Source organism: Traorella massiliensis (assembly GCF_900104665.1).
GTDB classification, from domain to species: domain Bacteria; phylum Bacillota_I; class Bacilli_A; order Erysipelotrichales; family Erysipelotrichaceae; genus Traorella; species Traorella massiliensis.
This window is the reverse complement of sequence record NZ_LT629967.1, coordinates 317,624-375,294: the sequence shown is the minus strand read 5'-3', so window position 1 is coordinate 375,294 and position 57,671 is coordinate 317,624. Positions and strand designations below refer to the sequence as shown.

The window sequence follows — 57,671 nt, the reverse complement described above, 5'->3', positions numbered from 1 at the left end:
AGTTTTCTGCCATATGCATAAAGTTTAAAAATTCACTGATTTCCATGCTCTCTCCTATTGATATACTACTTCAAATTCTTCACATACAAGTTTCATATCTTCATTAAATTCAAGATTAACACTTTTTAATTCTTCCGTAAAGAATTTCTCATGAATTTTACGCCATTCTTCTAAAGTTCTTTTTCCTTCTCCTTCTTTATAAGCATGCTGTTCACTAATATTATGATAAGATTCAATGTAAACCCGTGTTGTTTTGATGATACACACAGCTTCATCTTGTGAATCTAAGATAACACTATACTCTCCTTCTTCAGGAAGTTTTTCATCCTCCAATTCATAAAAGACATACGCACTGCAAGTTGCTGTTTTAATTCCCTCAGCTACAAGTTTTGCCAGATGGTCCGGATCTCCTCCAAAGCTCCATGTATCATATGAAATGCTAGGATCTTTACAATATTTATTCCACATTTCTTCTGCTTTCATACCTTCATCCTTCCTTTTTATATGTATTATATCACATAAAAAGAGTCCTTTTCAGACTCTATTAAATCTCTAATATCTTACCTTGTTTATCTGCTAATAAGACACTTAATTTCAACTGATCCTTCACTACCTTGCTGATTTCATTCCACTGTCTACGAGTAAGATTTGTATCATTAAAGGCAATTGAATAATAAGTTTCGCCATCATCAATACGGGTAATCAGCTCACTAATCTTATTTGGCAATGTCTGCTTTCTTCCCCGTTTTACGCCTTGAACTTGAATGATCCATTTTCTTTCACCATTAGATGCTACCAGTTCATTCTTTTCTTCGCTGAATGTATATCCATTTTCATCCAGCCATATCTTTAATAGATTATTTAAATCTTCCGTATTACGCTTCATTTTCGCTTTCTTAGACGCTAATTTTTCCTCATAAGTTTTAGATGGTCTTCCTCTTTTCTTATTAGGAAAACGTTGAGCCCGATCTAAATCATCAACATTGAATCGTATAATTAAATGTGAGCCATACCCTGTTGTTCCCTTAGGTGTTTTAATGATCTCATCACCTTCCAGTGTCAGCTTATACATTGCCTGACAGCATGTTGGCATTGTCGCATGATTGGGTGATATTTCCTGGTGCAATGCTTTGCTGGAAATTTCAATCTCATGCAGTCCTGCTTTTTTTGCTTCTTCTTTTTTAGTTTCAATTGCATTTAAGTAATCTTTAATTCCTGGACCTTTCATAGAAAATCCCTCCTTCAATAAAAACATTGTAAGACTTTTCGTTTGTCGAAAACACGCACATTATGGTGCTTCTTTAATTTTTTTTGATTTTTGTATATAATAATGTAAGAGGTACCTATGAAAAAATCACAATTTAAGAAATATTTACATATTTTCGATAAAATAGAAAGTGATCTGCTTACTCGTGATACTGTTTATGAGACCTTTATCTCTTATATCAATGAGAAAGATTTAATGCTTACTAAGAAAGAATTTAATCATTTATTGAGTTTTCTTGTTGATTCGGGAAATCTTAATATATTGGAAAATGGCTTTGATCTTTCACAGCCTCTTTATATTTTCGCCAAAAGTTCACATGATTCAAAACTAGAAGCTTTATCTATATTCGAAACATTGATTCAAAGAAATGAAACTCTCTCCTATTTTAAAACCAATTTAAATCAGCCTTTATCCTTACGCTTTATAGAAGAAGAATTCCGTCCTATCGTCTTAGATACTCTTTTGATGAAAAAAATCGATAATATTCGCTTCTTTGAACCTAAATGGCTTCATGAATATAACTGGATCATAGAAGATACTGAAAAAGGATTAAATTGTTCTGATTGTTTAAAAACTCACTATACTCATGATTTATATAGTCATCAAAAATTACAATATCGCAATGAAAAAGTACCCATTGTCAATTATCGACATCTAAAAGATATGTTAAATATCTTTCCCCAAAAAGGGGTTCCTATTGATCGGGATTGTTCTAAAGATTTGCAGGTTTTTTTCAAAGACTGTCTATTTAATGAGTTTCATCATGCCTGCTGCATCTGTCAGGCTGCTTTGCCACATATGCTGATTGCTTCCCATATCAAACCTTTCCGTGACTGCGGATATTTGATTGAAGCCATGGATTCAAACAATGGACTTCTGCTTTGTCGCAATCATGATTATCTTTTTGATCAAGGTTATATCAGCTTTGATGATCATGGAAAAATGATCATTTGTGATGAACTTCAAGATAAAAAAGAAATCTATCAATTGAAAGATAATTTCATATTAGACAAGATTCATATGAATGAATCACGAAAAATGTTTTTAGATTATCATCGTCATCATATATATAAACTGATCAGATAATAAAACAAGACACCTAAGGTGTCTTATTTTATCATTCTCTTTATAATTTTTATTCTCCGTCATCCAATGCGAAAATCTGTTCGCCATCCTGAGAAATCAGAAGTTTTCCTCTTGCATAATTCATTGCATAGTTGGGATCCTGAAGCATTTCTTTCTGTTCCTCCAGACTCGCTGTTTCTTCATCGATCTGGGCTGAAAGTGTTTCTGCTTCGCCGATTTCATCTTTAATTTTCTTTGTTGTCGCTAATTCATTAACAACATTGAAAATGAACCAGAAGGAACAAGCAATTAACAAGATACTTTTTAAATGATAATTAAACTTTCTCATTTTTACGTTTCTTTTTGAGTTGCTCATTCTTTAGTTTCAACCTCCTTCTTTTTTCCCTTTGCTGTTTTATTATAACATAAAATTTCCTTTTCGCAAAACCAAGTTTTTTCTTAAGTGGTCGCAATACCTTTTTTATATAATAAAATAGGGGTAAAAGAAGTTCATAAAAAAAATGATAATAAAGATAAATTCCCCACATAAACACTACCATTAAATAAAAATGTGTCATACCGCCATTAATACAATATAAACCATAATAAAATACTACAGTACTAATCATTGAAAAGAAAACATAAAGCAGGCTTTTAAAAAAAGAAGTAAAAGAAACACTACATAAAGATAAAAAACTAAATAAAAATCCTCCAAGAGTTCCTGCAATCAGATGATAACCAAGAGAAATCATCTGCTCATACAAATTCATTTAAAAATTCTAGCAAACACTGATTCTTTATTTTTATGTGCTGTTGTATATTCAATGGCATCAATATTTCCTTTGATGATGACATCACCATGCTCTGTATCCAGCTTATTTAAAGATAATTCACTTCCTTTTACACACATCCAGCCTAATGTTGTTTCTAGTACAAACTCATTTTCATCAAAGCGTTCAACATTTTTCACTCCTGATAATTCAAGAAGTTTTCTTTCTTTACAAATAAAATTGTGATAAGGATTTGTTTCAAACTTCAGTGCATTTTCCATGGCTCACTCCTTTTTGTTCATTATATGAAGATAAATTAAAATCAGAACATGAATTTATAAATATATATATGATATAATATTATTGTAATTAAGACTGAAGCACTTTCTATATTTACCATTATAATACAAGGAGGTTCATTATGAAAAAAAGAGTCATTGATTTAATACTAGTGATTTTAATAGGTTTAAGTGTTTTATTTTATTCAACAATACCTTGGAATTGTATTTGTGCTATAATCGTTTGTGCTTTAGCTATTATAAATTTTAGATTTAGTCAATCCCAATATAAAAACATCTATATGTTAATTGCTATTTTATCAGGAGCATGGGTTGTCTTAATCATAGGAACGCTTTTCACAATAACATAAAAGTGCTATATAAATTAGATAATAAAAATATCGATCTGTTTACAACCGCAAATCTTGTTAGTGCAATTTATATTAGTTTATCGATTGCTGGTCATTTTAGATAGAATGCTGAAAAATTAGAAAAAAAGTAAGATAAAAATAAAAGATGGCAAATATAAATTTGGTTTTATATTTGTCATCTTTTTCTAATATGTATTCTATAGCTATCTAATAAAAGTACTTTTAGGATTGACTTTCGCTTTGTTTCTTCTCACCAATACTTAATAGTAAATTCAGCAAGATACCAAAGATAGCTGCTCCAGCAATACATGGAATCTGGATACCAAAGAATGGAATATTACCACCAAAAGCATAGTTTCCACCAATACCGATGACCATAATTGCCGCAATGACAGCAATATTTTTTGAAGAAAACATATCAACTTTCTTCTCTATCATGATCGCAATTCCTTGAGCTGCAATAGCTCCAAACAAATAAATTTCAAGTCCGCCGATCACCGCTAATGGTATCCCATAAATCACTTGAATAAGTGGAGTAAAGAAACTAATGACCATCGCAAAAATTGCCGCAACAACTAATACTGAAGTAGAGAAAACTTTGGTAATTGCCATCGTCGAAATATTCTCACCATAATTTGTTCCTGCAGGTCCGCCGACTACCCCTGAAATCATGTCACAGATACCATCACCAATCAAATTGCGATCTAATAGATCGATAAGATGATATTTCTTATTAACTCCCTTGCGTTTTGCCACATTGTTTACATAAATATCTAATTGATACATATGGGCAGTTGATTCTGGTATCGTTGCGATTGCAATTGGCATGATGGCTGCTACTGCTGTCCATGAAACTTTTGGCAAAGAAAAAGCAGGAACAGCAAAGAGAGAACCATCTCCAAGTTTCCAAATAGAAGCTTCTAAAGCTGCGGCCGGCATTTCTCTAAAGAGATTTACATCTGCAACCAGATAACAGGCAGCGGCAAACAGACATCCGGTTAATGCGCCAAGCAATAATGGTAATTGTCCTAAAAAGCCTTTTAAATATTTGGAATAAAGAATCGTAGAAACCAAGGTTACCAAAGCTACAACAATCCAAAGATTACTTTCAATCGTAGCTGTTTCTACATTTGGAATAGCGTCACTCAATGCATTTCCTGCTAATGTTAAGCCGATGATCATAGCAACAGGTCCTGTAACTGAAGCCGGTAAAATTTTTTCTACTGCTTTACTGCCAAAGAAACGAACGAGTAAACCTGCCGCAATCGAAACAAGACCAGAAAGAATAATACCAAACTGAGCATACTGGATAGCTTCTGTAGGAAGAATGCCATCAACCTTCACAAAACCTTCAGCAGCACACATGCTAGATATAGCTGTCAGATAAGCAAAGCTTGAACCATAATAAAGTGGAATCTTTTTTCCTGTAATAACAATGAAAAATAGTGTCGCAAGCCCGCTGGCAAATATGGTAGTTGATACCTGAAAACCAGTTACCAAAGCTACAGTCACAGTAGCCGGGAACATGACAATCACTTGCTGGATTGCATAAAGTATCAATTTCCCAAGTGTAGGTGTCTCATCAGGCAGATAGCCTTCTGAAGCAAAAACTTTTTCTTTTCGCATCAAAGATGTCTCCTTTCTTTGAACCCATGCCCAATAAGTATTTTTGCTCTCTAAATTGGCTTAGATATAACTCTACGCCTCATTTTTACACAAAATCCCCCATAAACACAGAATTCATTTTTTCGATAATATCATATTTTTAAATAAAATTCTAGAATTATTTTATCTTTTTTCTTACATAAGAAAAGATGCTTTTAAGCATCCTCTTCTCTTTTCTTCTCTTCAATGACTTCAAACATTAGATTTGCCTGTTGCTTACTTACCTGTTTTGCCAGCATTAAGACACGAATCGTTAATTCTTTTTGTCCAAAGTATATCGTTAGAATATCATTTTCTTTAACTTCACTGCTTGGTTTCGCAATGCGGCCATTGATCAGTACACGCTGATTGTCTGCCAACTCTTTACCAATCGCACGCCTTTTTGATATTCTTGCAACTTTCAGATATTTATCTAAACGCATAATTCACCTCTAGATAAGTTTATCAGTTTATAAATAAAATTACAATTGATATTTGATAGATAAAAAGGCTGTAAAAGCTTCTACTTTAGGAAAATCTGTCTGGTTGCCGGAAACAATAACAAAGCTTCCCTGCCAATATCCTTCTATGACAATAGGATAAATGACACCATTTACTTCATTGACATCACTTACAAATATTTTTTCATTTTTAAATGAAGTAATACGATATACCTGGCATTTATTGATGAATTTTGAGTTCACGTCTTCTTCTATACCTAATGCCGAGTGATGAATAAAATATACTTTTGTTTTATAAATCTCCTGGAGTGTTTCACATATCTTTAAAATGTCATTTTCTTTAGAACTTAATGTATCATATTTTTCTAATATGATTTTTTCATTTTCAATATAAAATTCAATTGAATCCCCTTCTTTTAAATGATATTGCTTTCTTATCTCTTTTGGAATAACAAGTCTTCCCAAATCATCCAGTCTTCTTACGATACCTGTCGCTTTCATCTTCATGCCTCCATAACTGATGTCATGCTAGTAGTATCGGCAGATTGGGTAATTCTATACAAAATGTAAGATGAATTATGCTTTAAGTGCTTCTTTGCTTCTTTCGATAACTTCAATCACCGTTTCAAGCCATTGATTTCTCTTTGGTATTTTAAATTTCATCTTAGAATTACTATAACGAACAACTATTTCCCTGGAAATTGAGGTAATGATCTCAAAGAGTTTTACACCATCCATTTGATCAGAATATTGCTTTGTAAAGATCAATTCGACTTCTTTTGGATATTCTTTAAATGATTCTACGCCTTCTTCACTTACTAAGATATCCAATCTTCTCTTTTCAAATAAGTATTGAACTTCTTTTGGTAATTTACCAAAATTATCTTTGGTTTCTTCCATCATAGTCAATAATTCTTCTTTAGTCTGAATCTTATCAATATTCTGATAGAAAGTAATCTTTTCATAATCTTCATCACTAAAATGTTTTGGAATATAGGCATCTACCGATACATTGGTCTTAATGATCTGTTTAGGTTCTTCTTTCTTAATACCCTTTTCTTCATTGATTGCTTCATTAAGCATTTCGATATACATATCCATGCCCACTGTATCAATAAATCCTGCCTGTTTGTCACCTAACATATCTCCGGCACCACGAATCGTTAAGTCACGCATAGCAATTTTATATCCGCTTCCTAATGTCGCAAATTCTTTGATTGCTTTCAAACGTTTTTGCGCAACTTCACTCAGCTGTTTATTTGGTTTATAAAAGAGGTAAGCATAGGCAAGACGATCGCTTCTTCCAACACGTCCTTTGATCTGATAAAGCTGACTCAGACCAAAAGTATCGGCATTTTCAATAATGATCGTATTGGCATTGGGAATGTCAATTCCTGTTTCAATGATCGTAGTACATACTAATACTTTAAACTCATTGTTAACAAAGCGAACCATAACATCTTCAATTGATTCTTTATCCATTTGTCCATGTACGACACCTACTTCTACATCCAGATCCTTACGAATCTTACTTGCGACAGAATAGATATTGTTTACATTGTTGTAAAGATAGAAAACCTGTCCATCTCGAGCTAATTCACGTTGAATGATTTCATTGATCATTCGTGGATTCTTTTCAAGCACATATGTTTGAACGCTTTGACGGTTTTTTGGCGGTGTTTCTAACTGTGACAAACCACGCACCCCAATCAGTGACATTTGAAGCGTACGTGGAATAGGCGTTGCAGATAAAGAAAGAACATCGATACTACTTTTTAATTCTTTGATTCTTTCCTTATGCTGAACACCAAAACGCTGTTCCTCATCAATGATCAAAAAGCCCAGATCTTTAAAGACGACATCTTTACTTAAGATACGATGTGTTCCAATCAATATATCTACTTTACCTTCTTTTAGATCTCTAAGAATACGAGTCTGCTCCTTAGGAGTGACAAAACGATTCAGTACTTCAATATTGACAGCTTCATTTTGAAAACGATGCTTGAACACTTTGTAATGCTGTTGGCTTAAGATCGTGGTTGGACATAGAAAGGCTACCTGCTTTTGATCGCTTACTGCCTTATATGCACCACGAATAGCTACCTCTGTTTTCCCAAAACCAACATCTCCACATAATAATCGATCCATTGGTTTGCTCGATTCCATATCCTTTTTCATCTCTGCAACGGCTTGTTTCTGATCATCTGTTAGCTCGTATTCGAATTCATCTTCAAAACGCTGCTGATCTTCATTATCTTTTGAAAAAGCAAAACCAATATTTTCTTCACGCAATGAATATAAAGCTACTAAGCGTTGAGCTAGTTCTTTGATATCCTCACTGATCTTCTTTTTCGTATTCTGCCATTCCTTGCTTCCTAATTTATTCAGCTTCGGTGTAGCTCCTTCTTTTGAAATGAATTTACGTACTAATCGAAACTGTTCCAAAGGAACAAACAATACATCATCATTACGGAAGATGATTTGCAGATAATCTTTATGTAATCCATTAAATTCACGGGTTACGATACCATTATACATACCGATACCATGCTGCTGATGAACGACATAATCACCCTTCTGCAGCTGTTCATAACTTGTAAGGGCCTGTGCTTTATTAAATTTATTCGTATGTCGCCCAATGATCCTGCGTTCGTTAAATAATTCTTTTGAAGAATAGACGATCACATGTTCATGAGTACACGAAAAGCCTTCATATAATTCTTTTTTGACAATAAATAAGCCTTGTTTCAAAGAATCCTTTTCATCAAGGAAACCGGCTTTCTCATGCATGTTTTTTAAAGTTTCACTGACTAAGGCACTTTCTGTTTCATTCAAACATAAAAGCACCGTATTTTCTTTAGCTTCTTCAATGATCTTTTTAAGCTTTAATTCTAAAGAAAGATCGGCCATATCTAACTGCTGGATACCACTGATGATATGTCTGTGCATATCTACAAATGACTGAAATTCAACGACCTTCTTTGAACCCAATGCCTTTTGAAGTGAAGCAAATAAAGAATAGATCGGTAACGCTCTGCCCTCTTTAACTAATTCTTGTATATAGGCAATTGTTTCTTCCTGAATACGTTTGATCTTTTCTTCTACATCATCAATGCTACTTAAATAAATGGTCGCATCAAAATAATCTTTGATCGTTGTTTCATGAGAACACAAAGCATAATAACGATAATAATGATTCTCTTTGACATGATTCATCAAACCATCAAAATCAGCATTGATCGTTTCATCTAATGTTTGATTAATCAAATCACTATGATCTCTTTTTGCCTTTTCTAATTTTTCATTTCCGCTAGAAACGATCTGAGCAATATCATCATCACTAAATAATAAATCACTGGCAGGTATGATTTTAATTTCATCAACAAGTGAGATCGTACGCTGTGTCGTAATATCAAAATAACGAATACTTTCAATTTCATTATCAAAAAACTCAATACGTATAGGATCATTTTGATTCATAGAAAAGACATCGATGATCCCTCCTCGATGTGCATAGGTCAATGGCTGATCCACTCTGGCTACCAATTCATAACCTGCATAAAAGAGACGTTCTTTCAGCTCTTCCATAGATATTGTCTGATTGACTTTCAGATGAAGAGAACATTGTTGAAAAAAATCAACACTTGGTAAATAACGAATGAGCCCGGCTGCATGTGTGATCACGATATCTGCTTCCCCTTCTAACATCGCATTCATCGTTTCCAATTGAACGGCTTTACTTTCCGGAGAAGAAGCAATGGCTTCAACACGTAAGGAATCCTCCACGCTGAAAAGCAGCACTTTCGCTGAGGTAAGGGGGATCAGTCGATCCATCAGTTTTTGTGCTGTATATTGATTGCTTTTTACGATCAGCATTCTTTTTTTCTTCTGTTCATAAGTAGCAGCAATCAGTAAGGCTTCTTCAATGGGATTGAGGTTTCCAATCTCATTACCATCACGAAGCAAGACTTCAACTGCAGGATTATGAGCCAGCTTTTCTAATATCCGTTTCAATTGTATTCTCCCATAACTCGCTCAAACGGTTTCGATATAAAATCTACTGCCGCATGACTCGCTCTTTGTAAAGCATCTTCAAAAAGCGTCTGATCCTCTTTCGATATCTTTCCAAGTACATAATCCTTCGTATCAATCAGTTTATTGTTTCCTATGCCAATACGTATACGCTTAAATTCCTGTGTTCCTAAATGAGCAATGATATTTTTTAAACCATTCTGTCCACCACTGCTGCCCTTCATACGTAAACGAATCTTTCCGATAGGCAGATCCAGATCATCTACCAAAACACAAATATCCTCAATAGGAATATTATAAAAACGTACACAAGCTCCTACAGCTTCTCCCGAAAGATTCATATAAGTCTGTGGTTTCATCAAAATAACCTTTTCACCATTCACAAAACCCGTTGCTAATTCAGCCTTAAACTTTTTTGTATCAAAACGCAAATTACATGCTGCCGCAACCTTATCAATACACATAAAGCCTGCATTATGCCGTGTTTTCTCATATTCCTTTCCAGGATTTCCAAGCCCCACGATCAATTTCATCCTATCACCCCTTTCAAAAACAAGTCAATCAATACTCCGCTTATAAGTGCAACGATACCAATATATAAAACGATCAGCCAGTTCTCTTTCATATTTTTATTATTCTTAAACAGTACGGCCATACCTACCCCGGCACCACTGCACAATCCAGCAATCATACTTCCAAATGTCAAAGCATCAAGCATATACAACTGAACCAGTAAGATCGAAATAGCACAATTTGGAATAAAACCTACGATCGTCGCAATCACCGGCTGTAAATAAGGATGTACAGCCAACAAAGCACTTAATCGATCTTCACCAATAAAGTGAATAATGATTCCTAAAACCAAATTAATCAAAAAGATAAAGAAGATCGTCTTGGCTGTCTTATTCAAAGCATTCACAAAACTATTCGATGAACAGTCACACAAACCCTCTACTTCAATCTCAAAATCATCTTCTTCATTCACCTGCTTATGTATCACAAAATCAATCAGATAACCTGCAATCAAAGCAATCACGATCTTACAAATCAAAAATAAACCTAATTGACGATATTCACTTGGATTTGAAAGAAACATAGGCAGAGCTTCATCACTCGTTGATATAAAACAAGCTACCAGTGTACCAGCACTAATACCATTTTGTGCATATAAACTAGCAGCAATCACACTAAAGCCACACTGTGGAATACAACCCAATAACGCACCAAACAAAGGTCCCAAATGCTTCAAAAATAAAAAGTTCAACTTATACACAGAAGACTTCTTTTCAATAAAATCAAGCACAAGATAAGACAAATATAAAAACGGTACTATCTTTAATGTATCAATAAGTGCATCTAACAGAACATCTACCATAATTTCCTCCGACTGTCCTTATATTATAATCGTTTTTTCGACGAATTCAAATTATATTCTTAAAATAAGAAAAGAAAAGCTAAAATCTAGCTTTTCTTACATTAAAATATTAACGCTAATAAAATAAAAACTACAACCACCAAAAAAAACCATTTAATAATCTCATTACTTTTCTTTCTTCTTAATAAATCCTGTAATCTTGAATATTTCATAGCTCTCCCAGTATATCAGATACTCCCTACATTTCTACGATTTCAAAATTCTGATTATCCGTATTCAGCTTCAAAATCACATCACTCTGATTCGCAATCTTCTCTGAGTGTGTAACCATGATTACACACTTGTTCTGTTTATGGGCCAGTTCTTTAAAGATCTCGATGATCGTTTCGCTCGTCTTCGCATCCAGATTCCCGGTCGGCTCATCTGCCAGAACCACTTCCACATTCGTTGAGATCGCTCTTGCGATCGCTACCCGCTGCTGCTCTCCGCCGCTTAACCGGTTGATCCTTCTTGTCGCCTTGCTCCCATCGATTCCTACGCTCTCCAGGATCCTTAAAGCCTGTCCCTTCATATCCTTTTCCATCTCATTGTCTGTGATCGACATCGCTACCATCACATTCTCTACGGCATTCATATATGGAATCAAATTATAGCTTTGAAATACGATGCCTGCATTGTTTCTTCGATACTTCTCATAGCCTATTTCTGATAGACTTTTCCCCTCATACAGGATCTCTCCTCTTTCTGCCTTGTCGAGTGCCGCTATCAAAGAGAGAAAGGTCGTCTTTCCTGATCCGCTGGCCCCTAATATCGTATAGAACTTCCCCTTCTCAAAGGATACATTCACATCATTCAGGATCACCTTTCGTGCATCTCCATCAGGATATGTAAAATATAAGTCTTTTGTTTCCAGTATATTCATATTTACCTCACATCAATATTTTCTTAGGATCCTTTCTTAATGTATTCCATATTGGTAAAAAGCCTGAAATAATAAGTACTAATGTTCCTGTAACGTATATTCCAACGATATATTCTGCATTTATTTCAATTTTATATTCTTTTTCAATTGTGTTTAAATCAATTAAGTTTTCATTGACGATATCTAATTGAGCTAATTTTTCTTCAGTAATTTCTCTGTTTTTCTCTATTTGTGTCTTTAAGATTTCTTGAGACATCGCTTCACCAAGTTTACTGCCCGTAAATAAAGAGAGAGAAATTGCCAGGATTCCTACAAGATATACTTCTAATATCAATTGAAGCAAGATTTTCCACTTTTTCTCACCTAAAGCGGAATATAACCCTATCTCTTTACGTCTGTCTTTTAAGAATAGAGAAACAATGAGAGATAATATGATAAAGCTTACAACCAAAGATAAAAATAAAATCATCTTTGCAATCGTTGATAAACTCTCTAGCGGACCTGCAACTGCATTATATGTATCAGAAGACGCATTAACTATGATCCCTTTGATACCTTGCTGTTCATATGCTTTATTCATTTCCTCAGCCAAATATTCAACTTCTTCTGGCTCTGATAACTTCATTGATAAAGATTTTATCCCATAATACGATAAATCTTCAAAATATTCTTCTTCAGGATGTTCTTCTTTAAAATCCTTCACAAATGAAATATATTCTTTCACTTCATTTTCTACTGTTTTATAAGGTGTATATATATTATTTACCAAACTTTGATCTCTGACTTCAAAACCTATTTTGTCAAATTCATCAATATTTTTATAAATTCCTATTATTTCATATTCCACCTCTTCTTCAATCGTTTCAGTTAGATCATCTAATAGACTGATTTTTCTAGTAAAACGAACTGTATCCCCTACTTCCAGCGATTCTCCTTCATGCTGACATACATATTTATATACTTCTCCATAGTCATCTTTCACATCTGTAATACTTGCACAATGAGATGTAATATGATTAAACTCATCACTAATAATAATTACTTTTTCTCCTGAAGCCATTTCCTCTTCAGTAAAGGTCCTGCCAGAAACCAATATGATTTTATTTTCCCTCAACTCCTTGAAATCTGCCTCATTTTCCCCTATTAAACTATACATTTTTAAAGGTTCAAATTCTCTGCTATCATTTTCTTCAATCAATGATTCTCTTATATCTTTTGAATAAATTGCGGTATATATAACAGAATCCATATAACTTACATTTTCATTTTCCTCAAAACGATTAAACACTTCAATAATACTTTTATCATATTCAAAATGTTCTTCATCCTGAAAATTTCCCTCTAATAAAAAATCTAAATAAGTATCCACAACTTCTTCTCCAGCACTTAAAACAATAGTAGCACCTAATTCTGTACGAATATCACTTTTGATCGAATCAGTCGCTTGATTGATTGCGATAGATGCAGATATAAAATTCCCTAGCAAAAAAACAATTAAAAAGAATAATAAGGTCTTAAATTTGCACCTTTTTATACTACAAAACATTCTTTTTAAATAATTCATACTAACACCATCTTCCCATATTATGATTTATTCTTTACCTGTGATCTCAAAATTCTGATTATCCGTATTCAGCTTCAAGATCACATCACTCTGATTTGCAATCTTCTCTGAGTGTGTAACCATGATCACACACTTGTTCTGTTTATGTGCCAGCTCTTTAAAGATCTCGATGATCGTTTCGCTCGTCTTCGCATCCAGATTCCCGGTCGGCTCATCTGCCAGAACCACTTCCACATTCGTTGAGATCGCTCTTGCAATCGCTACCCGCTGCTGCTCTCCGCCGCTTAACCGGTTGATCCTTCTTGTCGCCTTGCTCCCATCGATTCCTACGCTCTCCAGGATCCTTAACGCCTGTCCCTTCATATCCTTTTCCATCTCATTGTCTGTGATCGACATCGCTACCATCACATTCTCTACGGCATTCATATATGGAATCAAATTATAGCTTTGAAATACGATGCCTGCATTGTTTCTTCGATACTTCTCATAGCCTATTTCCGACAGACTTTTCCCCTCATACAGAATCTCTCCTTTTTCAGGTTTATCTAATGCGGCTATAAAAGAAAGAAAAGTCGTTTTTCCTGATCCGCTGGCCCCTAATATCGTATAGAACTTCCCCTTCTCAAAGGATACATTCACATCATTCAGGATCACCTTTCGTGCATCTCCATCAGGATATGTAAAATATAAGTCTTTTGTTTCCAGTATATTCATATTTACCTCACATCAATATTTTCTTAGGATCCATTCTTAAAATATACATAATTGGTATAGCTGAAGATAATACAATAACGATCAGACTTGTTCCATATACACTTATGATATAATTCACATCCATTGTAAACGTTACTTTACTTGTTACATCTTCCATCTGAAGATTTTCACGATTCACAGAACCAATTTTCTCCAATTGACTATCAACAACTTCTTCCTCTTTAATCATTGCTGATTTTAAAACCTCATCAGATATAACCTTTCCCAATTTTATCCCACTTAATAACGATAAACTAACAGCAAGTATTGCCACAACAAACACCTCAAGAACGATCTGTGTGATCATCTTCCATTTTACTTCTCCTAATGATACATAAATACCAATCTCATGTTTTCTATCTTTAAGAAATAATACAATAACAAGCGTTAAAATGATGATAGACACAATTACAGAAACAATTAAAACGATATTTGAAATCGTTGATAAACTTTCAATTGGACCCGCAACTAAATTATAAGTATCCCTAGAAGTATAATATTCAAGATTATATAAGCCATTTCTTGAAAATAAAGACTCTACCGACTTCATAAATTCATCAAGCATTTCCGGATCATTTAATTCAATTGATAATGAACTTAATGATAAATTATTTGTTTTTAAAATTTCACTATTTTCTGAACGATACTGATCATCATATATTTGAAATTCATTGATATCTTCCATCATTGAACTGACAGGTATATAGGCATCACCATCCATTAAAGAAGTATAACTCATCGCTGGACTGCCATTAATATCTATATACGATGGACTAAAGCTATTATCCCTGTATTCTGTAAGTTCTTTATAAAATCCTATGATCTCATATTCCACTTGATCTTCATAATATACATCATAGTTCCCAAATCCCATCCATAAATCATCATTAGTTGATCGTAACTGCCTAACAAGTGTTACTTTATCACCAATTTCTAAATCCCTTTCATCTCTGTTACAAACATAATAACTTTCACCATATTCCTCTAAATACTCATATGAAACATATTCACAAGTATCATTTACTCCTTTAAACGCTTCATTCAATATAATAACCTTTTTCTGAGAAGCGATTTCTTCTTCACTAAAAGATCTTCCTTCTACTATAGATATTCTTCCATATTTAATATCTCCAAAATATGACTGACTTACACCCATGATCGATAAATTTGTAAGAGGATCGATATCTTCAACAACACTAATATTATCATATGCAGGATTAAATATTTCACGTGATTCATACTCATTATACCGATACATATAATCACTATACTGAACTTCATCACGATTACTTACTTCCTCAAAAACATCAACTACTTTTAATAGTTTACTATCTATTTTATTATCTCCAAATGTAATATAATCCACCAAATCCTCATTCATTTCACTATTAGCGTGAATCGTGATCAAAGCCCCTAATTGTTGTTTAATATCATTTTTCACCGAAACTGTCGCTTGCATGATCGCTTGTGATCCACATACTAAATTCCCAAGCAAAAACACAATCATAAACAACAGTAATGATTTAGAAGGTTTTCGAATTATACTAAGAACCCCTCTTTTAAAAAAATTCATATCCTTCCCTCCTCCCCTAATTATAGCTTTAACTCTTTATTGTTTACGCTTTCATTATATCATGTAAATATTTTCTTAACAAACATTATTTTAATGTCAATATATAAACTTAAAAGAAGAAATCTGTTTCATATAATAAACAATCTCTTCTTTTATGCTACTCGTTTCTATGATACAATTATATTTAAAGTATTTTTATGAATAATTATTTGATAATCTATACTGTTATAGATTTATCCTCCACTGTTCTCCATGTACTACTACCTGAGAATCTATACTGTAATGTATAAGTTATAGTTACATTTTTAGAACCTATAGTTCTATTTACATTAATAATTCTTCCATATATAACAGATGTTGAACTACCGTTAATTTTAACTGAAACACTACTAAACGCTAAATCTACATCCGATACACTATAGAAACCACCATTATTCGATAGTAAATAACTGCCTTCTAGTTTATAAGTAAATGTTACTGTATTGCCAGGATCTATGCCTGTATTATTTACTGTAATCGTTTTATCAACATTTCTGACTGTTACAAGCGCATATGGAGTAACATTTTCACTTTTGGCACTGACTGATGTTAAATTTACTGTGCAAAAAGTACCTAATGCTAAACATAATATACTAATTATTTTAACTGCTTTTTTTATCATGAAATATTCCTGGTATATTATAAATGACTCATTTAATAGTCATTTACAGTATACTTTTCCTTTCTATCAACCCTTTAAACCGTGGTTGATTACGGTTTTGTTAATCTGTAAAATTGAATAATGTGAATGTGGATTTGTATTATTCCTTGTGGCTTGACTACTTTAAGGAGGTTCTTACCACACCTTATTCCTAAATAATGATGAGTTAGATGAGTCTTTGAATTCGTATTTTGAACCAGGTTTTGTGGTTTAAGTGTTGTGGATACCATTTTCACGTATTTTAAAGAAAGGATTTTATATCATGAAATTAGTTGGAATCGACATTGGAAAGAATAAACACTTCTTTTGTATCATGGATAAAGATACCGGAGAACTTATCGTTCACCCTGCTTCTTTCTCTAATGATAAACATGGCTTTGATCTGCTTATTCAAAATCTTAAACCTTACTCTAAAAAATCTATCTTAATTGGTATGGAAGATACCGGACACTATCATTTTGCTTTGTTGAGATTTCTTCTGGATAGAAACTTCTCCGTTGCTCTTATCAATCCTACAACCACTGATTTTTCCCGTAAAATGCAAGGTGGTATTACCAAAAATGATAAGCTCGACACTTTGACTATTTGTGATGTCCTGGATACTCCAGAACGTAAAAAGCAGTATCGTATCACGAAAGTTAACAGCTTCGATCTTTATGAACAGAAACAGTTAACCAGACATCATCATAATCTGAAGGAAGAGCTCAATGTCTACTCAAACCGCCTGCAAAGGTGTATTGATATTGTATTCCCTGAATTCAACAGTCTGTTTGATTCCAAATATAGCCGTGTATATATGGCGGTGCTTAAAACTTTTGGCAGTGCTGAAGCTATCGCTAATGCTGATATAAGAAGGATTCGTCGATGCTTTGAATACAAAGGCAGAGGAAGACGTATTTCTTTAACCCCTGAAATGCTTAAGGATCGTGCAAAATCCTCTGTTGGAATTCCTTCATCAGCAGACGTTATTCAGATCAGACATCTGGTCGATCAAATAGAATTGATCCATGAGCAAATTACTGAAATAGATAAAAAAATAGAAGAGTTCTCGCTCAAGACAAACTCTCCTATCCTCTCCATACCAGGAATTTCTCATTTCTCTGGTACTTCTATTTTAGCGGAATTAGGAGATATAAGCAACTATTCTAATGCAAGAAAAATCATAAAGGCTGCAGGGGTGGCCCCTTACCATTACGAATCAAGTCAGTTTGCTGCACAGCATACAGCTATTGCCAAGAAAGGATCAAAGTATCTTCGAAAGACCTTGTATCAGATCATACTGACAGTTATTCGATGCAATCCTGTATTCAAGGAATACTATCAGCTTAAGATCTCTCAAGGCAAGGGACATCGCTGTGCTCAAGGACACTGTGTAAGAAAGCTGCTTAGAGTTATCTATCATTTAGTCACTACGAATCAGCCATTTAATCCTGATTTGTTAAGATAAATAATTAACTTCAAACAAATTTTAGAAATTCCCTTCATCAAGGTTGTTTTCATCATGCCCAAAAAGTACAAATCACTATTCACTTTTCAAAGAACAGCTCCAGCTAACATACAAAACTAGAAATTTTATATTTTCAAACTTTTTCATCTAATTCTCTTGATTTTTATATAGTTAGCTCCTTTAAATTAATTTAGCTGTTCTTATATATATCCTCGAACTCTATTCTAAAATCAGTCTTTCTAATTCTTCATAAGTTGATTTCATTATGATTTCCTCCTCCTTGTAATCTTAAAGATGATCGATCTATCTTTTATTTACGCTTACATTATAAAATGTAATTGTTTTCAAATACAAATTCATTTTCACGTGATATATATATCATAATTTTATTTAATTTCTTTTTAAAGTTACAAAAAAAGAAAGAAAGGTGTTATGTGTCCTTTATTCACAAACAATTTTCTTTCCTTGTTGGTATACAACATACACTTTTCACGTGAATTTACATATTTTCTAACAAAAATATTTTCTCTTTTTGATAGAAAAATCCTATTTTATATTCACTTCTTTTTTCTAAAAGTTCAATGACGATATCAATGCGTGTACACTCCAAATGCTTCTTTGTTCTACTTGACTTTTTGATTGCCATCTTTAAGTTCTCTTCTCTTAAAATTTCTTCCATTCGTAAATTTATTTGAAACCATCCTCATTACCCTTACAATCTATGGTTAGGCTTCATAGTTCTAGGCTATCCTCGTTTTTAGACTGTCAAACATTTCTTATGTCTGGAACACAGTCAAATAGGAATAAATTCTTATCGAAATTATTCCTATTTGCTTTAAGCGTTTCCTATACTTGCTACCTTCCATTCATCATCTACCATCTTTAATTCGAAAGTGGTGTGATTTGATCCTTCATTAAATGGTGAATACATGTCTTCCTTATGTTTAACATCGAACTCAACATTTACTTGTACTGTACCATCATCATTTTCCTGAAAATTCATATCAGTAATTTTTATTGATTCAAAGCAATTTATAGAAGCCAATCCTTCGGTTGATAATGGAATTGCTCTAAGTTCATTCAGTTTTTCAAGATTTCCTTTCTCTAAACAAGCAAAATAGTTTTCTATTACTGATTCAACCGTGGATTGTTTTTCACTTTTTCCCGAACAAGAAAAGAGTAAAAAACATAAAACAAACAATATAGCTTTCCTCATGAAATTTTCACTACTAGTCTTCTTCATACATGCCTCCTATTTCACTCTAAAACTCTTAATGTAAGCATAAAATCTTGAACTGCCTGATTTTTTGCTGCTTCGGGATAAACATATTCTTTTTTTATATTATTACTGAAATTAATAGTTACTTTATAAGGATCTTCTTCTATTTCATCAATTGCATATGTTTTCTGAACAAAACATGAAAGTACCAAAGTAAATATCAATAAATTACGAAATTTTTTTATTATCATATTTTCCTCCAAAATTTCAATTAATTATACTCGAAAAAATGAACATGATTTATACAATTATAGTTCTTATTTCTACGTCTTGCCAATTAGATTCTCCTGCTTTACGATACTGTAAAGTAATTGGTCAATATTACATTATTTGAATTATAAATCCGTCTAATCCAATATCAGTCTTTCTAATTCTTCATAAGTTGATTTCATTATGATTTCCTCCTCCTTGTAATCTTAAAGATGATCGATCTTCTTGTAATCTTAAAGATGATCGATCTTCTTTGTTTACGCTTACATTATAATATATAATAGTTTTCAAAACAAATTCGTTTTCACATGATACTTTACCTTGTTATTTTGTTTAATTCGTTTATAAAATTAAAAAAAAGAAAGAAATCTGTTATTTGTATTAAATAAACAAACAAATCTTCTTTCTTGTTGGTATACGTCATACACAATTCACGTGAATTTATATGTTTTCCAGTAAAAATATTTTTTCTTTTTGATAGAAAAATCCTTTTTCATAATCTTTTCTTTTTTCTAAAAGTTCTATCACAATATCAATATAAAATATTGATAACGATAAATCTTCTTGATTTTTATAGTATTCATATACTTTGATTGCTTTTTCTATCAATCGATCATTTGGTACTTTATCATATTGTGCTACGATCATTTCATATAGATTCCATAACATTTTTAATTCTCGATCCAAATCTAAACGATTCATTTTCACGAGCCATCTGTTCGCATTATTTATATCTCCTAGCTTATAATAACACCATATATATTGTAAATAATCTCTTTTATCTATTTTTCCATATTTGCATGCGATATCCATTTCTTTTAACGCTCTATTATAATCTTTTAATTGTATATATTTAAATGCAATTGTTGTGTGAATATCTAAAATTTTTTCTTTATTTTCATCCAATATCTCTAGTAGTTTTAAACGATTTTCATAACAACTAATTGCTTTTTGAAAATTGCGAAATGTCGAATAATAATTTCCTAATATCATTTCACAATCGGATACTCTTTTAAGTGAATAATATTTTTGAAAAACATTTTTCGCATCTATTAAATATTCCGCATCGGTTTTTCTAAGCCACTCATAGTTATACGCAAAGCTCATATGATAATGAATCATAGCGATTGTTTTTTCATCATATCGCTGAAGTTTTGCTTTTTCTAAATATTCTAAACCTTCCTTTGTTTTTTTCTTTTTTAATAAATAATAACCTTTATATTCATAGTAAATCTGTAGTATTTTTTGATCTTGAATTTCTTTTTTTTCAAAGCTACAAATTAATGAATTAACTTCCTCATTATTCCTATAATGAATATGATAAATCAATTCCATTACCATTATTTTATAATAATCATAATTTTGTTGATAACAATTTTTATTTTCTTGAATGACTATATGATATTTTTCATAATCTGCTTTTCTATAAAACAAATCATCTAATAAATTATCAAAGATCTTATTGATTTCCTTACTTGTTTCAATTACTTCTTCTAAACTGACATTCAGTGCACTTAAAATGAGCTGAAGTTTTTCTTCTGTAGGAACTTCAGCTCCGTTTTCATAGCGAGAAATGATCTGATGACTGATTCCAGTAAGTTCACCTAATTTCTTTTGACTTATATTTTTCTCTTTACGAGAGAAATGAATCAAATATGCTATCTCTTTATCATTCATATTCTTAATCATCCGGCCATTTGTCTTGGTAAGGCTCTACACACTCTTCACAAGTATGTGTACAGTTAACTCCATCTTCCCCGCATTCTTCTGTATGCACATGAGTACAATGTCCTGGAGTGCATATCATTGCTGTTAACAATAGAGTTAATAATGCTGATAAGTATTTTTTCATATTCGTGATCCTCCTTTGTAAACATGAGCGTGGTCGAAAACATTTTAACGGCTTGTTTACGCTCTTTTTTAATTGCCGTTTTTTTGAAATCCCCCCAACTTTTTTCACTTTTTGCTTGACAAATCGCCCTCGTTGCGGGCTCGCTTTGCTCGCCTTTCTGTAGTAAGTAGGTGGTGATCTTCAATGTTAATTTATTTCTCTTCGTCTCAAGATTACAAAGAATTTCTTAAGACAGAAAAGTCTTCTCTTTCAACTTCTGATCTTTTCAGACTTTCTTCTCCTAATTTTAAGTCTGCTATTCATAAGTTGTCTAAACTTGATGTCGACCTTGTCGCCGATATCATCTTTCCTTTATATTCTCCTTTGGGTCGTCCCGCTAACGATCCTGCTATCTATTTGCGTTCTGTCGTTTTGATGCTTCATCTTGGTTTTACTTCTCTTAAAAATTGGTGTTATGAAGTTCATCACGATAGGCTTCTTCAATATCTTATCGGTTCTTGGAATGTTCCTAACCATTCTTCTCATTACGATTTCATTAACCGTATCACTCATTCTTTTTCTCACCATAACGATCTTCTTCCTAAAGGCCTTTTTACGAATAAATCTAATTCTTCTAAACCTAAGAAAGGTGAAAAATTAATGAACTTCTCTAATGATGATACTTATTCTCTTTTCGATAATTACACTCATGATGGTTCTGTTTTTGACCGTGATCGTATGATTTATACTCTTCAATTACTTTTTAACGCTATTGCTGTCATTCCTTCTCATGACATGGGCTTTATTGATTCCTACAATCTTGTCTTTTCTGGTGATGGTTCTGCTTTTCATATTCATGCTTCTCCTTTTGGTCATCAAATCATTAAAGATGACAATATTTTAAACACTCATCGTTATAGCGCTAAAAACGCAGATTTTGGTTGGGACAGTGATCTTGGAATGTATTACTTCGGTTATACTCTCTATAACATTTCTTATCATAACCCTCTAATCCATACTGACCTTCCCGTCTTTATCGATTTAGAGAAAGCTTCTCGTCATGATGCTCTGTCTTCCATTTCCTCTACCGCTCGTTTCCTTGATATTAACCCTGAACTCTCTCCAAAATTCATGTGTTTCGATTCCGCAAGCGATTCTTCTGCCGTTTACCAATTTCTGCGTCACCATAATATTATCCCAATCATTGATTTCAATCAACGTAAATTGGGTAAAAATATTTATAAACACTTTGATTCTATTAGTGAAAACGGCAAACCAATTTGTGATTGTGGTGTTGAAATGTATCACTGTGGCTACGACTATCAAAGGCAAAGAAGAAAATTCCGTTGTCCTCTAAAAATGGGATTGATTGATTCTTGTCCACATGCAGATACATGTTCTCCTTCTCCATATGGTAGAACTGTTTACATTAACGATTCGCTTGATATGCGTCTTTTTGGCCCTGTTCCTTACAAAACAGATAAATGGAAAGAACTATACAAAAATAGAACTTGTACTGAGAGAATCAATAATAGAATTCTCAATGACTATCATCTTCATCAGATGAGAATTCGTGAAGACTCCAAAGCAGCTTTCTTTTCAATCTTTGCCGCCATCAATATTCATCTTGATGCTTGGATTAAAAATGAAACCTGATTTTCGCTAAATTTATTTTATTTCATTTGTGCACTTGTTTTTAGTGCGCTCATTTTTTTTATTTAACTTTTTTATTTAAAATCTCTTCTTTTTCTTTTCGATTAAGTACTACTTTTCGTCCTTACTCAACATTATAAATTCAAGTAAAATATACTACAAATTAAAATTCACGTGAATTTTATTCTATCGCAACTAATCTTACATTTACAACTCCATCCATGTCTGATAGACGCTGTAAAAGCTGTTCGATCGTTTCTAGCATTTCTCCCATATCGATGACTAATTCCAGACTTGCTCTTTTATTGATGATGATACTTTGACTTACAGATAGAATATTGACATTGACTAATAATAAATCATTTAATACTTCTGAAAGAATTCCTTTTTCATTTTTTAATAGTAATGAAATAATGGCTTTCTTTCCTGTAAGATCTTCTTGTGGTGTAAATACATAGTCTTTATATTTATAGTACGTACTTCTTGAGATCCCTACTGTTTTTACAGCTTTGCTGACGTCCATACCGGAATTGACCATATTTTTCGCATCCACTACTTTTTCAAAATAATCAGGTAATACTTCTTTATCAATAATCAAATATTTTTCAATCATATTTCTCCTCCTGAACACCCTTGGGTTCAATTCTTAAATCAAGACATTGCCATTTATTTTTTAAACGAGAAATTTCTTGAATTAATTTTTCTTTTGAATCTTGATAGATACAAATCAGCGTTGATCCTGAACCACTAATAAAGAAAGCTGTTTCTTCTTTACAGATTTCTTTTATTTTATCATATTCATCAATTAATTTTTTACGATAAGGTTCATGAAGTTTATCTTGTAAAGCTGCATGGATCATCTCTGTATCATTTGTTTCAAAGGCTTTGCATAGACTGGCAACTCTTGATAAGTTAAAGACTGCATCCTGATATTTTATTTGTTTTGGCAGGACCTCTCTTGCTTTTTTTGTGGATATTTCAAAATCAGGGATCAAAGCTAGCATCTTTATTTTTTTGGATGCTTGAAACTGTGTACAATAAACTTTATCACTTTGAAAGCTGGCACATAGATTACCATATAAAGCAGGTGCTACATTATCTGGATGTCCTTCTATTTCAGTGGCAATATCTAAACATTCTTCTTTTGATAATGGATAGTTTAAGAGGGTATTGGCACCCCATATCCCTCCTATGATACAACTGGCACTGCTGCCTAATCCTCTGGATAAAGGAATCTGTGAATCAATATGAATGCTGACTGGTATCACAGGCTGATTTAATTTCTCAAATACTTTTTTATAAGAATATAAGACAAGATTATTTTCATTTTGATATTCTTTTGGACAGCCGCTTATATTCATTTGCTGACTATTTTTAAAAGTAAATGTCGCATATAGCGTTAATGCACAGCCTAAGCTGTCAAAACCACAGCCAATATTGGCACTGGTTGCGGGTACTTTTATTTTAATCATAACTGACTCCTAATAGCTCACAAAGAACTTTTTTCATGTCTTTAACTTCTATGTTTTGATGATGTCTGATTTCTTTTTCTTTTAAATCTTTTAGATTACTAGGAATAGGAATTTTTATTTTTGTTTCACATCTTTTCATCATTTCAAATTCATCTGCTTTTTCATTTGTGATGCTTGTATAAACAGTTTCCATAAATTTATAAGGAGAAGCGGTTGCGCAAAGAATTGTTTTATATGAATTGATATTTTCTTTTTTAAAATCTTTGATAACTTTATAAGCAACAGCACTATGAGGATCCAGCAAATAATTCTCTTTTTCATAGACTTCATGAATGATTTGTTTTGTTTCCTCTTGAGTAGCATATCCACCATAGAAATCTTTCAATAATTTCTTTTTTACTAGATCATTTACTTCATAGCTTCCTTTAACTGCTAATTCTTCCATCATCTCTTTGATCATCTCATCATTTTCACAATAAAAATATAATAATCTTTCTAAATTACTGGAAATAAGAATATCCATGCTTGGTGAATTTGTTTTCTTAAAGGCTCGATGGATATTATAAACGCCATATCGAATAAAATCAGTTAAGACATTGTTCTCATTAGAAGCACATATGAATTTTTCTATTGGTAATCCCATTTGTTTAGAAATATAGGCCGCTAAGATATTTCCAAAATTTCCTGTAGGTACTGCGACATTGATTTTTTCACCCATCTTAATCTGCTGATTTTTGACCATTGTCAGATAAGCTTTAAAATAGTAAACGATTTGGGGAAGCAAACGTCCAACATTGATTGAGTTGGCACTTGAGAAGCGTTGATGATTTTCTTTCATTTTATGGATCAAGGTTTTATCACTTAAGCAAGCTTTGACCATTCTTTGGCAGTCATCAAAATTTCCATTAACACCGATTACATAACAATTATTTCCATTTGTTGTCAGCATCTGTAGTTTTTGAACTTCACTGACACCATCTTTGGGATAGAAAACGATTATTTTCATTTGTTCAACGTTTTTAAATCCCTCTAAGGCTGCTTTTCCTGTATCACCACTGGTTGCAGTTAGAATGATCATTTCATCTTTTGAATCTTGAATCTTTAATGATTCTTTCATTAGATGAGGTAAAAACTGTAAAGCAACATCTTTAAAAGCACTGGTAGGACCATGAAATAATTCTAAAACATCGACTTCTTTTAAATGTACCAAAGGTGTGATTTCATCTGTATCAAAGCTATGATCATAAGCATGATGAAGGATCTTTTGGATCTGTTTTTCATTAAAGTCGTTTAAAAAAGGAGCAAGTATACGTGCTGCCAATGTCTGGTAATCATCATTTAGACATTTTTCTAGTTCAAGATGAACGATCTTATCAGGGATGAATAAACCCTGATCTTCTGATAATCCTTGAAGTATGGCTTGTGAAGCAGAGAGTTGCCGATGAGCATTACGGGTACTGATATATTTCATAGAAGTCTCCTTGTTTTTGTGTTTTTATTATGATACAATGTTTTTCAATGAAAGACAAGTGTTTTTGGTGGAAAGACAGGTGTTGGTATGAAGATTGGATTGCTGGGTTGTGGTGTCGTAGGAAAAGAAGTGTTAAAGATGATCGATGCCATGCCTTCAGAAAAGGTGGAAGTTGTTCGTATCCTTACTAGAAATAAGCGTCATGAGCCTCGTTTTACAACTGATTTTAATGATTTAATGAATGATGATATTGATACGATCATTGAAGTGATGGGAGGACTTCATCCGGCTTATGAATATATCAAGGCTTCTTTGAATGCTAAAAAGAATGTGATTAGTGCGAATAAAGCTGTTATCGCAAAGTATTTTAAGGAATTTGCTGATTTGGCGATAGAAAATGAAGTATCTTTTAAAATAGAAGCCTCTGTGGGTGGAGGGATTCCTTGGATCAGAGAATTACAACGTATAAAAAGAATGGATACGATCCAGCAATTTTCTGGAATATTCAATGGTACGACCAATTATATTCTTGACAGGATGCATCAATATGAGCTTTCTTTTGAAACAGCCTTAATGGATGCGCAGAAAAAGGGATATGCGGAAAGTGATCCTAGCAGTGATATTGATGGATTTGATATTCAAAATAAGTGTGCTATTTCTGCTTCTGTTGCTTATGATACATTCATCGATGTCGATAAGATTCCTGTTTTTGGTATTGCTTCTATTTTAAAAGAAGATATCGATTATTTTAAATCAAAAAATTTGGTTTGTAAGCTGATGGGATTTTCTAGGCATTACGGTTCTTCAATCTCCCTTTATGTTTGTCCTGTTTGTCTGAATGGACTGATGGCTCATGTAGGTGATAATTTAAATATCGCTTCTTGTACCAGTCAGCAGTTAGGAAAATTAGAAATGATCGGACAGGGAGCTGGTGGATCACCTACGGCAACTGCTGTTATCAGTGATCTTCTAGACCTTTTCGAAAACAATACCACACCTTTTCTATTTCATCATTCTTTAGACATTGATAATTCTAAAGAACTTCATCATTTTTATCTTCGTCAAAGAATTGAAGATTTTCATGAAGAGCTGGCGTTATCCTATGAAAAAGATGAAACGTATATTTATATGAAAACAAAACGTATGACATTGAATGAATTATTATCTATTGTTTCTTCTAAAGATGTTTTTTTAGCTTTATTGGAGGATAAACATGAAAATCGTTAAATTTGGCGGATCTTCGCTGGCAGATGCAACTTGTTTTCAAAAAGTAAAAAATATCATAGAAAGTGATCCTTCAAGAAAAATTGTAGTTGTCAGTGCGATTGGTAAAAGAAAGAAGGATGACAATAAGATTACAGATCTTTTATATCTTTGCCATGCTCATCTTCAATATGGTGTTTCTACAGAGAATATCTTATCGATGATTGAAGAAAGATATAGATGTATTAAAGATGACTTGCATCTTTCTATTGATCTTCATCATGAATTTGAGATCATCCGGCAAAATATGATGAAAGAAAATATTGATTATCTTGTATCAAGAGGTGAATATCTTTGTGCCAAGATGATGAGTGAATATTTAGGATATCAATTTATTGATGCAAAGGATGTCATTCTTTTTGATTACAATGGTAAGATCAATATAGAAAAAACAAAAGAAGCTTTTCATAAATTTATGCCTTTACATACAGGGATCGTTGTTCCTGGATTTTATGGCAGCATCAATCATCAGCGAATCAAGATCATGGCTCGTGGCGGTAGTGATATTACAGGCAGTATACTGGCTGATTTATTTGATGCGACGGTTTATGAAAACTGGAGCGATGTTTCAGGTATCCTTGCTGCTGATCCGAAAATCGTACATGAACCAAAACGTATCGAAAGCATAACCTATAATGAACTTCGTGAATTAAGTTATATGGGTGCAAATGTCTTACACGATGAAGCTGTTTTTCCAGTAAGAGAAAAAAATATTCCGATCAATATCCGTAATACGTTTGAACCTGATAATCCTGGTACGATGATTCTTAATGATTGTAGTGAATTAGATAAAAAACATCCGCCTCATACGATTACCGGTATTGCCGGTAAAAAAGACTTTACTTCGATTACGATCTATAAAAAAGGAATTTCTAATGAATCAGGGATTGCTTTAAAAGCATTCCAGATCCTAGAAAAATATAAGATCAGTATTGAAAATATGCCTTGTGGTATCGATAGTTTTTCACTCATTGTTTCCAGCAGTAAAATCGCCGATTGTCTTTATGAAATGCTCTCTGATATCAAAGAAATTTTACAGCCGGATTCCATTCGTATCAGTGATTCTCTTTCTTTGATTGCTGTTGTGGGTCGTGGTATGGTGAAAAATACCGGTATCAGTGGAAAGATCTTTGGAGAGCTTGGCGCTCATCAAATCAATATTCAAACGATTTCTCAAGGTGCCGATGAGCTGAATATCATCGTAGGTGTACATAATGATGATTTTGAAAAAACGATTCAGGTAATTTATGAGAAATTCATAAGGAGGATTTCATGAAAACTTATACTGTCGCAATCTTAGGTGCCAGTGGTGCTGTAGGAGAAGCTATGATTTCAACTTTGGAAGAAAGAAATTTTCCAATAAAAAAATTAGTTCTATTGGCTAGTGAAAAAAGTGCTGGTCGAAAAATCTTATTTAAAGGAAAGAAGCTTACCATTCAAAAAACAGATGAACATAGCTTTGATGGCTGTGATATCGTTTTAGGTGCCGTAGAAAATGATCTATCAAAAAAATATGCTCCTTTTATTAAAAAAGCTCATGCCTTATTTATTGATAATTCAAGTGCTTTTCGACTTGATGAAAATGTTCCCTTAGTCGTTCCTGAAGTCAATGGCAAAGATGTCTTACAACATCAAGGGATCATTGCGAATCCGAATTGTTCTACCATTATTGGCTGTATGGCGGTTTATGCTCTTCATCAGCTTTCAGTGATCCAATCTATGATCGTTTCAACTTATCAGGCTGTAAGTGGCGCTGGAATCAAAGGAATGCGTGAATATGAAAAGCAATTATCTGATCTAGCACAAAATAAGGAAATAAACGTTGACGTTTTTCCTTATCAGATCGTATCAAATCTGATTCCTCAAATTGGTGATTTTAATGAAGAAGGATATACTAGCGAAGAGATGAAAATGCAGAATGAAAGCCGAAGGATCCTTCATGCACCTCAATTAAAAGTAAATTGTACCTGTGTACGTGTACCTGTCTTAAGAAGTCATTCTTTATCCATGACGTTACATTTTGAAAAAGAAATCTCTTTACAACAAGCCAAGGAGGCGATTGAATCAGCAAAAGGATGTCGTCTTATCGATGAACCTCTATATCCAATGCCTCTTGATACTTCAAACCAGGATCTTGTTTATGTTGGTCGTATTCGCAAAGATCTTACTTCTTCTAAAGGAATTACTTTATGGTGCTGTGGTGATCAGATACGTAAAGGAGCTGCTGTAAATGCGATTCAAATTTGTGAGAAATGTATTGAATTGGGGTCTTATAAATGAAAGAAATGGATGTTGTATGTGGTGCTATTCAAATTGATGATAAATTTTTGATAGCTCGACGAAGCAAGGGAGCTGATCCTGGTTTCTGGGAATTTCCAGGTGGCAAAGTTGAACAAAATGAAAGCAGAGAAGAAGCTCTTATACGTGAATTAAAAGAAAAATTAGATGTTGATGTAGAAGTGATTCAATATCTTTGTAGTATTGATGATCAAAGAGAAAATTTTATTCTTCATGTACATGCTTTTTTATGTCAAATAAAAAAAGGGACACCTTTATTACAGGTGCATGATGAGATGAAGCTTGTAAATGCTTGTGATCTTTATGATTATAAATTTCAAAAAGCTGATCTTGAGATTTTAAATCATATCAACAGGGAAGTGAATGAATAGATTATGATTTATTCATTCACTTCTTTTTTGTAAATTACTCATTATATTGCTTTTTTTATAAAAAGCTTCATTGTTTCCATAATATCTGAATATGTAATATTTTGTGCATATAAATTCTGTGATTGATATCTTCTCCATAAATCTTTTAGATAATCAGATTCTTTTATCGTTTTTAAAATTTGGTCGGTGTTTTCTAAAATTGATATTGATCCTCTACTTTTTGCAGTTGCAGTTATGGCTTCTTTTAAAAGGTTCCAATTTGCATTTTTATGATACAACCGATAAAGCAGATGTAAGTCATAAAAATCTCTTGCTCTCGTATTTCCTACATTTCTACGCATAATTGTTTCAAACTTTTCTGCCATTATCGTTTCCTGTGTATAAGCTTTAATTTTTATAGAGCAATCCTCAAACATTAATGGATATAAAAATTGAATTTCTTTCGGTGTAATTACATCTCCTGTTGTAATATCAATTTTCATTGGAATTTTCATTTTCCCATAACTAGCTTGAATAGATGCTCGATAGTTTTCATATTCATCTTCTTCTCGAATAGGCAATAAATCTAAAAGTTGAAACTCTATTTCATCACCCACTTTTTGATTTAGAATTTCAATAATGATATTTTTTATATTTTCTTTTTCCATCGACAACCCTTTTATTGTCGTATCCATATCCATCGTTGTACGCTCTTCTATTCCAAGAATAGCCGAAATCAAAAGACCCCCTTTTAAAATAAAGTTATTCTTATAAGGTGAAACAGAAAGGCGTTCTATAATTTTTTCAAACATATAAATTTGTAGGATTTCTTGTGCATGTATTCCTTTTTCTTTAGCTAAATTTCGAATAGTACCTTTCAATTGCTCTGGTGTTTTCACGTTAGCACCTCCATATACATGTATATATCTTCTTCAATATGAAACTGTTTTGCATATTCGATTAACTTAGAGTAATTATGATTCTTTAAAGAAAAATATTCTTTAATACCTTGTATAAATATTTGTGGATCTGTCTTCTTTTTATTTTTTATAATATCACAGATACATCTTTCTATGTCATAGACTAATATATTCCCTCCTTGTGGTGATATCATTTCAATAATTCCTAAATTCCACAAAGAAGACTTCACTCTATGAAATTCAACATTATTCAATTTCTCTTTCAGATAAAATACATTATAGTCTTTAGGAATGGTCATAGAGATTTTATCCGGAAAACGATCTGATAATCCATGAAAATATAACGCCGTTCCATATGAAAATATACCTTTCTTACACCTCTCTTGTAACAATACAAATTCATCATTCCACTCATCTGCGAAAGAATATATTCCTCTACTTTCTTTAACGATAACTCCTTCATTAAGATATTTTTTTAAATTTTCTCTGCGAATACCCGCATTCGTTACATCTTTTGTATATAAATATCCATTATCTCTAACAATTGACTTTAATTTTTCTAAATCATTCATATGATCACCTCTATTATGTATAAGTTTGATACTATTATATCATTTGGTATCAATTTTGTACATTATGATTATTTATTCTCTCCTACTATTATATATGCACTAAATCACCAAATTTCCCATATAATGAAAAAAACTTTGCTTTCACAAAGCTTTTTCATTCATTATTTTCTAAATTCTTTCTATAGGATTTATATCCTAAAACAGCTGAGCTTAATGCAATCAATACAATAAGTCCTTCCGCAATCCATATGTTTGATATCAATCCTCTTTGATTCAATAGAGAAGGAAGATTCATAATAAAATGGAAAATAAGGGCATAGATAAAATAACACTTTTCTTTTTTATAAACAGCCATATAAACAAATATTGAACATGAAAGATGGAAAATAAGAACACTGGTTCTTTCTATGATACATATCAGACTTTCCTGTATTCCATAATTCTGTAAGGCTGTTATCATCTCTGTGATGGCTATTTGCTGTGTTTCATTGCTGCCACTTAACATCGTTTCCATTCCTGTAGAATTAAAGATCATCCCAAACATCAATGAACTAAATAATGAAATACCTATGATCAGGATCATTTCAATGCCGCCATGACCAAGACCATAAGTTAGCGAATCTTCTTTTTGTTCATCTTTTAAAACATATTTGAATGCTATATAGCGGCTTCCTTCTTCAATAAAGGCAGCTGCCAGACAACTATAAACAATATAAAAAAGTGTATTGTTGAATAAAAATTCATTTTGAAAAATAAGTTCATTGAGGACACTTTCTATAATCAATACAAAGAATATATAAAATGCTGCACCTATGAAAAATGGTTTCATTGATTTTTCTTTTTTACGTGTCCATATGAATGCTGAAATAAAAGGCAATAGTGAACAAAATAATGCCGTAAATCCTAATGTTACAAGTGAAGATGTAGGTATCATAAATTCTCCTTTTCGCTATTATACCATATTTTGTGAGCATATGATTTGTTTTTAAAAGGATAAGGCGTATAGTAAAGATATAGAAACGAGGATATTATGAGTTATATAGATATTATTAAAAATAGAAGAAGCATCTATGATCTAAACGATCAGCTTCCAGTGAGTGAAAAGGTTGTCGTAAATACGATCAAACATGTAACGGTAGAATCACCTACTGCCTTCAATATGCAATCATCCCATCTTGTTATTTTAATGAATGAAGATCATAAGAAATTATGGGAAATCGTTACAAATACCTTAAAAAAACAAGTAGAAGAAAGTAAATTTGCTTCAACACAGGCAAAGATGGATATGTTTTCTAAAGCAAAAGGAACCATTCTTTTCTTTGATGATCGTCATGTGATTGATCAATTAAAAAAAGATTTTCCACTTTATCAGAATCAATTTGATATGTTTGCAGATCACAGCATGGGACTTCTTCAAGGAAATATTTGGAATGCATTAGCAGAATTAAAGATGGGTGCTTCTTTACAACATTATAATCCTTTGATTGATGATGAAGTCAAAAGACAATGGGAGATACCTGAATACTATCGCTTAACGGCACAGATGGTCTTTGGCGGTATTGGAAGCATTCCTGAACCTAAAGAAAAGATGGATGCGGATGACCGTGTCATCGTGTATTCAAATAATAGTTAAAAAAACAGTTGAAGCTGTTTTTTTGTTTTATTTGAATAAATGTCTTTTCTTTCTAAATTATGGTAGAATAAATAATGGTGATGGTTAATGAAAATTGTATTAGGACAAATGAATGTACTTGCCGGGCAAATGTCTTTAAATGTCAATAAGATGTTAGACATGATTGGAAAAGCAAAAAAAGAAAAAGCAGATTTGATCGTATTTCCTGAACTGTGTGTGACTGGTTATCTTTTAGCGGATAAATGGATGGATCAAAATTTTGTGGAAACAGCACTTTCTTATAATGAAGTTTTGAAAAAAGCGAGTGAGGGAATTGGCATTATTTGGGGAAATGTATCTACTTTTAAAGATATTTTAGGTCGTGATGGCCGCCATGTACGTTGTAACACTGCTTATTTTGCCTATAATAACAATTGGGTCAAAAAAGAAAATGATTTGTTTGATGGTCGTTACATCAAATGTTTAAATCCAGATTATCGTATTTTTGATGATAGTCGTTATTTTTTATCAGCTTTAGAACTTTCTAAAAGAATGAAATTAGATGATGTTGATTTCACATCACCTTTCTTATTTGAAAAGGATGATCATACTTATCGTATTGGTCTTGAAATATGTGAAGATTTATGGAGTCAGGATTATCAATTTGATCCTACTAGCCAATATTTAAATCAAAATGTTGATTTTATCGTAAATATCTCTTCTTCTCCTTGGACAAGAAATAAAGAAAAAGGAAGAGAGAAACAGATCCTTCGTTATGCTCAACATGACTTTGTACCTTTTGTTTATGTAAATGCTGTTGGTATGCAGAATAATTCAAAAACAGTCTGTGTCTTTGATGGTGACAGCAGTATCTATAATGAAAAGGGTGAACGCATTGCCAGTTGTAATGATTCTTTCCTTGAAGAATGTAAGATTATTGAACTTAATGAAACTTATTTAGCGGATAAATGTCAAAATAAACTAACAAAAGCTTTGATTACTGCCATTCGTGAGTTTGACCAGCAAGTATTTCAATCAAGATTTAAATGGATCATTGGTCTTTCCGGAGGCTTAGACAGTAGTGTAAATGCTGCTTTATTGACCTTAAGCCTTGGAAAAGAACGTGTCATTGGCTTAAATATGGCTACTCGTTATAATTCTTCAGCTACCATTGATAATGCTCATAAACTGGCTCATGCTTTAGGAATTGAATGTCGAGATGGTATCATCCAAAAATTAGTAGAAGAACAGATAGAATGTTTAAAACAATATACTCAAAAAGAAATCAGTGAATTTGCCATTGAAAATATTCAGGCAAGAATTCGGGGTTCAATACTTAGTGCTATTTCCCAAATTGAAAATGGTGTTGTTATCAATAATGGTAATAAAATAGAAGGTGCTTTAGGATATGCAACTCTTTATGGTGATACAATTGGCTGTTTAGCTCCTTTACAGGATGTTACTAAAGTAGAACTCTTTGAGATTGCCCGCAGTATCAATGAATCTTTAGATAAAGAAGTCATTCCATATAATTTATTACCGGAAGTTGAAAATGATCATATCAAATGGGAGACACCACCAAGTGCAGAACTTAAAAATAATCAGTTAGATCCAATGAAATGGTTCTATCATGATCAAATCATTCAAATCTTAACAGAATATCCTGGATACGGTATTGAAAAGCTGATGCAGCAGTATTTAGATAAATCTATCTATGAAACTGAATTAGGTAAATGGATACGTTATTATGGATTAGACGATCCTCAGAAATTTATTGAAGATTTAGAATGGGTTCTTCAGAAATTCCAGTTAGGTGTTTTCAAACGATTACAGACACCACCAATCGTCATGGTTTCAAGAGGCTGCTTTGGCAGTGATTTTAGAGAAAATCAAGTCAGCTATGAAAAATCAAATACTTATTTAGCTTTAAAGGAAGCAATTTTAGCTCATGCGAATCAATAAATATATCGCCTCCAGTGGTTTCTGTTCACGAAGAAAAGCAGAAGAATATATACTATCAGGAAGTGTTACGATCAATGGTAAAATAGCTGTTCTTCAGAGCATTGTTGAAGAAAACGATATCGTTAAGATCAATGATCAGCTGATCCAGCCTAAAAAAGAAACAATCGTATTGCTTTACAATAAACCTATTGGTATTACCTGTACGACTGAAAGACATATTAAAGGGAATATCATTGATGCACTTCATTATCCTGAAAGAATCTTTCCTATCGGTCGTTTAGATAAAGATAGCAGTGGCTTGATTCTATTAACAAATAATGGAGATTTAGTTAATGATTGTCTTAGAGTAGAAAATGGACATGAAAAAGAATATGTTGTTGAGGTAGATCATAAAATCACACCAGATTTTCTTAAAAAAATGTCAAATGGTATCAAAATATATAATCCTGTTCACAACTGTTATGTTACAACACTGCCCTGTAAACTTACTCAAATCAATCAAAGAAAATTTTCTATCATTCTGACACAAGGCTATAATCGTCAAATCAGAAGAATGTGTACTGCTTGTAATTACCATGTACGCTCATTAAAACGCATTCGTTTCATGAATTTAAATCTTGATGTAAAAGAAGGAGAATATCGCTTATTAACTGAAAAAGAAATTAATTCTTTAATAAAAAAATAAAAAACATCGTTTATGTCGCAAACACCTAAAGCTAATACACTTTAATGACTCGTTTACATATACGATGTTTTTTTTAAAAAAGAAGCTTATCAGCTTCTAGTGTTTATTTTCATCATAAACAATAACAATATGTCTTTCTTTTCCATCACCTTCGCTTACAGTGCGAATTCTTGGCATATTTATTAAATATGAATGAATTGCTTTTCTTTCATCATTAGGCATTGGATCCAAAGAAGCATTAATTTTTGTTTTTTGCACTGTTTTCGCAACTCTCAACGCCATAGAACATTCCTTGTGATATTTTTCTTCTTTATAACCATTGATATCACTAACAACGATCACTCTCTTTTTAAAGGCACTGGAAGCTGCTGCTTTCACTACATTATTGATATCCTGCAGTGTCTGACCTTTCTTACCAATCAGAATAGCATTGTTTTCTGCATCAAGCTCTACCTTAAAAAAATAATCTTCTTTTTTACATTTCACATCTACTTGCATTTCAATTCCATCGAAATAAGTACTTAGATATTTTATAATGAATTTTTCAATATCTCCATCAAAATAAGCTTCTATTTCAACTTTGCTTCCAAATCCAAACAGACCTTGTTTTTCAGAAAGTACGTTATATGTCAGATCTTCTTTGCTGCATCCTTTTGATCGAGCAGCATTTTCTAAAGCTTCATCTAAATTTTTTCCTTCATATCTTTCCATAGACTTTCACCCTAATCCTTCAAGAATACCTTGTCGATAATAATATTCTGGATAATACGAACCAGCGATGAAACAGCCCAATAATAAGACATCGCTACCGGCCATGTAAATCCGATGAAAGCAATCATTGCTGTTGAGAAGATCGTCATCATCGTCATCTGATCCGGACCGCTCTTTTTAGGCTGTGCGTAATTTTTTTCTTTGATACCTGATTTTTTCTTTCTCTGCTTAGCTAACCATGCTGGAACTTTCATACTCAAAAATTGAAGCAGGATCATAACACCAAAGATCAACAGATAAGGCCACTGCATCTCGCTCAATCCTTCACTTGGTGTACGTGTCAAATCAATACCTAGGAATGTTCCGTTTACGACAACAGCCGCTCTTTGAACAGCATAATAGAATGCCATCAATACTGGCATCTGAATAATAAGAATAAGAATAGATGAGAAAGGATTTACCTGATATTTTGCATACAAGGCTTGTGTCTCCTGAGCCATTCTCATTCTCGAAGCATCATCTGTCTTACCTTCATATTTTCTTTGAATTTTCTGGACTTCCGGCTGCATCATCTGCATACGCTGATTCTGTACCTGACTTTTGATCGACAATATCGCAATTACGATATTAAATAAAATTGTCGTAATTAAGATACCAATACCAGCATCTGTCAAATTTCCAAAGAAGTTGATGATCTGAGCTAATGGCCATACAAAGATTCCAGCAAACCATCCTTCATTAAATACTTCTGAAAAAGAAGTATTTGCATAAATAATAAATTCTTCTCTGACTCTATTTGTTTCAGGATCTACATAATTTGCACAGCCTGCTACAAAAATTAATAAAAATACACTTAACAGCAGTAATTTCTTTTTGTTTTTAAATAGGTTTTTCATTTTCTTCTCCTCGTGTAACATCGCCCTTATATTTTAACTTTTTTTAAGAGCATTTCCAATACTTTTTTATTCGATTCATAACTTTCTTCTATAAATTTATCACGAATTAAAATAATTGTATCAAAATTTTCATCAAAAGTATAGAGTTCCTGTACCATCATTCTTACTTGACGCTTCACTTTATTTCTAACAACAGCATTTCCAATCTTCTTTTTAACGGATATTCCGATACGGCAGACATCTTCTTTTTTTTCTCTCACATAAATCGTCATTACCGAAGAAGAATAAAAATGTTTATTTTTTATAATTTCAGAAAATTCCTGACTTTTTCTGATTCGATAATTTTTTCTCATCTTTATCTCCTATTTCAGTTAAATGATGTATTGCCTATGTATTATATCAGAAATATAGAAAAAAATCTGTGAATTAACAACGCTTTTATACAAATCCTTCTTATCCAAAAAAAAAAAACCACCTTATGGTGATTTTTAAGCTGATAACACTTTTCTTCCTTTAGCACGACGACGAGCTAAAACGTTGCGTCCTCCAACTGTTTTCATACGAGCTCTAAATCCGTGGGTTGTTTGGTGTTTTCTTTTACTTGGTTGATATGTTCTTTTCATAGAGCCACCTCCATCTTTTCTAATCTATAAACAAATAGAACATTGCTTATAGATTATACAAAACAATTGAATTAAAGTCAATTATTATTTATCTTTATCCTTTCTTCTTCCCAGGTATTAAGTCTTTTAAATTACTTTAAAAATGATTGATGATATGTGGTAATTCAGTTAAAAAAGATTTATAAATCATTCACAGTTTTTTTACATATTCTTAAAATCTATCTTTTATCTAATTTTTTTGTGGGATTATTTGATTCAATTTTACTTTTTATACACATAAATTGTGGATAAACAGTGGTTTTTAAATATTATTCAATAGTAGGTATGTGGAATTATTGAAAAGTCAAAATAAGCCTTATTTATAAGCTTATTATTTATATGTTCCTTGTGGATAATCCACTTGTTTTCCACATTATATTTCCACATTTTCCACAATTTGTATTTCCACACTCTACTTAACCACAGTTTTTCCACATTGAAAAGATGTGGAATTCTTATTTTTAAAGAATTTAAAGGATATTTATTATATTTAAACTGTGGAAAATTTTATTTTATAAAAAGTTGTCCTAGTATTTTACTATTTTTTGTTTTAGAATATATATGCTGAATTGAGGGAATAGAAATGTCAAATTATACTAAAAGTTCTTTACAACTCATTTGGGATCAGACACTGGATAAATTAAAAACCGGTGCTTTTTTTGATATGGCTATTTTCAATACCTATATTCATGAATCAAAACTCTATGATTTAAATCAAAATGGTGCAATTGTCATTATACCTAGCTTTGTATCCCGACAGATTTTTGAGAATAACAAAGCAGTCATTGAAAATGCATTAAGTGAAGTTATTGATGAACCGATTACCATTCAATTTACACTAAAAAAAGAAATTCAGAATTATACTGAATTAAACGAAGAAAATAAGAAAATCATTCTTGAAGACAAATTATTAGATAAATATACATTTGATAATTTTGTTGTTGGTCACTCTAATCGTGAAAGTCAGGCTGCTGCTCTTTCATGTGCAGTAAATCCTGGTGAATTTTTTAATCCTTTATTTATTTATGGTAATTCAGGTCTTGGCAAGACCCATCTGCTTCATGCAATTGGTAATTATGTGAAAGAACATTCACCTGAAAAAAAGGTTATTTACATATATAGTGAGGATTTTATATCTCTTATCGTTAATTCTATTCGTGATAAAACAATTGAAGAAGTAAAAAGAATCATTGAAGAGGCTGATTATTTATTGATTGATGATATTCAACGTTTAAAACAAGGAGAGAGAAGTCAGGAAATTTTCTTTAATCTCTATAATAATCTATTTTCTAAAGGTAAACAGATCGTTTTAACAAGTGATATTCATCCAAGTGAACTTAAAGGTATTGAAAATCGTTTGATTTCAAGATTTAATTCGGGACTTTCCGTAGGAATTGATTCTCCTGAATTTGAAACTTCATTAGCTATTCTAGAGAAGAAGATTGAGGAGAGAAATGAACATTTATTAATTGAAAGAAGTGTATTAGAATATATCGCAACGACTTATTCAAATGATGTGCGTGAGCTTGAAGGAAATCTAAATAAGCTCATATTCAAAGCCATTCTTTATAATCCGAAAGTCATTGATCTGGATTTTGCAATCATGGCATTTAAGGATGATCCAAACAATAAATCGCCTGGAGTGATGACGGTTTCTAAAATTAAAAAGGCGGTTTGTGACTTCTATGGACTCACAAGATCGCAGTTAGAAAGTAAGATGAAAACAAAGAATATTTCCAATGCACGTCATATTGCGATTTATCTTTGTCGTAAACATTTGGATATGCCTTTTGCAAAGATAGGCATGGAGTTTGGAGGACGTGATCATTCAACGATCATGGCCAGTTATGAGAAGGTTAACAAGCTGATCAAAGAGAAAGAATTGTTTGCCAGTGCAGTGATAAAAATAGAAAAGAAACTTGGTGTTTAATTCTTTCCCCACTGTTATCCACAATCAAAATAGTGTAAAATAGTACCTAAGAATAAGAGTATTTTGGACTTTTCCACATTTCCACCGTCCTAATTATTATTATTCATTAAATAAAAAGATATATAAAAGGAGGTTCCCATGAACTTTAAAATTTCTAAAACTGTTTTCTACAACGCCTTATTGATTGCTTCAAGAGCTATTTCTAATTTTTCACCGCTTCCTGCTTTTAGCGGTATTAAGATTGAAGTAAAAACAGACTGCATTGTTTTAGTAGGAAGTGATTCTGATATTTCTATAAAAACGATCATACGAGCAGATGAAGAAGAATCTTTACAAATATATGAAACTGGAAGTATCGTCATTGAATCAAAATATATTCTTGAAATCATTCGTAAAATGGATTCTGAAAATATTGAGTTTGAACTGATTGAAAATGCAAGTGCCAGAATCATTTCAGAATCGAGCGAATTTAAGATCAATGGTATGAGAGCAAACGAATATCCAAATATTGATTTTACTTGTCCGCTTTTAAAGTTTGATATGAAATCTGAACTTTTAAAAGAAATCATTTCCCAAACTTGTTTTGCAACGAGTAAGAGTGAAACAAGACCTGTACTGACAGGGGTGAATTTTAACTGTTCACATTCTAAATTAAATTGTGTTGCGACAGATTCATATCGTCTTGCGAAAAAGACGGTAGAGCTTGATCAGGATCTTGATTTTAACATTACGATTCCGGCGAGAAATCTCAATGAAGTCATGAAAACTTTAGATCTTGATGAGAATGTCATGATTGCAGTTAGTGATAAAAAAGCACAGTTTGTTATTGCGAATACTTTAATTCAAACTAGATTGATTGATGGTGTATATCCTGAAACAGATCGTCTGATTCCAGTTAGTTATGCTTATGAGTTAGAAATTGATTCTCAAGAAATCACAAGTGCTATTGATAGAGCTAGCTTTATTAAGAATGATGGTGTAAGTGTAATTAAACTTTCTTTGGATGAAAAGGAATGTTTATTGTCAAGTCGTTCTCAGGAAGTAGGTTCAAGTAAAGAAAATTTGAAAAACGGTATTTTCAAAGGGGAACATTTAGATATATCTTTTAATGGATTATATGTTTTTGATGCCTTAAAGGTCACTCATAAAGGAAAGGTTCGTTTCAGTTTTTCTGGAGAAATGAAGCCTTTTATCATTCAAAGTGTAGATGATTCATCTCTTCTTCAGCTGATCTTGCCGTTAAGAACTTACGCTTAATTAAAGAAACAAATGATTTTAAATTTCTTGCGATTCTTAAATTTGAAGGTACTTAAAGCAAATGTACATACAATAATGAGAATCGCATTTTATTATGAAAGAAATCCTTGTTAATTGCCTTTTTTTTGTTTCAAAATCCCCAAATAACAGCATAAATATGTTATAATTATATAGATGAGATAAAGGAGTTACGAATGGAAATCAAGCTGAATAAAGAATTTATTACATTGGGTCAGTTATTAAAAGTTACAGATTTTATTTCTTCTGGCGGGGAAGCAAAATTTATGGTGAATGAGCTGAATATCTCTGTCAACGGTGAGCGTGAAAATCGTAGGGGAAGAAAGCTTTTCAGCGGTGATGTGGTCATCATTGAAGGAAAGAAGTTTGAAGTGATCTAATGTATATTTCACATTTACATCTGGTTCATTATCGAAATTATTTGAACCAGTCGTTTGAGTTTGGCAGGGGCATTAATTATATCGTTGGAAAAAATGCTCAGGGAAAAACAAATTTGCTTGAAAGTATCTATTATTGTTCGACAACGAAAACTCATCGGAATGTAGATGATGCTTGCTGTATCTATGAAGGATATGATGCTTTTCGTATTGATGCGGCAGTGATTAAAAAAAATCGAAAAGTGGATCTTACAGCCATCTTTAGTAAATCAGGAAAAAATTTATATCTATATCGAAATCCAGTAAAAAAAGTAAGTGATTTTGTTGGATTTGTGAATGCTATTATTTTTTCTCCGAATGATATGAATATTTTCTCAGCACAGCCTCGTTTTAGAAGAAGATTTATGGATATTGAACTTTCAAAGTGTTCTAAGACATATATGTTCACTTTGAATGAATATTATCGGATTTTAAAACAGCGTAATGCTTATCTTAAAACAGAAAATATTGATGGTGACTATTTAAGCGTACTTGATGAAAAATGCGCTGATTTACAATGCATTATTTTAAAACAGAGATATAAATTTCTTCATGATTTGACTGAAATTTCTCAGGAATTTTATGAAGAACTGGCGAATGACTCTACTAAGTTTTCAATCGTTTATAAAACCTTTGCTCAGATTGCTGATGAAAAGCAGATGAAAGAGGAGATAAAAAAGATATATAAGAATAATTTCCAACGTGATCTCTTTTTAAAGACAACAGAAAAAGGAATTCATAAAGATGATTTTATGCTGATGATCGATGGGAAGAATGCTGATGATTTTGCTAGTCAGGGTCAAAAAAGAACCATTCTTCTTTCTTTAAAAGTGGGCATCGTAAAGCTGATTGAAAAAATTATCAATGATGAACCAATTCTTTTGCTAGATGATGTATTTAGTGAGCTGGATGAAGAAAGAAGAAGGAAATTATTAGATTTATTGCCAAAAAATATTCAAATATTTATTTCTACTACTGAAAAGATTCATGAAAATTATGAACGTCCGATCAGGACGATTCTGATACACGATGGAAAGATAAAGGAGGAGCATCAAAATGGAAGAAAAACATGAGCTTTATGATTTAGAGCAAAAAGTTGAACATTCTTATGAAGCGGATGATATTCAGGTTCTTGAAGGACTTGAGGCAGTGCGTAAAAGACCGGGAATGTATATCGGTTCAACTTCGCAGAAGGGTCTGCATCATCTGGTATGGGAAATCGTAGACAATTCCATTGATGAGGCCTTAGCAGGATATGCAACGGATATTCATATTCGTGTGACAAAAGATCACGTTGTTGAGGTTGAAGATAACGGACGTGGAATGCCTGTAGGTATTAATAGTAAGAGTGGTATTAGTGCAGTAGAAACGATTTTTACGATTCTTCATGCCGGTGGTAAGTTTGGTGGAGGAGCTTATAAGGTTTCTGGAGGACTTCATGGAGTTGGAGCTTCTGTTGTAAATGCTCTTTCTAGCTGGCTGACTGTTTCGGTATTTAATGAAGGTAAAGAATATTTTGTAAAGTTTGTGAATGGCGGCAATATTGAAACACCGTTACATGTGATTGGTAATTGTGATCCTGAGAAACATGGTTCTTTAGTTACCTTTAAAGCTGATCCAGAAATTTTTCAGGAAACATGCGAATATGATTTTGATACTTTGAATCAGCGTATTCGTCAGCTGGCCTTTTTAAATAAAGGCATTCATATGTTCTTTCAGTTTGATCCGGAAGATAAAAAGGTTGATTACTTGTACAATGGCGGTATTAAAGAATATGTTGCTTATCTAAATAAGAATAAAGATCCTTTGCATGAAGATATCGTATATTGTGAAGGTGAAGATGAAAGTATTCTTTGTGAAGTAGCTATGCAGTATAATGATGGCTATATTCCAAATATTTATTCTTTCTGTAACAATATTAATACGGCTGAGGGTGGTACTCATGAAGAGGGATTCCGTTTGGCCTTAACACGTGTCATTAATAACTATGCAAGAGAAATCAATATGTTAAAGAAGGACGAATCTTTGTCGAATGATGATGTACGTGAAGGATTGACAGCAATTATTTCCGTGAAGCATCCTGATCCACAGTATGAAGGACAAACGAAGACAAAGCTTGGTAATTCAGAAGTTAGAAAGATCGTTTCTAATATTTTTGGAAAACAGTTAGAGCGTTTCTTCCTGGAAAATCCTTCAACAGCTCGTACGATCGTTGACAAAGCTATTTTAGCAAGTAAAGCACGTTTGGCAGCTAAGAAGGCCAGAGAACTTACAAGACGTAAAGGTGATTTAGATATTACCAATTTCTATGGTAAACTTTCTGATTGTAAGAGCAAGGATGCTAGTGAATGCGAAATCTTTTTGGTCGAAGGTGATTCTGCCGGAGGTAGTGCTATCAAAGGAAGAAACAGCATGACGCAGGCGATTTTACCTTTAAGAGGAAAAATTTTAAATGTTGAAAAGGCACGTTTGGATAGGGCGTTGTCAAATGAAGAAATTCGAACGATCATTACTGCTTTTGGTACAGGAATCGGAGAAGAATTTGATTTATCTAAGCTGCGTTATGATAAGATCATCATCATGACCGATGCCGATGTTGACGGCAGTCATATTCGTGTATTGTTATTGACGCTATTCTATCGTTTCTTTAAGCCAATTGTTGAAGCAGGACATGTTTATGCGGCTCAGCCGCCACTGTTTGTCATTAAACATGGAAAAAAGATCAAGTATGTCTTAAATGAGGCAGAAAGAGATGAATATCTGGCAACACTTTCACCTAACACAAAATATGAAATTAATCGAATGAAAGGTCTTGGTGAAATGGATGCCGAAGAATTAAATGAAACGACCATGGATATCAATAAACGTATCTTACGTCAAATCACAGTAGATGACGCTATTATGGCAGATGAGATATTTACAACTTTGATGGGTGAAGAAGTAGAGCCTCGTAGACAATTTATTGAAAACAATGCAACCTATGTAACAAATCTTGATATTTAAAGGGAGGGGGATTTGATGGATCGATTAGAGAAAAATAACATTGTAAAAGAAGTCAAGGATTCCTTTCTTGAATATTCAATGAGCGTTATTGTTGCACGTGCATTGCCTGATTTAAGAGACGGATTAAAACCGGTTCACAGAAGAATTTTATATTCTATGTATGAGAGTGGTTATACGCCAGATAAACCTCATAAAAAAAGTGCTCGTATCGTTGGTGATGTTATGGGTAAATATCACCCTCATGGCGATTATAGTATTTATGAGGCCATGGTAAGAATGGCCCAGGACTTCAGTTATCGTTATATGTTGGTGGATGGACATGGTAACTTTGGTAATATAGAAGGTTATGGCGCTGCTGCTATGCGTTATACGGAATCTCGTTTATCCCGTATATCTTTGGAATTATTACGTAATATCAATAAGAATACAGTTGATTTTGATGTTAACTTTGATGAAAGCGAAAAAGAGCCAAAAGTTCTTCCATCTCGTTTTCCAAATATTCTGGTAAATGGAACTTCTGGAATTGCAGTTGGTATGGCTACGAATATTCCACCTCACAATCTTTGTGAAGTGATCGATGGTTGTGTTGCATATATTGATAATCATGACATTGAACTTGATGAAATGATGAAATATATCAAAGGGCCTGATTTTCCAACAGGTGCCATTATTCTAGGGAATAGCGGTATTCGCAAAGCATATGATACAGGTCGTGGTGTCATCACTGTTCGCAGTAAAGCCCGTATTGAAGAAGAAAAAGGAAGAAATGTTATTATCATTGATGAAGTACCTTATGGTGTCAATACGGCAGAACTTAAAAATAAGGTTGCGGAACTGGTACATAACAAAACAATAGAAGGTATCGCAGATTATCATTCTGATTTAAAAAATGGTATTAAAATTACGATTACTCTAAAAAAAGATGCCAATCCACAAGTAATTTTGAATCAGCTATATAAACATACTTCTTTTCAGACATCATACGGGATCATTTTATTGATGCTGGATCATGGTGTTCCTAAGACATTAGGACTTCTGGACATCATTCGTAAATATATCGATTTCCAGAAAGAAATTATTGAAAGAAGAACACGTTATGATTTAGATATTGCTCAGAAAAGGGTACATATCTTAGAAGGTTTGAAAATTGCATTAGATCATATTGATGAAGTCATTCGTTTGATTCGTTCTTCTAAAAACGATGAAGAAGCTCGTACTGGTTTAATGACTCAGTTTGAATTATCTCAAGTCCAGGCAAATGCGATTCTTGAAATGAGATTACGTCGTTTAACCGGATTAGAACGAGAAAAAATTGAGAATGAACTTTTAGAATTATTTAAACAAATTGATACTTTAAAAGAAATTCTTTCAAGTGAAGCCAATATTTTAAAAGTCATCAAAGATGAACTTTTAGAAATCAAAGATAAATTTGGTGATGAAAGACGTACTGAAATCGATATGACAGCGATTGAATATATCGATGATGAATCATTGATACCGGAAGAAAAAATTGTGGTAACAATGACACAAACGGGATATATCAAACGTATTCCTCTTTCAACTTATCGTACACAGAATCGTGGAGGTAAGGGTATCAAAGGTTTAAATATGAATGAAAATGATGTTGTTGAGATGATGTTAAACATGTCAACGCATGATTATCTGTTAGTATTTACAAATAAAGGAAAAGTTTTCCGTTTGAAAGGATTTATGCTGCCTTCAGGAAGTAGGACTAGTAAAGGACTTCCAATCATTAATTTAATAAATATTGAAAAAGATGATAAGATCCAGGCATTAGTTGCATACTCACCAAGTGAAGAAGCGAAATATTTATTCTTTACGACAAAGAAGGGTATCGTAAAACGTACGCCAGTATCTGAATTTGAATCGATTCGTCAGAACGGTAAGATAGCCATTGTATTAAATGAAGGTGATGAACTGATTGATGTCAAGGGAACAAGCGGTAATGATGAAATCTTGATTGCTGCAACTAATGGTAAATGTGTTCGATTCTCTGAAAAGGATGTTCGTCCTATGGGAAGAAAATCAATTGGTGTCAAAGGTATGAATGTGGATGGTTCAGATGTTGTGGGTATGGCCCTTTCAACTGAAGGAGAATCTATCTTATCTGTAACAGAAAAAGGATATGGAAAGAAAACGCCAATTGATGATTATCGTATGTGTAAACGAGGTGCTAAGGGTGTATTAACGGTTAATGTTTCTGAACAAACAGGTAAGCTTACATCAATTCGTTCTGTTAATGGTGATGAAGATGCGATGATCATTACAAATGAAGGTATCATTATCCGTTTAAGTCTTGATAAGGTTGCAAACTATGGACGTAATACAAAAGGTGTGCGTCTGATCAATCTAAGTGACAGTGATGCTATTGTAAGTAAAGTTACGATCGTTGAAAAAGAAGAAGAAAATGAAGAAGAGATTGACAATTCTTCTCAGGAATGATTAAATATACTCGAATTAAAGCGATGATGAGGATAAGTAAATACTACTAGCTTGCAGAGAGATAACGGCTGGTGAAAGTTATCAGTGAATGGTATTGAAATCAACCTAGGAGTGAGCAGATGAATTAAGTATTCTGCTACGGTGGTTCCGTTATAACTATTGAGAGGATAAGTAATTTTACTTGTCAAAAAGGGTGGCAACACGAGGTATCGTCCCTTTAATACGATACCTCTTTTTTTATTCAAGGAGGAAATATAAAATGATTGATATTAAACTAATTCGTGAAAATCCTGATTTGATTCGTGAAAATATTAAGAAGAAATTTCAGGATCATAAACTTCCTTTAGTTGATGAAGTTATTGAACTAGATAAGGAAAATAGAAAGACAAAACAGGAAGCTGAAAATTTAAGAGCTGAGCGTAATAAAATTTCTAAAACGATTGGTGCATTAATGGCTCAAGGAAAAAAAGAAGAAGCAGAAGAAGTAAAAAAGAAGGTCAAAGAATTTGCTGGCAGACTGGAAGAATTGGAAGTGAAAGAAACTGAATTAGGAGAAAAAGTGAAAAATATCATGATGACAATTCCTAATATCATTGATCCTTCAGTTCCAATTGGTAAAGATGATAGTGAAAATGTTGAAGTTCAACGTTACGGAGAACCGAAAGTTCCTGATTTTGAAATTCCTTATCATACAGAAATCATGGAAAGTTTCAATGGTATCGATTTAGACAGTGCTCGTAAAGTAGCTGGAAATGGATTCTACTATTTAATGGGTGATATTGCTCGTTTACATAGTGCAGTTATTTCTTATGCCAGAGATTTTATGATTGATCGTGGATTTACTTACTGTGTTCCGCCATTTATGATTCGCAGCAATGTAGTAACAGGTGTTATGAGTTTTGCGGAAATGGAAAATATGATGTATAAAATTGAAGGGGAAGATCTTTATCTGATTGGTACAAGTGAACATTCCATGATTGGTAAATTTATTGATACAATTCTGGATGAAAAAGATTTGCCTTATACATTAACATCTTATTCTCCTTGCTTTAGAAAAGAAAAAGGAGCCCATGGTATTGAAGAACGTGGAGTTTATAGAATTCATCAATTTGAAAAACAAGAAATGATCGTTGTATGTAAACCTGAAGAATCAAACATGTGGTATGATAAGCTCTGGCAGAATACAGTGGATCTTTTTAGAAGCCTTGATATTCCTGTAAGAACACTTGAATGTTGTTCTGGAGACTTAGCTGACTTAAAAGTTAAGTCTGTAGATGTTGAAGCCTGGTCTCCACGACAGAAAAAATATTTTGAAGTAGGAAGCTGTTCCAATTTAGGTGATGCACAAGCAAGAAGATTACAAATTCGTGTAAATGGTGAAAACGGAAAATATTTTGCTCATACTTTGAATAATACTGTTGTCGCTCCTCCTCGTATGTTGATTGCTTTCTTGGAAAATAATTTAAATAAAGATGGTTCAGTTAATATTCCTGAAGCGTTACAGCCGTATATGGGTGGGAAGAAAAAAATTGAGAAAAAATAATGTTTCACGTGAAACATCTAAAAAACGAGGTTATCCTCGTTTTTATTATCTATTATTATCGAATATGGAATGATATAATAATAAAAATAGGAGGACCATATATAATGAAAAAAGATTATTATAAAGCTTATGATGATAGATATAAGCAGGTGCATGAACATTCACTTCAATGGGCATCAGAAAATCCTTCACAAATCGTAATGGATACTATTCTAAAATATCACATAACATCTGATGATAAAATTCTAGAAATTGGTTGTGGTGAAGGAAGAGATGCCATTTGTTTATTAAAAAAAGGCTATCATGTTTCCGCAACAGATGTTTCCGAAGAAGTTATACATTATAATCGTAAAAAATATCCAGATTACAAAGATTATTTTAAAGTCTTAGACTGTCTTCAAGATTCTTTACAGGAATCATTTAAATTTATTTATGCAGTTGCAGTTCTACATATGCTTGTATTAGATGAGGATAGAAATAAATTTTATCAATTTATTCATAAGCATTTAAAAGCAGACGGTCTTGCTCTCATATGTACGATGGGAGATGGCGAATTTGAAAAGAAAAGCGATATCAATAAAGCATTTGATTTAGGTAAAAGAATACATGAAGAAACACAAGAAGAATTAATGATTACAGAGACATCTTGCAGGATCGTCAATTTTGTCACCTTTACATCTGAAATTATTTCTAATGGATTAGAAGTGATTGAAAAGGGGATTACTCATGTAGAACCTGATTTTCCGATGTTGATGTATGCAGTAGTAAAAAAGTAAATATAATTTAATGTATATAGATGAATAGATAATGTAGTAGTATTCAAATGATTGAAGTTTAATCTTGTATATTGCTAGTCAATTATGTTATAATATCTAAGCTATCACAATGATATCTACTGAACCTGGTCAGGTCGGGAACGAAGCAGCCATAAGGTGGCGCTGTCATGTGTGGTAGCTTTTATTATAGGTGAAATATGGAAAATAGATATATGCAGCTCGCTTTAAAGGAAGCAGAAAAAGCATTTAAAAAAGATGAAGTACCTATTGGGGCAATTATCGTTCATGATGATCAAGTAATTGCTCGTGCGCATAATTTGCGTGAATCAAAGCAGATATCAACAGCTCATGCTGAAATACTAGCAATAGAAAAGGCTTGTCGCAAGATAGGCAGCTGGCGTCTGGAAGAGTGTGAATTGTATGTAACCCTTGAACCATGTCCGATGTGTGCAGGTGCTATTCTACAATCAAGAATAAAAAAAGTTATTTATGGTGCAAAAGATCCTAAAGGCGGATCGATTGAATCTGTTATGAGAATGTATGAAACGAAAGGATATAATCATTATCCTGAAACAATATATTTGGAGTGTGAAGAGTGCTCACAAATATTAAAGGATTTTTTTAGACAAAAAAGAATGAAATAGAGAATTGATAATGATATAATAAAAAGCAGAAAGCAGGTGTTTTATGGCTTATATTGCATTATATCGAAAATATAGACCAACTAGTTTTGAAGATGTTGCTGGTCAAAAGCATATTGTTAAAACACTTCAAAATGCTGTACTACAGAATCGTATTGCTCATGCTTACCTGTTTTGTGGTCCGAGAGGAACAGGAAAAACAAGTATTGCGAAGATTTTTGCAAAAACGATTAATTGTGAAAGTAAAACAGTTCGCCCATGTGGGAAGTGTGAAAATTGTATTGCTGCTCAGCAAGGAAATCATCCCGATATCATTGAAATCGATGCAGCAAGTAATAATGGTGTTGATGAAGTACGTGATTTAATAGAAAAGATCAAATATGCTCCTTTAAAAGGAAAATATAAAGTATATATTATTGATGAGGTTCATATGATGACTTCTGGAGCATTTAATGCTCTTTTAAAAACTATTGAAGAACCACCTGCTCATGTTATCTTTATTTTCGCAACAACAGAGCCACATAAAGTATTACCTACTATCATTTCTAGATGTCAGCAATATGATTTTACTAAAATCAGTATCAAAGATATGATGGAAAGAGTAAAGATAATATTAGAAAAAGAAAATATTCAATATGAAGAAGAAGCGGTACGCCTTGTTTGTCAATTAGCAGACGGAGGGATGCGTGATGCATTAAGTATTATAGATCAAGTAATCGCCTATTCATTAGATAAACTTAGCTGTGAAGCTATAAATGCTATCTATGGTATAGTTACTGTTCCTGAAAAAATAGAACTATTACAGATGGTGTCTGATCAAGATGCAAAAGGATGTATGAAAAAAATCAATGAATTCGTTGAACGTGGAATAGATATTAAACGTTGTACAAACGATCTGATTGAAATTCTAAAAGAAAGTGTGATTCATGATTATTCAAAAGATGCGTCTTTATGTACGATTTTAAATGAGAGTGAAATTCATGCCGCTAAGCTGCAACGATCTACAAAAGAAAGATTACAAATGATAGAAGAGTTGATAAAGACATATGATGAATATCGTTTTGCATCAAATATTCAGTCATATTTTGAAGTTTGTTTATTAAATATGATGACAACGGCAGATGAAAATAAAAATGTTTCACGTGAAACATTAATAATCAACAAAGAAAAGCCAACAAGCATAACAAGCGAAAATGTGAATATCGAAAACATATCTTTAACAAAAGATGACAGCCTATATACTGTAGCAAGCGAAGTAAAAACAGTTGAAAAAGATATCAACGAAGATACAGTTAAGTATAAAAGGGCTATAAAAAAAGAAGTAAAAGGGTTAGATCATGAATATCTTCTTTCACTACTTGTAGGTGCTAATAAAAGTTATAAACATGAAGATTTAACAAAAATAGAAAATATAGCTAATTACTATCTTAGTCCAGCATGGGCAAGATATGCAAATTTGTTAAGAGATATAAATGTGGTAGCCAGTGGTAAGGAATATATAATTGTTTCAGTAAAAAATGAAGCAATTGCCAATGAAATAAATGAAATAGATGCACAAGGATCATTAATGGATTTCATGGAAGTTCTGTTATTAAAAAAGAAAAAAGTATTTGCAGTTACAGACGAAGAGCAGAAACAACTTATCAATGAATTTATTCAGCGCCAAAGAAGTCATACTTTACCTAAAGCTGCAACAGTAAAATTAGAAGAAGATAGTTTAGAATTAGTAAAAAATTTATTTGGAGAAGAAAATATAGAAATAAAGGAGTAATAAAAATGAATGTACAAGCATTATTAAAACAAGCACAAAAAATGCAGTCTGATCTTAAAAAAATAGAACAGAAACTAGAAATGAGAACTTATGTAGAAGAAAATGACTTAGTTTGCGTAGAATGTGATGGAAAGTATCATATAACCGCAATCAAAATCAAAAGTAAAAATTTGGAGGATCTCGATATACTTCAAGATATGATTGCAGTTACAGTTAATAAGGTCATTGAAAAGGCAAAAACAGAACACGAACAAGAATTGGCAAAAATAACAGGTGGCGTTAAAATGCCAGGAGCATTCTAATGTATCCACCAATATTTGAAACACTTGTTGAGTGTTTTAGAAAATTTCCTGGTGTCGGTCAAAAAACTGCAGAACGTTATGCTTTTGAATTTTTAAAATGGGATCAGGAAGAAATAGATGACTTTTTAAAAGCCTGCTCTTTAGCAAAAAACAAACTCCATAAATGTAAGGTATGTGGTAATTTAGCTGAAGATGATTTATGTGAGATATGTAAAGATACTACAAGAGATATTACTACAATCTGTGTAGTTGAACAAGTACAAGACTTAATGGCAATGGAGAAAACAAATGAATACAAAGGTGTATATCATGTGCTTAATGGTGCTATATCTCCATCAAAGGGTATTTTGCCAGATGATATTAATATTGATGCGTTAATAAAAAGGTGTGATGATAGTATTTCGGAAGTAATTATTGCTACCAATCCTACAGTTGAAGGTGAAACAACAGCTTTATATTTATCAAAACTATTAGAAAAGAAAAATATTCATGCAACAAGAATTGCTCATGGTTTGCCAATGGGAGCACATCTTGATTATGCTGATGAAATGACTTTGATCAAAGCAATGGAAAATAGAAAGAAGATGGAATAAAATCAGAGAAATCTAATTATTTTGATGAAAGTTACATAATTATATTATTGATAAAATTGATAAAATAAAGAAAATTTTATTAACAATATTTTAATTATTGTTATATATTGGTTTCCCCTAAAAAAAACATTTTTGATTATATTTCAAAAATGTTTTTTTTTATTAATTTTATTAGATAATAATTAATATCTAATCATTCCATCAGCACCAATAGTTTGAGCTGTAACATATCTTGAATCTTCTGAAGCTAAAAATGCAACAATTGGCGCAATATCTTTATCAAGATCTCCCATACGTTTTAATATTAATGTGCTACAGATTGCTTTATATTGTTCAGGATTTGCTTCTGCCCATATTTGAGCTGGTTCTGTGAAAGCATTAGGTGTAATTGAATTACATGTAATTCCATATGCTCCATATTCAACAGCAGTAATTCTAGTTAATCCTCTCATTGCCTCTTTATTTGAACCATATGCAGAAAAACCTTCTTGCCCTAATGCACCAGTTGCGCTTGCTATATTGACGATTCTACCATATTGGTTTTTTTTCATGTGAGGTAAACAATATTTTTCAAACATGAATGCACCTAAAAAACCAGTTTCCCAGCATCTTTTTACCATTTCAATAGAAGTATTTTCAACTGTTGCATGAACATCGTTAGTACATTGTGCATTATTAATAAGAATATCAATATTGCCAAATGTTTCAAGTGTTTTGTTTACAGTATTAATTACATCTTCTTCCTTAGAAACATCACAATGAACAAATAAAACATTCCATCCATTTTCTTTGAATTCTTTTTCTGTTGATTTACCTTTAACATCGTCGAATTCTGCAATAACTACATTACCACCTTCTGATAAAATAGCTTTTGCATATGCTTTTCCTAATCCACCTCCAGCTCCAGTAATAATTGCCGTTCTGTTACTAAATCTCATTGTTACATCCTCCTTGACATTTATAATTTAATAATATACAATTTTTTCATATAAAAATACATTTATTATCATTTGCTATTTTTCAAGAAAAACGAAAAATATTTTAAGTCTTTATCAATGATCCACAAAGAACATATATTTTTTGATTATATTTCTGATAAAAATCTTTATTTTAATTTTTCAGATTTAGAAAAGGATAAAGTAATTTTTCAAGCAATTGCTTTGACTTCTATTATTTTTAATTGGGTCATTTCAAAAAGTAAACTTAATGAAAAAGAAATGGTTAATCTAATTATGTTATATATTTCAAAAGATACTTTAAAAATGATTCTTCCAATTTTTTTAAATGCACATTCTAAGTTATAGTTATATCAAGATTTAGTTATAGATTTCTGTGTCAAAATAATTACTTAGATTCTAAATATGTCTTCTTTTCAGCTGATACATTGATTGAAATTTTAAAAATTAATATGATCATGTAGATAATGTATTTCAGTATCGTGTAATTATTTACAAATATAATTATTTCTTTTTATATATATATAGTAAAAAATAATTTTATATAACATATATAAGCTAAAATTATTTAGAAATATTAAAAAATTTTTTCCAACAAGTTTAAAAATAATCGAAATTAATTATTCTTTATGGTCAACGTTATGACGCACGTGAAGAGCAAAACCAATAATGATATATTAAAGATTAAGTGCTAATTTTCTTTAAATGTTTTTCAGTTGTAATAGGCGCTTTAAAAATAAGGTTTAATAAAGTTTCCATCTTATACATATTGTTAGAAATTGTCCTCATGTTAAATCTCCAATTATATTCATCTATAAAAGATTCTAAATACCCCATAGAGATACCATGAAATATGCCTATTATTTCTGCTTTCAGGTTAGATATATAAGTATGTACCCATTCTAATGGATTCTTCTTTTCATCAAAAATCTCTGATTTTAGTTCATAATCGTATCTTTTTACTGGTTCGCCATTCTCTTTATATACTACGTTCCCATCAACGTCTTTTATTACTTGATTAAGTACACTGATTCCTTTTCCTCCATCTGAATATATTATGGTTTTAGGGGATATTGCACGTTTTACAAAGGTTGTTATTTCTTCTCCATTCTCTGATTTAATCAACTGAAATCTAGCTTTGCCTGGGAAACCTCGTTTTTTCACCTTTTTTGTTTTCCACCTCACAAATTTCGACAGATACTGCAACTGTCTGTTTATCAGATCCTAGTCCTCTTTTTCCACCTTGATCGACTCCACCGATATAGGCACAATCTAACTCAACAGTGCCTTTTAATATCGTTTCTTCATTCCCTATAGAGCAGGCAGCTCGTAATTTTCTTAGAAATAAACGAGCGGTATTTACATTCACATCCATTTGATTAGCTAAAGAAACACCATTTATACCGGATTGTTCAGAAATAAAAAGATAGATACCAAGAAGAATTTGAAAAAAAGAAAGTCTGCAATCCTGTAGAGCAGCCCCTGCAAGGATATGGATATGTCTTGAACAACGTTTACATTGCATACAATTTCTAGTGGAAAGCCAGCGATACTCTGTACCCCCACAATCAGGACAAACAAATCCTTGAGGGAAACGCATTTTAATTAAAGTTTTACGCTGTTCTTCTGGATTATTGTAATATTTTTCAAGAAACTGAATCATATTAAAGTGTTTTGCTGTTGAAGTAGAATGATTTCTATGGTTTTTAGTATACATAAAGGCACTTCCTTTCTTCTGCCTTTATCTTAATACCTATTGTTACATAATAGATGTAACAAAAATAAAATTATATAAATTTTTTTATTTTCTTACCAGTGCGTTAAGCCGTTGACCAAGTTATTCTTTTTATGAATAATCTCTATTATACTAAATTTAGAGAATAGAGTTGTTTTTATGGGAGCTTTATATAAATTGATTTCTTAGTATGGATTTAATTGAGAGTATTTCAATGGAAATAGACTTAAGTTGTAAATATTCTAATTAAACAGGACATACATATAGTTTTTATTAATTAGAGAGAGGTAGAAAAAATAAAGAATATAATTTTCTTTTATTTCTTATGAGGATTGCAGACTTGTATATAGCAAAGACACTTTATATGAGCATATATAGAAATATAATACTTTAGACGATAGTAAACGGTTGTCGTTCATATCAATTGTTCAAAAGAAAAATAAAAAAAGATTCTAAACCAAGATTTATCCAAACATTACAAAGTAAAGGATATTGATTTAGATCGTTAACTTAATTTAGTTTTATACATCTATAAAAAAGAAAAAATATAAATAGCTCAAATAGGTGATAAAATAAGCGTATTTGAGCTTTTCTGTTCGGAAAGAGTATGATATAATAGATGTATAAATATACATCTATAGAAAGGATGATTTTATGCATCAAAATCCTGTGGATTTACCTGAAAGAACAGTCATCATAAAAGGCAGAAGTGGCAGTTATGTGTACTTGACACAAAGGGTTAAATATTCGCCAGAATTAAAACAAACCAGACCAGTAAGAGTAGCTATTGGAAAACTTAACGAAGAAGGAAAGCTGATTCCAAACAGGAACTATTTTGAAATATTTCCATATGAACAGAATGAACCCGGAGATAAAGCAGACTTCGTTATTGCGGGACCTCATTTTGTGGCGGACAAGATAAGTGCTGGGAATGGATTAAAAGAACTGCTGGAGACGATTTTCAAAGATGATTCGGACAAGATCCTGGATATAGCGACATATATGATGATGAGCGAAAATAACGTAATGCAGTATTTTGAAGACTATGGATATAATCACACATTGTTCAGTGCAGAGAACTTCGATGATAATGCGATAGGAAGACTGTTTAAAAAAATAAAAGTAAAGGATATCGATTTGTTCATCAGATCGTGGGTACATATGCATGTTGAGAAGCAAATCTATATAGCTTATGATTCGACGAATATGAACAGTGCTGCAGGAAATCTTGAATTGGCAGAATACGGACATGCGAAGGATCGTGATGAATTACCGCAAGTGAATTTATCAATAGGATATAATCAGACGGATCAGGTGCCTTTATTCTATGAATTGTTTCCGGGAAGCATCATCGACAATACGGAATGTGAAAAGATGGTGGAGAGAGCCCGGCAGTACGGATGCAGGGAAATAGGATTCATACTGGACAGGGGATATTTTTCATTACGGAATATAAGGTATTTCGAAAAGCATAATTATGACTATATACTGATGACGAAGGGGAATGCAAAGTTCATACAGGAAGCGGCAGAAGAAGCAGGAGCAGTATTAAAGAACGGATATTCAAATTATATGCAGGGATACGAACTGTACGGGATGACAGTAGAGAAGGATTTATTCAATACAGGAAAAAAAGAATATGTGCATGTATATTATAATGGAATAGAAGCGGAAAAAGAAAAGATTACGATCAATAACAGATTCAATAAGATGGATGAGGAGTTAGAGAAGAAGAAAGAGAAAAAGATAAAGAAAGCAGAAGATGTGAAAAGCTATGAGAAATATTATCGATTGGGATTTGATGAGAATGGATACTTCATGAATTATCAAAGAAAAGATAACGAAATCATGAAGCTGATAAATAAAGCGGGATATTTTGCGATAGTGACGTCAAAAAAGATGAGTGCAGAAGAAGCGCTGGAAACATATCGGGATAGGGATGCGGTGGAAAAGATATTCAGGATGGAAAAGACATATTTAGGGAATGATGTATTCAGAGTACATTCGGAAGAGAAACTTGAAAGCAAAGTGTTCGTATCATTCATAGCATTGATTATCAGGAATGAGATTTATCAGTCATTAAAGGAATTGTATAAAACGAATAGAAAAGAGTACACAGTACCGAAAGTATTGAAAGATTATGAACGGCTGGGAGTAACTAAATTAGCGGATGAGAAATATCATATAAGATATCGACT

General features: G+C 32.4%; 60 protein-coding genes, 1 other RNA gene and 1 other annotated feature (1 of these 62 cut by a window edge). Of the genes, 26 read left to right on the top strand and 35 right to left on the bottom strand.

Annotated elements, in window-relative coordinates; translation table 11 throughout:
• The 3 genes from BQ5367_RS02960 to BQ5367_RS02950 all read right to left on the bottom strand — a co-directional run.
• A protein-coding gene (locus BQ5367_RS02960) for an HD domain-containing protein (protein WP_071441075.1) crosses the window boundary here: on the bottom strand, positions 1-46 show its 5' end (the start). The gene continues 521 nt to the left of window position 1, outside the view; only the first 46 of its 567 coding nucleotides appear in the window; its start codon is at positions 44-46; its stop codon lies beyond the left edge, outside the window.
• A gap of 8 nt (positions 47-54) precedes the next feature.
• Complete coding sequence (locus BQ5367_RS02955; RefSeq protein WP_071441074.1) at positions 55-483, bottom strand: ASCH domain-containing protein; 429 nt, start codon at positions 481-483, stop codon at positions 55-57.
• Positions 484-544: 61 nt separating this feature from the next.
• Entirely contained in the window at positions 545-1,228 is a 684-nt protein-coding gene (locus tag BQ5367_RS02950; protein ID WP_071441073.1) for an AT hook domain-containing protein, read from the bottom strand.
• Positions 1,229-1,345: 117 nt separating this feature from the next.
• Here BQ5367_RS02950 and BQ5367_RS02945 point away from each other — a divergent pair, with 117 nt between their 5' ends.
• A complete protein-coding gene (locus BQ5367_RS02945; RefSeq protein ID WP_071441072.1) occupies positions 1,346-2,353 on the top strand; it encodes an HNH endonuclease in 1,008 nt (335 codons plus the stop codon).
• 49 nt (positions 2,354-2,402) lie between these two features.
• On the opposite strand, the gene BQ5367_RS02940 is transcribed toward BQ5367_RS02945, so the two are convergent.
• Genes BQ5367_RS02940 through yabP form a run of 3 tightly spaced genes read right to left on the bottom strand, consistent with a single transcriptional unit; the run spans position 2,403 to position 3,383 of the window.
• Complete coding sequence (locus tag BQ5367_RS02940) at positions 2,403-2,681, bottom strand: septum formation initiator family protein (protein ID WP_161940464.1); 279 nt, start codon at positions 2,679-2,681, stop codon at positions 2,403-2,405.
• Positions 2,668-3,102, bottom strand: coding sequence for a spore cortex biosynthesis protein YabQ (gene yabQ / locus BQ5367_RS02935; protein ID WP_071441070.1), 435 nt, complete (start codon positions 3,100-3,102; stop codon positions 2,668-2,670). Before yabQ ends, BQ5367_RS02940 begins: the two co-directional genes overlap by 14 nt.
• Positions 3,099-3,383, bottom strand: a complete 285-nt coding sequence (yabP, locus tag BQ5367_RS02930; protein ID WP_071441069.1) for a sporulation protein YabP — start codon at positions 3,381-3,383, stop codon at positions 3,099-3,101. The genes yabQ and yabP overlap by 4 nt, the downstream gene beginning before the upstream one ends.
• 140 nt (positions 3,384-3,523) lie before the next feature.
• Between yabP and BQ5367_RS02925 the strand changes: the two genes are divergently transcribed.
• Complete coding sequence (locus BQ5367_RS02925; protein ID WP_071441068.1) at positions 3,524-3,751, top strand: hypothetical protein; 228 nt, start codon at positions 3,524-3,526, stop codon at positions 3,749-3,751.
• Between the two features lie 222 nt (positions 3,752-3,973).
• Here BQ5367_RS02925 and BQ5367_RS02920 read toward each other — a convergent pair whose 3' ends face one another.
• The 11 genes from BQ5367_RS02920 to BQ5367_RS02870 form a co-directional block, all read right to left on the bottom strand.
• Positions 3,974-5,377: a uracil-xanthine permease family protein gene (locus BQ5367_RS02920; RefSeq protein ID WP_071441067.1), complete on the bottom strand. Its 1,404-nt coding sequence runs from the start codon at positions 5,375-5,377 to the stop codon at positions 3,974-3,976.
• 194 nt (positions 5,378-5,571) lie between these two features.
• A complete protein-coding gene (locus tag BQ5367_RS02915) occupies positions 5,572-5,838 on the bottom strand; it encodes an RNA-binding S4 domain-containing protein (protein WP_071441066.1) in 267 nt (88 codons plus the stop codon).
• 39 nt (positions 5,839-5,877) lie between these two features.
• Entirely contained in the window at positions 5,878-6,357 is a 480-nt protein-coding gene (locus tag BQ5367_RS02910; RefSeq protein ID WP_071441065.1) for an AbrB/MazE/SpoVT family DNA-binding domain-containing protein, read from the bottom strand.
• A 75-nt stretch (positions 6,358-6,432) separates the two neighbouring features.
• Positions 6,433-9,870, bottom strand: coding sequence for a transcription-repair coupling factor (mfd, locus tag BQ5367_RS02905; protein WP_071441064.1), 3,438 nt, complete (start codon positions 9,868-9,870; stop codon positions 6,433-6,435).
• A complete protein-coding gene (pth, locus tag BQ5367_RS02900; protein ID WP_071441063.1) occupies positions 9,867-10,421 on the bottom strand; it encodes an aminoacyl-tRNA hydrolase in 555 nt (184 codons plus the stop codon). Before pth ends, mfd begins: the two co-directional genes overlap by 4 nt.
• Entirely contained in the window at positions 10,418-11,263 is an 846-nt protein-coding gene (locus BQ5367_RS02895) for a putative manganese transporter (RefSeq protein WP_071441062.1), read from the bottom strand. The genes pth and BQ5367_RS02895 overlap by 4 nt, the downstream gene beginning before the upstream one ends.
• A gap of 238 nt (positions 11,264-11,501) precedes the next feature.
• On the bottom strand, positions 11,502-12,185 hold the full coding sequence (locus BQ5367_RS02890) for an ABC transporter ATP-binding protein (protein ID WP_071441061.1): 684 nt from the start codon (positions 12,183-12,185) through the stop codon (positions 11,502-11,504).
• A gap of 7 nt (positions 12,186-12,192) precedes the next feature.
• Positions 12,193-13,749: an ABC transporter permease gene (locus BQ5367_RS02885; RefSeq protein WP_071441060.1), complete on the bottom strand. Its 1,557-nt coding sequence runs from the start codon at positions 13,747-13,749 to the stop codon at positions 12,193-12,195.
• A 27-nt stretch (positions 13,750-13,776) separates the two neighbouring features.
• Entirely contained in the window at positions 13,777-14,463 is a 687-nt protein-coding gene (locus tag BQ5367_RS02880; RefSeq protein WP_071441059.1) for an ABC transporter ATP-binding protein, read from the bottom strand.
• Positions 14,464-14,470: 7 nt separating this feature from the next.
• A complete protein-coding gene (locus BQ5367_RS02875; RefSeq protein WP_071441058.1) occupies positions 14,471-16,075 on the bottom strand; it encodes an ABC transporter permease in 1,605 nt (534 codons plus the stop codon).
• A 217-nt stretch (positions 16,076-16,292) separates the two neighbouring features.
• Positions 16,293-16,736 carry a hypothetical protein gene (locus tag BQ5367_RS02870; RefSeq protein WP_071441057.1) on the bottom strand — a complete coding sequence of 148 codons (444 nt, stop codon included), beginning with the start codon at positions 16,734-16,736 and terminating at the stop codon, positions 16,293-16,295.
• Between the two features lie 301 nt (positions 16,737-17,037).
• Between BQ5367_RS02870 and BQ5367_RS02865 the strand changes: the two genes are divergently transcribed.
• On the top strand, positions 17,038-18,222 hold the full coding sequence (locus BQ5367_RS02865) for an IS110 family RNA-guided transposase (RefSeq protein WP_071440703.1): 1,185 nt from the start codon (positions 17,038-17,040) through the stop codon (positions 18,220-18,222).
• Positions 18,223-18,721: 499 nt separating this feature from the next.
• Here BQ5367_RS02865 and BQ5367_RS13465 read toward each other — a convergent pair whose 3' ends face one another.
• The 5 genes from BQ5367_RS13465 to BQ5367_RS13460 all read right to left on the bottom strand — a co-directional run bounded on the left by BQ5367_RS13465 (position 18,722) and on the right by BQ5367_RS13460 (position 21,563).
• On the bottom strand, positions 18,722-18,868 hold the full coding sequence (locus BQ5367_RS13465; RefSeq protein ID WP_154667077.1) for a hypothetical protein: 147 nt from the start codon (positions 18,866-18,868) through the stop codon (positions 18,722-18,724).
• 189 nt (positions 18,869-19,057) lie between these two features.
• A complete protein-coding gene (locus tag BQ5367_RS02855) occupies positions 19,058-19,465 on the bottom strand; it encodes a hypothetical protein (RefSeq protein ID WP_071441055.1) in 408 nt (135 codons plus the stop codon).
• Between the two features lie 14 nt (positions 19,466-19,479).
• Entirely contained in the window at positions 19,480-19,692 is a 213-nt protein-coding gene (locus BQ5367_RS02850) for a hypothetical protein (RefSeq protein ID WP_071441054.1), read from the bottom strand.
• A 460-nt stretch (positions 19,693-20,152) separates the two neighbouring features.
• Entirely contained in the window at positions 20,153-21,388 is a 1,236-nt protein-coding gene (locus BQ5367_RS02845) for a helix-turn-helix domain-containing protein (RefSeq protein WP_161940462.1), read from the bottom strand.
• A 4-nt stretch (positions 21,389-21,392) separates the two neighbouring features.
• The gene (locus tag BQ5367_RS13460) at positions 21,393-21,563 is read right to left on the bottom strand and encodes a hypothetical protein (protein WP_154667076.1); all 171 of its coding nucleotides are present in this window, start codon (positions 21,561-21,563) and stop codon (positions 21,393-21,395) included.
• 183 nt (positions 21,564-21,746) lie between these two features.
• On the opposite strand from BQ5367_RS13460, the gene BQ5367_RS02840 reads away from it, so the two are divergent.
• Positions 21,747-23,198, top strand: coding sequence for a transposase (locus BQ5367_RS02840; protein WP_071441052.1), 1,452 nt, complete (start codon positions 21,747-21,749; stop codon positions 23,196-23,198).
• Between the two features lie 178 nt (positions 23,199-23,376).
• Here the strand turns inward: BQ5367_RS02840 and BQ5367_RS02835 are convergent, their stop codons facing one another.
• The 3 genes from BQ5367_RS02835 to thrC are packed head-to-tail and all read right to left on the bottom strand — an operon-like array spanning position 23,377 to position 26,138.
• Complete coding sequence (locus BQ5367_RS02835; RefSeq protein ID WP_235858721.1) at positions 23,377-23,808, bottom strand: ACT domain-containing protein; 432 nt, start codon at positions 23,806-23,808, stop codon at positions 23,377-23,379.
• Positions 23,801-24,667 (bottom strand): homoserine kinase, encoded by an 867-nt coding sequence (gene thrB / locus BQ5367_RS02830; RefSeq protein ID WP_071441051.1) that lies wholly within the window; start codon positions 24,665-24,667, stop codon positions 23,801-23,803. Before thrB ends, BQ5367_RS02835 begins: the two co-directional genes overlap by 8 nt.
• Entirely contained in the window at positions 24,660-26,138 is a 1,479-nt protein-coding gene (gene thrC / locus BQ5367_RS02825; RefSeq protein WP_071441050.1) for a threonine synthase, read from the bottom strand. The genes thrB and thrC overlap by 8 nt, the downstream gene beginning before the upstream one ends.
• Positions 26,139-26,225: 87 nt before the next feature.
• Here thrC and BQ5367_RS02820 point away from each other — a divergent pair, with 87 nt between their 5' ends.
• From BQ5367_RS02820 to BQ5367_RS02805, 4 genes are read left to right on the top strand one after another with little or no spacing between them, the layout of a single operon-like run.
• Positions 26,226-27,365 carry a homoserine dehydrogenase gene (locus BQ5367_RS02820; protein ID WP_071441049.1) on the top strand — a complete coding sequence of 380 codons (1,140 nt, stop codon included), beginning with the start codon at positions 26,226-26,228 and terminating at the stop codon, positions 27,363-27,365.
• Positions 27,352-28,677: an aspartate kinase gene (locus tag BQ5367_RS02815; RefSeq protein WP_071441048.1), complete on the top strand. Its 1,326-nt coding sequence runs from the start codon at positions 27,352-27,354 to the stop codon at positions 28,675-28,677. The genes BQ5367_RS02820 and BQ5367_RS02815 overlap by 14 nt, the downstream gene beginning before the upstream one ends.
• Positions 28,674-29,681, top strand: a complete 1,008-nt coding sequence (locus tag BQ5367_RS02810; RefSeq protein ID WP_071441047.1) for an aspartate-semialdehyde dehydrogenase — start codon at positions 28,674-28,676, stop codon at positions 29,679-29,681. Before BQ5367_RS02815 ends, BQ5367_RS02810 begins: the two co-directional genes overlap by 4 nt.
• The gene (locus BQ5367_RS02805) at positions 29,678-30,070 is read left to right on the top strand and encodes a (deoxy)nucleoside triphosphate pyrophosphohydrolase (protein ID WP_071441046.1); all 393 of its coding nucleotides are present in this window, start codon (positions 29,678-29,680) and stop codon (positions 30,068-30,070) included. The genes BQ5367_RS02810 and BQ5367_RS02805 overlap by 4 nt, the downstream gene beginning before the upstream one ends.
• Positions 30,071-30,111: 41 nt before the next feature.
• Here the strand turns inward: BQ5367_RS02805 and BQ5367_RS02800 are convergent, their stop codons facing one another.
• From BQ5367_RS02800 to BQ5367_RS02790, 3 genes are all read right to left on the bottom strand, one after another.
• On the bottom strand, positions 30,112-30,948 hold the full coding sequence (locus tag BQ5367_RS02800; protein ID WP_071441045.1) for a nucleotidyl transferase AbiEii/AbiGii toxin family protein: 837 nt from the start codon (positions 30,946-30,948) through the stop codon (positions 30,112-30,114).
• On the bottom strand, positions 30,945-31,541 hold the full coding sequence (locus tag BQ5367_RS02795; RefSeq protein ID WP_071441044.1) for a type IV toxin-antitoxin system AbiEi family antitoxin domain-containing protein: 597 nt from the start codon (positions 31,539-31,541) through the stop codon (positions 30,945-30,947). The genes BQ5367_RS02800 and BQ5367_RS02795 overlap by 4 nt, the downstream gene beginning before the upstream one ends.
• Positions 31,542-31,695: 154 nt before the next feature.
• On the bottom strand, positions 31,696-32,475 hold the full coding sequence (locus BQ5367_RS02790; protein WP_071441043.1) for a YhfC family intramembrane metalloprotease: 780 nt from the start codon (positions 32,473-32,475) through the stop codon (positions 31,696-31,698).
• Positions 32,476-32,571: 96 nt separating this feature from the next.
• Between BQ5367_RS02790 and BQ5367_RS02785 the strand changes: the two genes are divergently transcribed.
• From BQ5367_RS02785 to BQ5367_RS02775, 3 genes are all read left to right on the top strand, one after another.
• Positions 32,572-33,174, top strand: a complete 603-nt coding sequence (locus tag BQ5367_RS02785; RefSeq protein WP_071441042.1) for a nitroreductase family protein — start codon at positions 32,572-32,574, stop codon at positions 33,172-33,174.
• An 87-nt stretch (positions 33,175-33,261) separates the two neighbouring features.
• The gene (nadE, locus tag BQ5367_RS02780; RefSeq protein WP_071441041.1) at positions 33,262-35,115 is read left to right on the top strand and encodes an NAD(+) synthase; all 1,854 of its coding nucleotides are present in this window, start codon (positions 33,262-33,264) and stop codon (positions 35,113-35,115) included.
• Positions 35,102-35,800, top strand: a complete 699-nt coding sequence (locus BQ5367_RS02775; protein WP_071441040.1) for a pseudouridine synthase — start codon at positions 35,102-35,104, stop codon at positions 35,798-35,800. The genes nadE and BQ5367_RS02775 overlap by 14 nt, the downstream gene beginning before the upstream one ends.
• Positions 35,801-35,896: 96 nt before the next feature.
• Here the strand turns inward: BQ5367_RS02775 and BQ5367_RS02770 are convergent, their stop codons facing one another.
• From BQ5367_RS02770 to rpmH, 4 genes are all read right to left on the bottom strand, one after another.
• Positions 35,897-36,511, bottom strand: a complete 615-nt coding sequence (locus BQ5367_RS02770) for a R3H domain-containing nucleic acid-binding protein (RefSeq protein ID WP_071441039.1) — start codon at positions 36,509-36,511, stop codon at positions 35,897-35,899.
• Positions 36,512-36,522: 11 nt separating this feature from the next.
• Entirely contained in the window at positions 36,523-37,407 is an 885-nt protein-coding gene (locus BQ5367_RS02765) for a YidC/Oxa1 family membrane protein insertase (protein ID WP_071441038.1), read from the bottom strand.
• A 26-nt stretch (positions 37,408-37,433) separates the two neighbouring features.
• Entirely contained in the window at positions 37,434-37,760 is a 327-nt protein-coding gene (gene rnpA / locus BQ5367_RS02760) for a ribonuclease P protein component (RefSeq protein ID WP_071441037.1), read from the bottom strand.
• Positions 37,761-37,895: 135 nt separating this feature from the next.
• Positions 37,896-38,030 carry a 50S ribosomal protein L34 gene (rpmH, locus tag BQ5367_RS02755; protein WP_071441036.1) on the bottom strand — a complete coding sequence of 45 codons (135 nt, stop codon included), beginning with the start codon at positions 38,028-38,030 and terminating at the stop codon, positions 37,896-37,898.
• 622 nt (positions 38,031-38,652) lie between these two features.
• Here rpmH and dnaA point away from each other — a divergent pair.
• From dnaA to recR, 13 genes are all read left to right on the top strand, one after another.
• A complete protein-coding gene (gene dnaA / locus BQ5367_RS02750) occupies positions 38,653-39,999 on the top strand; it encodes a chromosomal replication initiator protein DnaA (RefSeq protein WP_071441035.1) in 1,347 nt (448 codons plus the stop codon).
• 138 nt (positions 40,000-40,137) lie between these two features.
• Positions 40,138-41,256 carry a DNA polymerase III subunit beta gene (gene dnaN, locus BQ5367_RS02745; RefSeq protein WP_071441034.1) on the top strand — a complete coding sequence of 373 codons (1,119 nt, stop codon included), beginning with the start codon at positions 40,138-40,140 and terminating at the stop codon, positions 41,254-41,256.
• A gap of 194 nt (positions 41,257-41,450) precedes the next feature.
• Entirely contained in the window at positions 41,451-41,654 is a 204-nt protein-coding gene (yaaA, locus tag BQ5367_RS02740; RefSeq protein ID WP_071441033.1) for a S4 domain-containing protein YaaA, read from the top strand.
• Entirely contained in the window at positions 41,654-42,763 is a 1,110-nt protein-coding gene (gene recF, locus BQ5367_RS02735) for a DNA replication/repair protein RecF (RefSeq protein ID WP_071441032.1), read from the top strand. Before yaaA ends, recF begins: the two co-directional genes overlap by 1 nt.
• Positions 42,747-44,693, top strand: coding sequence for a DNA topoisomerase (ATP-hydrolyzing) subunit B (gene gyrB / locus BQ5367_RS02730; RefSeq protein ID WP_071441031.1), 1,947 nt, complete (start codon positions 42,747-42,749; stop codon positions 44,691-44,693). The genes recF and gyrB overlap by 17 nt, the downstream gene beginning before the upstream one ends.
• 15 nt (positions 44,694-44,708) lie before the next feature.
• On the top strand, positions 44,709-47,156 hold the full coding sequence (gene gyrA, locus BQ5367_RS02725) for a DNA gyrase subunit A (protein WP_071441030.1): 2,448 nt from the start codon (positions 44,709-44,711) through the stop codon (positions 47,154-47,156).
• 14 nt (positions 47,157-47,170) lie between these two features.
• Positions 47,171-47,376, top strand: a binding site (T-box leader).
• 39 nt (positions 47,377-47,415) lie between these two features.
• The gene (serS, locus tag BQ5367_RS02720) at positions 47,416-48,699 is read left to right on the top strand and encodes a serine--tRNA ligase (protein ID WP_071441029.1); all 1,284 of its coding nucleotides are present in this window, start codon (positions 47,416-47,418) and stop codon (positions 48,697-48,699) included.
• Positions 48,700-48,803: 104 nt separating this feature from the next.
• Complete coding sequence (locus BQ5367_RS02715; RefSeq protein WP_071441028.1) at positions 48,804-49,475, top strand: class I SAM-dependent methyltransferase; 672 nt, start codon at positions 48,804-48,806, stop codon at positions 49,473-49,475.
• Between the two features lie 93 nt (positions 49,476-49,568).
• An RNA gene (ffs, locus tag BQ5367_RS02710) (signal recognition particle sRNA small type) lies at positions 49,569-49,666 on the top strand.
• A 6-nt stretch (positions 49,667-49,672) separates the two neighbouring features.
• Positions 49,673-50,119: a nucleoside deaminase gene (locus BQ5367_RS02705; protein ID WP_071441027.1), complete on the top strand. Its 447-nt coding sequence runs from the start codon at positions 49,673-49,675 to the stop codon at positions 50,117-50,119.
• A gap of 43 nt (positions 50,120-50,162) precedes the next feature.
• Positions 50,163-51,887: a DNA polymerase III subunit gamma/tau gene (gene dnaX, locus BQ5367_RS02700; RefSeq protein WP_071441026.1), complete on the top strand. Its 1,725-nt coding sequence runs from the start codon at positions 50,163-50,165 to the stop codon at positions 51,885-51,887.
• A gap of 5 nt (positions 51,888-51,892) precedes the next feature.
• On the top strand, positions 51,893-52,189 hold the full coding sequence (locus BQ5367_RS02695; RefSeq protein WP_071441025.1) for a YbaB/EbfC family nucleoid-associated protein: 297 nt from the start codon (positions 51,893-51,895) through the stop codon (positions 52,187-52,189).
• Positions 52,189-52,782, top strand: coding sequence for a recombination mediator RecR (recR, locus tag BQ5367_RS02690; RefSeq protein ID WP_071441024.1), 594 nt, complete (start codon positions 52,189-52,191; stop codon positions 52,780-52,782). The genes BQ5367_RS02695 and recR overlap by 1 nt, the downstream gene beginning before the upstream one ends.
• A 182-nt stretch (positions 52,783-52,964) precedes the next feature.
• Here the strand turns inward: recR and BQ5367_RS02685 are convergent, their stop codons facing one another.
• Entirely contained in the window at positions 52,965-53,720 is a 756-nt protein-coding gene (locus BQ5367_RS02685) for an SDR family NAD(P)-dependent oxidoreductase (protein ID WP_071441023.1), read from the bottom strand.
• Positions 53,721-53,837: 117 nt separating this feature from the next.
• Here BQ5367_RS02685 and BQ5367_RS02680 point away from each other — a divergent pair, with 117 nt between their 5' ends.
• Positions 53,838-54,086, top strand: a complete 249-nt coding sequence (locus tag BQ5367_RS02680) for a hypothetical protein (RefSeq protein ID WP_071441022.1) — start codon at positions 53,838-53,840, stop codon at positions 54,084-54,086.
• Positions 54,087-54,422: 336 nt separating this feature from the next.
• On the opposite strand, the gene BQ5367_RS02675 is transcribed toward BQ5367_RS02680, so the two are convergent.
• Together BQ5367_RS02675 and BQ5367_RS02670 are read right to left on the bottom strand one after the other, a co-directional pair.
• On the bottom strand, positions 54,423-54,902 hold the full coding sequence (locus tag BQ5367_RS02675; protein WP_071441021.1) for a transposase: 480 nt from the start codon (positions 54,900-54,902) through the stop codon (positions 54,423-54,425).
• Positions 54,871-55,455: a transposase gene (locus BQ5367_RS02670; RefSeq protein ID WP_071441020.1), complete on the bottom strand. Its 585-nt coding sequence runs from the start codon at positions 55,453-55,455 to the stop codon at positions 54,871-54,873. The genes BQ5367_RS02675 and BQ5367_RS02670 overlap by 32 nt, the downstream gene beginning before the upstream one ends.
• A gap of 672 nt (positions 55,456-56,127) precedes the next feature.
• On the opposite strand from BQ5367_RS02670, the gene BQ5367_RS02665 reads away from it, so the two are divergent.
• The coding region (locus BQ5367_RS02665; RefSeq protein WP_071440694.1) for an IS1634 family transposase at positions 56,128-57,671 on the top strand (1,544 nt) is incomplete at its 3' end.

Excerpts from the sequence above, each read along its gene's own strand:
- BQ5367_RS02890 (WP_071441061.1), bottom strand. The coding sequence starts at position 12,185 with ATGAATATACTGGAAACAAAAGACTTATATTTTACATATCCTGATGGA.
- BQ5367_RS02680 (WP_071441022.1), top strand. The coding sequence starts at position 53,838 with ATGATCCACAAAGAACATATATTTTTTGATTATATTTCTGATAAAAAT.
- BQ5367_RS02785 (WP_071441042.1), top strand. The coding sequence starts at position 32,572 with ATGAGTTATATAGATATTATTAAAAATAGAAGAAGCATCTATGATCTA.
- BQ5367_RS02795 (WP_071441044.1), bottom strand. The coding sequence starts at position 31,541 with ATGAATGATTTAGAAAAATTAAAGTCAATTGTTAGAGATAATGGATAT.
- BQ5367_RS02705 (WP_071441027.1), top strand. The coding sequence starts at position 49,673 with ATGGAAAATAGATATATGCAGCTCGCTTTAAAGGAAGCAGAAAAAGCA.
- thrB (WP_071441051.1), bottom strand. The coding sequence starts at position 24,667 with ATGATTAAAATAAAAGTACCCGCAACCAGTGCCAATATTGGCTGTGGT.
- BQ5367_RS02940 (WP_161940464.1), bottom strand. The coding sequence starts at position 2,681 with ATGAGAAAGTTTAATTATCATTTAAAAAGTATCTTGTTAATTGCTTGT.
- nadE (WP_071441041.1), top strand. The coding sequence starts at position 33,262 with ATGAAAATTGTATTAGGACAAATGAATGTACTTGCCGGGCAAATGTCT.
- BQ5367_RS02685 (WP_071441023.1), bottom strand. The coding sequence starts at position 53,720 with ATGAGATTTAGTAACAGAACGGCAATTATTACTGGAGCTGGAGGTGGA.
- BQ5367_RS02835 (WP_235858721.1), bottom strand. The coding sequence starts at position 23,808 with ATGATTGAAAAATATTTGATTATTGATAAAGAAGTATTACCTGATTAT.
- dnaX (WP_071441026.1), top strand. The coding sequence starts at position 50,163 with ATGGCTTATATTGCATTATATCGAAAATATAGACCAACTAGTTTTGAA.
- BQ5367_RS02670 (WP_071441020.1), bottom strand. The coding sequence starts at position 55,455 with ATGTATACTAAAAACCATAGAAATCATTCTACTTCAACAGCAAAACAC.
- BQ5367_RS02920 (WP_071441067.1), bottom strand. The coding sequence starts at position 5,377 with ATGCGAAAAGAAAAAGTTTTTGCTTCAGAAGGCTATCTGCCTGATGAG.
- gyrB (WP_071441031.1), top strand. The coding sequence starts at position 42,747 with ATGGAAGAAAAACATGAGCTTTATGATTTAGAGCAAAAAGTTGAACAT.
- BQ5367_RS02915 (WP_071441066.1), bottom strand. The coding sequence starts at position 5,838 with ATGCGTTTAGATAAATATCTGAAAGTTGCAAGAATATCAAAAAGGCGT.
- BQ5367_RS02840 (WP_071441052.1), top strand. The coding sequence starts at position 21,747 with ATGTTAATTTATTTCTCTTCGTCTCAAGATTACAAAGAATTTCTTAAG.
- rpmH (WP_071441036.1), bottom strand. The coding sequence starts at position 38,030 with ATGAAAAGAACATATCAACCAAGTAAAAGAAAACACCAAACAACCCAC.
- dnaN (WP_071441034.1), top strand. The coding sequence starts at position 40,138 with ATGAACTTTAAAATTTCTAAAACTGTTTTCTACAACGCCTTATTGATT.
- gyrA (WP_071441030.1), top strand. The coding sequence starts at position 44,709 with ATGGATCGATTAGAGAAAAATAACATTGTAAAAGAAGTCAAGGATTCC.
- BQ5367_RS02805 (WP_071441046.1), top strand. The coding sequence starts at position 29,678 with ATGAAAGAAATGGATGTTGTATGTGGTGCTATTCAAATTGATGATAAA.
- BQ5367_RS13465 (WP_154667077.1), bottom strand. The coding sequence starts at position 18,868 with ATGGCAATCAAAAAGTCAAGTAGAACAAAGAAGCATTTGGAGTGTACA.
- thrC (WP_071441050.1), bottom strand. The coding sequence starts at position 26,138 with ATGAAATATATCAGTACCCGTAATGCTCATCGGCAACTCTCTGCTTCA.
- BQ5367_RS02715 (WP_071441028.1), top strand. The coding sequence starts at position 48,804 with ATGAAAAAAGATTATTATAAAGCTTATGATGATAGATATAAGCAGGTG.
- BQ5367_RS02855 (WP_071441055.1), bottom strand. The coding sequence starts at position 19,465 with ATGAAGAAGACTAGTAGTGAAAATTTCATGAGGAAAGCTATATTGTTT.
- yabP (WP_071441069.1), bottom strand. The coding sequence starts at position 3,383 with ATGGAAAATGCACTGAAGTTTGAAACAAATCCTTATCACAATTTTATT.
- BQ5367_RS02775 (WP_071441040.1), top strand. The coding sequence starts at position 35,102 with ATGCGAATCAATAAATATATCGCCTCCAGTGGTTTCTGTTCACGAAGA.
- BQ5367_RS02875 (WP_071441058.1), bottom strand. The coding sequence starts at position 16,075 with ATGAATTTTTTTAAAAGAGGGGTTCTTAGTATAATTCGAAAACCTTCT.
- rnpA (WP_071441037.1), bottom strand. The coding sequence starts at position 37,760 with ATGAGAAAAAATTATCGAATCAGAAAAAGTCAGGAATTTTCTGAAATT.
- serS (WP_071441029.1), top strand. The coding sequence starts at position 47,416 with ATGATTGATATTAAACTAATTCGTGAAAATCCTGATTTGATTCGTGAA.
- BQ5367_RS02765 (WP_071441038.1), bottom strand. The coding sequence starts at position 37,407 with ATGAAAAACCTATTTAAAAACAAAAAGAAATTACTGCTGTTAAGTGTA.
- recF (WP_071441032.1), top strand. The coding sequence starts at position 41,654 with ATGTATATTTCACATTTACATCTGGTTCATTATCGAAATTATTTGAAC.
- dnaA (WP_071441035.1), top strand. The coding sequence starts at position 38,653 with ATGTCAAATTATACTAAAAGTTCTTTACAACTCATTTGGGATCAGACA.
- BQ5367_RS02770 (WP_071441039.1), bottom strand. The coding sequence starts at position 36,511 with ATGGAAAGATATGAAGGAAAAAATTTAGATGAAGCTTTAGAAAATGCT.
- BQ5367_RS02850 (WP_071441054.1), bottom strand. The coding sequence starts at position 19,692 with ATGATAATAAAAAAATTTCGTAATTTATTGATATTTACTTTGGTACTT.
- BQ5367_RS02880 (WP_071441059.1), bottom strand. The coding sequence starts at position 14,463 with ATGAATATACTGGAAACAAAAGACTTATATTTTACATATCCTGATGGA.
- yabQ (WP_071441070.1), bottom strand. The coding sequence starts at position 3,102 with ATGAATTTGTATGAGCAGATGATTTCTCTTGGTTATCATCTGATTGCA.
- BQ5367_RS02790 (WP_071441043.1), bottom strand. The coding sequence starts at position 32,475 with ATGATACCTACATCTTCACTTGTAACATTAGGATTTACGGCATTATTT.
- BQ5367_RS02895 (WP_071441062.1), bottom strand. The coding sequence starts at position 11,263 with ATGGTAGATGTTCTGTTAGATGCACTTATTGATACATTAAAGATAGTA.
- pth (WP_071441063.1), bottom strand. The coding sequence starts at position 10,421 with ATGAAATTGATCGTGGGGCTTGGAAATCCTGGAAAGGAATATGAGAAA.
- BQ5367_RS02820 (WP_071441049.1), top strand. The coding sequence starts at position 26,226 with ATGAAGATTGGATTGCTGGGTTGTGGTGTCGTAGGAAAAGAAGTGTTA.
- BQ5367_RS02950 (WP_071441073.1), bottom strand. The coding sequence starts at position 1,228 with ATGAAAGGTCCAGGAATTAAAGATTACTTAAATGCAATTGAAACTAAA.
- BQ5367_RS02865 (WP_071440703.1), top strand. The coding sequence starts at position 17,038 with ATGAAATTAGTTGGAATCGACATTGGAAAGAATAAACACTTCTTTTGT.
- BQ5367_RS02925 (WP_071441068.1), top strand. The coding sequence starts at position 3,524 with ATGAAAAAAAGAGTCATTGATTTAATACTAGTGATTTTAATAGGTTTA.
- BQ5367_RS02910 (WP_071441065.1), bottom strand. The coding sequence starts at position 6,357 with ATGAAAGCGACAGGTATCGTAAGAAGACTGGATGATTTGGGAAGACTT.
- recR (WP_071441024.1), top strand. The coding sequence starts at position 52,189 with ATGTATCCACCAATATTTGAAACACTTGTTGAGTGTTTTAGAAAATTT.
- BQ5367_RS02945 (WP_071441072.1), top strand. The coding sequence starts at position 1,346 with ATGAAAAAATCACAATTTAAGAAATATTTACATATTTTCGATAAAATA.
- BQ5367_RS02955 (WP_071441074.1), bottom strand. The coding sequence starts at position 483 with ATGAAAGCAGAAGAAATGTGGAATAAATATTGTAAAGATCCTAGCATT.
- BQ5367_RS02870 (WP_071441057.1), bottom strand. The coding sequence starts at position 16,736 with ATGATAAAAAAAGCAGTTAAAATAATTAGTATATTATGTTTAGCATTA.
- BQ5367_RS13460 (WP_154667076.1), bottom strand. The coding sequence starts at position 21,563 with ATGAAAAAATACTTATCAGCATTATTAACTCTATTGTTAACAGCAATG.
- BQ5367_RS02845 (WP_161940462.1), bottom strand. The coding sequence starts at position 21,388 with ATGAATGATAAAGAGATAGCATATTTGATTCATTTCTCTCGTAAAGAG.
- BQ5367_RS02815 (WP_071441048.1), top strand. The coding sequence starts at position 27,352 with ATGAAAATCGTTAAATTTGGCGGATCTTCGCTGGCAGATGCAACTTGT.
- yaaA (WP_071441033.1), top strand. The coding sequence starts at position 41,451 with ATGGAAATCAAGCTGAATAAAGAATTTATTACATTGGGTCAGTTATTA.
- BQ5367_RS02810 (WP_071441047.1), top strand. The coding sequence starts at position 28,674 with ATGAAAACTTATACTGTCGCAATCTTAGGTGCCAGTGGTGCTGTAGGA.
- BQ5367_RS02885 (WP_071441060.1), bottom strand. The coding sequence starts at position 13,749 with ATGAATTATTTAAAAAGAATGTTTTGTAGTATAAAAAGGTGCAAATTT.
- BQ5367_RS02695 (WP_071441025.1), top strand. The coding sequence starts at position 51,893 with ATGAATGTACAAGCATTATTAAAACAAGCACAAAAAATGCAGTCTGAT.